Origin of the sequence: Pseudoalteromonas maricaloris (assembly GCF_024746855.1) — a bacterium.
GTDB lineage: Bacteria > Pseudomonadota > Gammaproteobacteria > Enterobacterales > Alteromonadaceae > Pseudoalteromonas > Pseudoalteromonas maricaloris.
Genome location: NZ_CP024625.1, coordinates 1,365,687 through 1,423,357, shown reverse-complemented (window position 1 = coordinate 1,423,357; position 57,671 = coordinate 1,365,687). Strand labels below are relative to the sequence as shown.

At 42.4% G+C, this 57,671-nt stretch carries 53 protein-coding genes and 1 pseudogene (1 of these 54 only partly in view); 5 read left to right on the top strand and 49 right to left on the bottom strand.

The window, feature by feature from the left end; genetic code table 11:
* The 24 genes and pseudogenes from CTT31_RS06050 to CTT31_RS05935 all read right to left on the bottom strand — a co-directional run.
* A protein-coding gene (locus CTT31_RS06050; RefSeq protein WP_260492179.1) for a chemotaxis protein CheA crosses the window boundary here: on the bottom strand, nt 1–327 show its 5' portion. It extends 1,905 nt beyond the left edge of the window; 327 of the gene's 2,232 nt are visible here — the first part of the coding sequence; the start codon lies at nt 325–327; the stop codon falls past the left edge of the window.
* A gap of 13 nt (nt 328–340) precedes the next feature.
* A complete protein-coding gene (locus tag CTT31_RS06045) occupies nt 341–1,117 on the bottom strand; it encodes a protein phosphatase CheZ (RefSeq protein WP_039492497.1) in 777 nt (258 codons plus the stop codon).
* Nucleotides 1,118–1,136: 19 nt separating this feature from the next.
* Nucleotides 1,137–1,520, bottom strand: coding sequence for a chemotaxis response regulator CheY (gene cheY, locus CTT31_RS06040; protein ID WP_010369104.1), 384 nt, complete (start codon nt 1,518–1,520; stop codon nt 1,137–1,139).
* Nucleotides 1,521–1,562: 42 nt separating this feature from the next.
* Nucleotides 1,563–2,297 (bottom strand): RNA polymerase sigma factor FliA, encoded by a 735-nt coding sequence (locus CTT31_RS06035; RefSeq protein WP_010369105.1) that lies wholly within the window; start codon nt 2,295–2,297, stop codon nt 1,563–1,565.
* Nucleotides 2,298–2,299: 2 nt separating this feature from the next.
* Entirely contained in the window at nt 2,300–3,160 is an 861-nt protein-coding gene (locus tag CTT31_RS06030; protein WP_010369106.1) for a MinD/ParA family protein, read from the bottom strand.
* Nucleotides 3,153–4,628 carry a flagellar biosynthesis protein FlhF gene (flhF, locus tag CTT31_RS06025; RefSeq protein WP_260492178.1) on the bottom strand — a complete coding sequence of 492 codons (1,476 nt, stop codon included), beginning with the start codon at nt 4,626–4,628 and terminating at the stop codon, nt 3,153–3,155. The genes CTT31_RS06030 and flhF overlap by 8 nt, the downstream gene beginning before the upstream one ends.
* A 19-nt stretch (nt 4,629–4,647) precedes the next feature.
* A complete protein-coding gene (gene flhA, locus CTT31_RS06020) occupies nt 4,648–6,750 on the bottom strand; it encodes a flagellar biosynthesis protein FlhA (RefSeq protein WP_039492505.1) in 2,103 nt (700 codons plus the stop codon).
* Between the two features lie 83 nt (nt 6,751–6,833).
* The gene (gene flhB, locus CTT31_RS06015) at nt 6,834–7,964 is read right to left on the bottom strand and encodes a flagellar biosynthesis protein FlhB (protein WP_211859550.1); all 1,131 of its coding nucleotides are present in this window, start codon (nt 7,962–7,964) and stop codon (nt 6,834–6,836) included.
* 9 nt (nt 7,965–7,973) lie between these two features.
* Nucleotides 7,974–8,752, bottom strand: a pseudogene (gene fliR / locus CTT31_RS06010) (flagellar biosynthetic protein FliR).
* 2 nt (nt 8,753–8,754) lie between these two features.
* On the bottom strand, nt 8,755–9,024 hold the full coding sequence (gene fliQ, locus CTT31_RS06005; RefSeq protein ID WP_039492511.1) for a flagellar biosynthesis protein FliQ: 270 nt from the start codon (nt 9,022–9,024) through the stop codon (nt 8,755–8,757).
* A 1-nt stretch (nt 9,025) separates the two neighbouring features.
* The gene (gene fliP / locus CTT31_RS06000) at nt 9,026–9,763 is read right to left on the bottom strand and encodes a flagellar type III secretion system pore protein FliP (RefSeq protein WP_010369122.1); all 738 of its coding nucleotides are present in this window, start codon (nt 9,761–9,763) and stop codon (nt 9,026–9,028) included.
* Nucleotides 9,756–10,214 carry a flagellar biosynthetic protein FliO gene (fliO, locus tag CTT31_RS05995; RefSeq protein ID WP_069018762.1) on the bottom strand — a complete coding sequence of 153 codons (459 nt, stop codon included), beginning with the start codon at nt 10,212–10,214 and terminating at the stop codon, nt 9,756–9,758. The genes fliP and fliO overlap by 8 nt, the downstream gene beginning before the upstream one ends.
* Nucleotides 10,214–10,612 (bottom strand): flagellar motor switch protein FliN, encoded by a 399-nt coding sequence (gene fliN / locus CTT31_RS05990; protein ID WP_069018761.1) that lies wholly within the window; start codon nt 10,610–10,612, stop codon nt 10,214–10,216. Before fliN ends, fliO begins: the two co-directional genes overlap by 1 nt.
* A gap of 72 nt (nt 10,613–10,684) precedes the next feature.
* Entirely contained in the window at nt 10,685–11,779 is a 1,095-nt protein-coding gene (fliM, locus tag CTT31_RS05985; protein ID WP_010369125.1) for a flagellar motor switch protein FliM, read from the bottom strand.
* A gap of 10 nt (nt 11,780–11,789) precedes the next feature.
* Nucleotides 11,790–12,314 carry a flagellar basal body-associated protein FliL gene (gene fliL / locus CTT31_RS05980; protein WP_039492515.1) on the bottom strand — a complete coding sequence of 175 codons (525 nt, stop codon included), beginning with the start codon at nt 12,312–12,314 and terminating at the stop codon, nt 11,790–11,792.
* Nucleotides 12,315–12,357: 43 nt separating this feature from the next.
* Nucleotides 12,358–14,445 (bottom strand): flagellar hook-length control protein FliK, encoded by a 2,088-nt coding sequence (locus CTT31_RS05975; RefSeq protein ID WP_039492517.1) that lies wholly within the window; start codon nt 14,443–14,445, stop codon nt 12,358–12,360.
* 142 nt (nt 14,446–14,587) lie between these two features.
* Nucleotides 14,588–15,034 carry a flagellar export protein FliJ gene (gene fliJ, locus CTT31_RS05970; RefSeq protein WP_039492519.1) on the bottom strand — a complete coding sequence of 149 codons (447 nt, stop codon included), beginning with the start codon at nt 15,032–15,034 and terminating at the stop codon, nt 14,588–14,590.
* Nucleotides 15,034–16,365, bottom strand: coding sequence for a flagellar protein export ATPase FliI (gene fliI / locus CTT31_RS05965; RefSeq protein ID WP_017218040.1), 1,332 nt, complete (start codon nt 16,363–16,365; stop codon nt 15,034–15,036). The genes fliJ and fliI overlap by 1 nt, the downstream gene beginning before the upstream one ends.
* Nucleotides 16,366–16,437: 72 nt before the next feature.
* The gene (gene fliH, locus CTT31_RS05960; protein ID WP_039492521.1) at nt 16,438–17,253 is read right to left on the bottom strand and encodes a flagellar assembly protein FliH; all 816 of its coding nucleotides are present in this window, start codon (nt 17,251–17,253) and stop codon (nt 16,438–16,440) included.
* Between the two features lie 3 nt (nt 17,254–17,256).
* Entirely contained in the window at nt 17,257–18,297 is a 1,041-nt protein-coding gene (gene fliG, locus CTT31_RS05955) for a flagellar motor switch protein FliG (protein WP_010369151.1), read from the bottom strand.
* Complete coding sequence (gene fliF / locus CTT31_RS05950; RefSeq protein ID WP_130126591.1) at nt 18,290–20,008, bottom strand: flagellar basal-body MS-ring/collar protein FliF; 1,719 nt, start codon at nt 20,006–20,008, stop codon at nt 18,290–18,292. Before fliF ends, fliG begins: the two co-directional genes overlap by 8 nt.
* 20 nt (nt 20,009–20,028) lie before the next feature.
* Entirely contained in the window at nt 20,029–20,361 is a 333-nt protein-coding gene (gene fliE, locus CTT31_RS05945; protein WP_010369155.1) for a flagellar hook-basal body complex protein FliE, read from the bottom strand.
* 258 nt (nt 20,362–20,619) lie between these two features.
* On the bottom strand, nt 20,620–21,999 hold the full coding sequence (locus tag CTT31_RS05940) for a sigma-54-dependent transcriptional regulator (RefSeq protein WP_260492177.1): 1,380 nt from the start codon (nt 21,997–21,999) through the stop codon (nt 20,620–20,622).
* Nucleotides 21,996–23,096 carry a sensor histidine kinase gene (locus CTT31_RS05935; protein WP_095728221.1) on the bottom strand — a complete coding sequence of 367 codons (1,101 nt, stop codon included), beginning with the start codon at nt 23,094–23,096 and terminating at the stop codon, nt 21,996–21,998. Before CTT31_RS05935 ends, CTT31_RS05940 begins: the two co-directional genes overlap by 4 nt.
* Nucleotides 23,097–23,332: 236 nt before the next feature.
* On the opposite strand from CTT31_RS05935, the gene CTT31_RS05930 reads away from it, so the two are divergent.
* Nucleotides 23,333–23,932 (top strand): DNA-3-methyladenine glycosylase I, encoded by a 600-nt coding sequence (locus CTT31_RS05930; protein ID WP_211859546.1) that lies wholly within the window; start codon nt 23,333–23,335, stop codon nt 23,930–23,932.
* Between the two features lie 268 nt (nt 23,933–24,200).
* On the opposite strand, the gene CTT31_RS05925 is transcribed toward CTT31_RS05930, so the two are convergent.
* Complete coding sequence (locus CTT31_RS05925) at nt 24,201–25,640, bottom strand: sigma-54 dependent transcriptional regulator (protein WP_039492533.1); 1,440 nt, start codon at nt 25,638–25,640, stop codon at nt 24,201–24,203.
* Between the two features lie 147 nt (nt 25,641–25,787).
* A complete protein-coding gene (locus CTT31_RS05920; protein WP_039492535.1) occupies nt 25,788–26,573 on the bottom strand; it encodes a flagellin N-terminal helical domain-containing protein in 786 nt (261 codons plus the stop codon).
* A gap of 223 nt (nt 26,574–26,796) precedes the next feature.
* Between CTT31_RS05920 and pseB the strand changes: the two genes are divergently transcribed.
* From pseB to CTT31_RS05900, 4 genes are read left to right on the top strand one after another with little or no spacing between them, the layout of a single operon-like run.
* A complete protein-coding gene (gene pseB, locus CTT31_RS05915) occupies nt 26,797–27,798 on the top strand; it encodes a UDP-N-acetylglucosamine 4,6-dehydratase (inverting) (RefSeq protein ID WP_039492537.1) in 1,002 nt (333 codons plus the stop codon).
* The gene (pseC, locus tag CTT31_RS05910; protein ID WP_193521537.1) at nt 27,795–28,937 is read left to right on the top strand and encodes a UDP-4-amino-4,6-dideoxy-N-acetyl-beta-L-altrosamine transaminase; all 1,143 of its coding nucleotides are present in this window, start codon (nt 27,795–27,797) and stop codon (nt 28,935–28,937) included. Before pseB ends, pseC begins: the two co-directional genes overlap by 4 nt.
* On the top strand, nt 28,934–29,815 hold the full coding sequence (locus CTT31_RS05905) for an aldo/keto reductase (RefSeq protein ID WP_211859544.1): 882 nt from the start codon (nt 28,934–28,936) through the stop codon (nt 29,813–29,815). Before pseC ends, CTT31_RS05905 begins: the two co-directional genes overlap by 4 nt.
* Nucleotides 29,816–29,830: 15 nt before the next feature.
* A complete protein-coding gene (locus CTT31_RS05900) occupies nt 29,831–30,979 on the top strand; it encodes a Gfo/Idh/MocA family protein (RefSeq protein ID WP_223193695.1) in 1,149 nt (382 codons plus the stop codon).
* Between the two features lie 309 nt (nt 30,980–31,288).
* Here the strand turns inward: CTT31_RS05900 and CTT31_RS05895 are convergent, their stop codons facing one another.
* From CTT31_RS05895 to CTT31_RS05785, 23 genes are all read right to left on the bottom strand, one after another.
* Entirely contained in the window at nt 31,289–33,613 is a 2,325-nt protein-coding gene (locus CTT31_RS05895; protein WP_045989530.1) for a glycosyltransferase, read from the bottom strand.
* A gap of 32 nt (nt 33,614–33,645) precedes the next feature.
* Complete coding sequence (locus tag CTT31_RS05890) at nt 33,646–35,157, bottom strand: class I adenylate-forming enzyme family protein (protein ID WP_211859542.1); 1,512 nt, start codon at nt 35,155–35,157, stop codon at nt 33,646–33,648.
* Nucleotides 35,150–36,721 (bottom strand): UDP-2,4-diacetamido-2,4,6-trideoxy-beta-L-altropyranose hydrolase, encoded by a 1,572-nt coding sequence (gene pseG / locus CTT31_RS05885; RefSeq protein ID WP_260492176.1) that lies wholly within the window; start codon nt 36,719–36,721, stop codon nt 35,150–35,152. Before pseG ends, CTT31_RS05890 begins: the two co-directional genes overlap by 8 nt.
* Entirely contained in the window at nt 36,721–36,966 is a 246-nt protein-coding gene (locus CTT31_RS05880; RefSeq protein ID WP_211859540.1) for a phosphopantetheine-binding protein, read from the bottom strand. Before CTT31_RS05880 ends, pseG begins: the two co-directional genes overlap by 1 nt.
* On the bottom strand, nt 36,966–38,006 hold the full coding sequence (gene pseI / locus CTT31_RS05875; RefSeq protein ID WP_211859539.1) for a pseudaminic acid synthase: 1,041 nt from the start codon (nt 38,004–38,006) through the stop codon (nt 36,966–36,968). Before pseI ends, CTT31_RS05880 begins: the two co-directional genes overlap by 1 nt.
* A gap of 2 nt (nt 38,007–38,008) precedes the next feature.
* The gene (locus tag CTT31_RS05870) at nt 38,009–38,773 is read right to left on the bottom strand and encodes a cytidylyltransferase domain-containing protein (protein WP_260492175.1); all 765 of its coding nucleotides are present in this window, start codon (nt 38,771–38,773) and stop codon (nt 38,009–38,011) included.
* 48 nt (nt 38,774–38,821) lie between these two features.
* Nucleotides 38,822–39,325: a GNAT family N-acetyltransferase gene (locus tag CTT31_RS05865; RefSeq protein ID WP_211859538.1), complete on the bottom strand. Its 504-nt coding sequence runs from the start codon at nt 39,323–39,325 to the stop codon at nt 38,822–38,824.
* A 52-nt stretch (nt 39,326–39,377) separates the two neighbouring features.
* Complete coding sequence (locus CTT31_RS05860) at nt 39,378–40,685, bottom strand: aminotransferase class III-fold pyridoxal phosphate-dependent enzyme (RefSeq protein WP_211859537.1); 1,308 nt, start codon at nt 40,683–40,685, stop codon at nt 39,378–39,380.
* Between the two features lie 347 nt (nt 40,686–41,032).
* Nucleotides 41,033–43,111, bottom strand: coding sequence for a motility associated factor glycosyltransferase family protein (locus CTT31_RS05855; protein ID WP_045989525.1), 2,079 nt, complete (start codon nt 43,109–43,111; stop codon nt 41,033–41,035).
* Nucleotides 43,112–43,115: 4 nt separating this feature from the next.
* Nucleotides 43,116–43,412, bottom strand: coding sequence for a hypothetical protein (locus CTT31_RS05850; RefSeq protein WP_130126599.1), 297 nt, complete (start codon nt 43,410–43,412; stop codon nt 43,116–43,118).
* A complete protein-coding gene (gene fliS / locus CTT31_RS05845; RefSeq protein ID WP_039492563.1) occupies nt 43,405–43,833 on the bottom strand; it encodes a flagellar export chaperone FliS in 429 nt (142 codons plus the stop codon). The genes CTT31_RS05850 and fliS overlap by 8 nt, the downstream gene beginning before the upstream one ends.
* A 15-nt stretch (nt 43,834–43,848) precedes the next feature.
* Nucleotides 43,849–45,273: a flagellar filament capping protein FliD gene (fliD, locus tag CTT31_RS05840; RefSeq protein WP_211859536.1), complete on the bottom strand. Its 1,425-nt coding sequence runs from the start codon at nt 45,271–45,273 to the stop codon at nt 43,849–43,851.
* Between the two features lie 20 nt (nt 45,274–45,293).
* Nucleotides 45,294–45,701: a flagellar protein FlaG gene (locus CTT31_RS05835; protein WP_211859535.1), complete on the bottom strand. Its 408-nt coding sequence runs from the start codon at nt 45,699–45,701 to the stop codon at nt 45,294–45,296.
* Nucleotides 45,702–45,779: 78 nt separating this feature from the next.
* Nucleotides 45,780–46,751 carry a flagellin N-terminal helical domain-containing protein gene (locus CTT31_RS05830; protein WP_039492670.1) on the bottom strand — a complete coding sequence of 324 codons (972 nt, stop codon included), beginning with the start codon at nt 46,749–46,751 and terminating at the stop codon, nt 45,780–45,782.
* Nucleotides 46,752–46,905: 154 nt separating this feature from the next.
* The gene (locus tag CTT31_RS05825) at nt 46,906–47,880 is read right to left on the bottom strand and encodes a flagellin N-terminal helical domain-containing protein (protein WP_039492569.1); all 975 of its coding nucleotides are present in this window, start codon (nt 47,878–47,880) and stop codon (nt 46,906–46,908) included.
* A gap of 688 nt (nt 47,881–48,568) precedes the next feature.
* On the bottom strand, nt 48,569–49,540 hold the full coding sequence (locus CTT31_RS05820) for a flagellin N-terminal helical domain-containing protein (protein WP_039492570.1): 972 nt from the start codon (nt 49,538–49,540) through the stop codon (nt 48,569–48,571).
* 316 nt (nt 49,541–49,856) lie between these two features.
* Nucleotides 49,857–51,092: a flagellar hook-associated protein FlgL gene (gene flgL / locus CTT31_RS05815; protein WP_211859534.1), complete on the bottom strand. Its 1,236-nt coding sequence runs from the start codon at nt 51,090–51,092 to the stop codon at nt 49,857–49,859.
* A 2-nt stretch (nt 51,093–51,094) separates the two neighbouring features.
* Complete coding sequence (flgK, locus tag CTT31_RS05810; RefSeq protein WP_099030237.1) at nt 51,095–53,107, bottom strand: flagellar hook-associated protein FlgK; 2,013 nt, start codon at nt 53,105–53,107, stop codon at nt 51,095–51,097.
* 1 nt (nt 53,108) lies between these two features.
* Nucleotides 53,109–54,083 carry a flagellar assembly peptidoglycan hydrolase FlgJ gene (gene flgJ / locus CTT31_RS05805; RefSeq protein WP_211859533.1) on the bottom strand — a complete coding sequence of 325 codons (975 nt, stop codon included), beginning with the start codon at nt 54,081–54,083 and terminating at the stop codon, nt 53,109–53,111.
* Nucleotides 54,084–54,191: 108 nt separating this feature from the next.
* Nucleotides 54,192–55,292 (bottom strand): flagellar basal body P-ring protein FlgI, encoded by a 1,101-nt coding sequence (locus tag CTT31_RS05800; RefSeq protein ID WP_010606307.1) that lies wholly within the window; start codon nt 55,290–55,292, stop codon nt 54,192–54,194.
* Between the two features lie 19 nt (nt 55,293–55,311).
* A complete protein-coding gene (gene flgH, locus CTT31_RS05795; RefSeq protein WP_010606306.1) occupies nt 55,312–55,995 on the bottom strand; it encodes a flagellar basal body L-ring protein FlgH in 684 nt (227 codons plus the stop codon).
* Nucleotides 55,996–56,011: 16 nt separating this feature from the next.
* Nucleotides 56,012–56,800, bottom strand: a complete 789-nt coding sequence (flgG, locus tag CTT31_RS05790; protein WP_039492578.1) for a flagellar basal-body rod protein FlgG — start codon at nt 56,798–56,800, stop codon at nt 56,012–56,014.
* 16 nt (nt 56,801–56,816) lie between these two features.
* Nucleotides 56,817–57,581, bottom strand: a complete 765-nt coding sequence (locus CTT31_RS05785) for a flagellar basal body rod protein FlgF (RefSeq protein ID WP_010369280.1) — start codon at nt 57,579–57,581, stop codon at nt 56,817–56,819.
* Between the last annotated feature and the right edge of the window lie 90 nt (nt 57,582–57,671).

Genomic DNA, 57,671 nt, shown 5'->3' with positions numbered 1-57,671 from the left:
ACGGTTTTGAATACAAGCGAACATTTCGTTGATCGTATCCAAAGATTGCAAAATAACATCCATCAGTTCGGAAGTTACTTTTCGTTGCCCTTGTCGTAGTACATCAAACACGTTCTCCGCACCGTGACAGGCATCGACCAGTTCGGTCATACCTAGGAAGCCAGCCCCACCTTTTACGGTATGGAAGCCACGGAAAATCGCATTGAGAAGTTCTTTATCTTCAGGATTATTTTCTAGTTCAACAAGCTGTTCAGATAACAGTTCTAATATTTCGCCTGCTTCAACAAGAAAGTCCTGCAAGATATCTTCATCGACTTCAAAGCTCATACACACTCTCCAACTAGAAGCCTAAACTAGATAGCAAGTCATCGACTTCGTCTTGACCAGAAACCACGTCATCTCGCGATTCAGCGTCAATAATTGGACCTTCAGGTCCAGACAATTCATCACTGATAGTCTCGGTTGTTTTTATTTCGTTTTCATTCGCTTTCACAGCAGTTGAAGGTGCTTCATCTGAAGTACCAAAAACAGTCAAGAGGTGAATGAGACTATCTTCTACTTCTCTCACAAGCTCAATGACGCGCCGAATAACCTGCCCAGTCAAATCCTGATAGTCCTGAGCCATCAGCACATTAGTCATTAAACCTTGTAATTCGTCTGTACGTGTCTTTGAAGTCTGCATAAAGCTGTCGAGATCATGACACAGAGATTTAAACTCACCGAGTTGAATGTCTCTGCTCATCAATCGATCCCAAGTGGGCTTTATTTGCGCTAACTCATCCGCTAGGTTCTGCGCAAGAGGTAAGCTTTCTTCGACCGCGTCCATCGTTTTGTTCGCAGCGCTCTCTGTCATTTCCATAACATAATTAAGACGCTGCTTGGCGTCAGGAATAGCCTCTGTCGTGAGATCTGCGAGGCGAGTATCCAGCTCAAAGTTCTTCAAGGACTCGTGTAATTGGCGAGTCAGCTTTCCGACTTCTGCAAATAACTCCGATTGCTCTTTGTTAGCAGCTTCTAAAATCAGCTGGTCAGCTTTTTCTTGTTCACCTTGTTCTAGAAGCTCAACAAGTTGCTTAGCTTGTTCAAGTGTAATTTGAGGCGCAGCATTTACAGACATAGGCCATATCCCCTTGCTGTTAGCCTAGTCGCTCAAATACTTTTTCAAGCTTAGTTTTGAGCGTACCTGCAGTAAACGGTTTAACAATATATCCGTTCACCCCAGCTTGCGCTGCTGCAACAATTTGTTCTTTTTTCGCTTCTGCGGTAACCATCAACACTGGAATGTGCTTAAGCTTTTCATCTGCGCGTATTGCACGAAGCAAATCAATACCTTGCATGCCCGGCATATTCCAATCAGTTACTACAAAGTCAAACTCCTGATTTTGTAGCATCGGAAGTGCTGTACTACCATCATCAGCTTCTTGAACATTGGTAAAGCCTAAATCTCTTAATAGGTTTTTGATTATTCTTCTCATAGTAGAGAAATCATCAACCACGAGAATCTTCATGTTCTTATCCAAAACTTCCTCCAGTGAGGTTCGAACCCAACTATTTTATGTACTCTAATTTATCCAGTCATTGATTTTAGCTTTAAGCTTTATCATTGCCTGACCGTGAATTTGGCTTACTCGAGATTCACTGACATCAAGGATGGCACCAATCTCTTTTAAATTCATTTCGTCGTTATAGTAAAGTGATAAAACCAGAGCATCCCTTTCGGGTAACGCTTTGATAGCATTTACTAAAGACTCGTTAAAACGTTCATTTTTAACGTTATTAAACGGTTTGTCTAGCGCAAAATCGCTGTTTGCTGGGGTTATCACGTCTTCATCAACCCCAAGATCCTCAATACCGATGACTTTACTTGCATTTACATCATGTAAAATATGATGGTACTCATCTAGAGATATATCAAGTTTTTCAGCGATTTCAGTGTCTTTTGGTTCTCGACCAAGGAGAGATTCTAACTCGGAGATAGCTTCTGCAACCATTCTGCTATTTTTGTGAACAGAACGAGGCGCCCAATCACCACGACGGATTTCATCCAGCATTGCGCCTCGAATACGGATCCCGGCAAAGGTCTCGAAACTAGCGCCTTTAGTTGCATCGAAATTTTTAGATGCTTCAATCAATCCAATCATACCTGACTGGATCAGATCGTCGAGTTGCACACTTGCCGGAAGTCGAGCAATCAGGTGGCACGCCACTTTTTTGACAAGTGGAGCATGCCGTTCAACCACCTTATGAATGTGGTCTGAAGTTTGATATCCCGCAGCTCTATTGACCGGAGAAGCCATAATCACCCGTTTACAAGTTGTTCAATGAAAAATTCTAGATGACCGGAAGGTTGATGCGGAATTGGCCATTTAACTGCCTTAGCAGCAAGTCCCTTAATCGCAATCGCCGCAGGGGAACTCGGAAATAAATCCACGATAGCTCTTTGTCTGCGAGAAGATTTACGCATGTTTTCGTCAAACGGTACGGTGGCCACTAATTCCAGTGCTACATCAAGAAAACGGTCTGTAACTTTTGAAAGTTTAGCAAATAATTCTTGCCCTTCACGCATACTGCGGACCATGTTGGCAACAATTTTAAAACGATAGACACCATGCTCTCTGCTCAAAACTTTGATCAACGCGTAAGCATCTGTAATGGAAGTCGGTTCATCACACACCACAACCATCACATCTTGTGCAGCTCGAGAGAAGCTCAGAACCATATCTGAGATACCGGCTGCGGTATCAACAATTAAGACATCAAATTGCGTGTTAAGCTCGCTAAATGCACGAATAAGTCCTGCATGCTCTGCGGGAGTCAGCTCTACCATACTTTGAGAGCCTGAGGTCGCCGGTACAATTTTAATTCCAGCGGGACCTTCTACGAGAATCTCATCTAGTTCACATTCACCCGACAACACGTGCGACAGATTTTTTTCTACCCTTAGACCTAACATCACATCACAGTTTGCCAAGCCCAAGTCCGCATCTAAAACGAGAACTCGCTGTCCTTGTTGGCCCATAGCGATGGCAGTATTGAGCGAGACGTTGGTTTTACCCACCCCACCTTTTCCACCGGTCACGGCTATTACTTTTACACCCTGGTTGCTATTTTGACTCATTCTACGCAGGCCACTTGCTTGATCTAAAACTGTGTTAATCATACATTCCTACTGACTCTGACGCTACAGGTACACGTCGAGAGTGCTGTGCTTTTATTCTTTTTAAATACAATTGCTCAGCCTTTTTTACTAGCTTTTGAGCATTTGCTACGCGAATGTCTTCTGGCACTCGCTGACCGTTGGTAAGATACCCTATTGGCAAACGATTTTGAATCGCTATGCTAATTATCTCACCTAAACTTAGACTTTCATCAAGTTTTGTGAAAATACAGCCACTTAAATTTACTTTTTTGAAGTGTCTTACTGTTTCTTGTAACACATTCATTTGTGCTGTCGCACTTAATACTAAATAGCTGCGAATATCTACTCTCGCGCTACGCATAAGTGTATTTAACTGTTCAGTTAAGCGCAAATCTCTTTGACTCATTCCCGCCGTATCTATTAATACTAGACGCTTATTGCGTAAATGATAAAGCACTTCTGCAAGTTCATTTGCATCTTTAACTTGCTTAACCGGACAACCAATGATTCTACCATAGGTAGCTAACTGCTCGTAAGCGCCAATTCTGTAGGTATCAGTCGTTATTAACGCCACTTTATCTGCACCGTATTTTTGTGCACCTAATGCCGCTAATTTTGCAACCGTTGTGGTTTTACCAACACCAGTTGGACCCACCATCGCAAATACGCCACCTTGACGAAGAATATCATTGTTAGTGGTGTGCATTTGGTTGATCACCATGTTTAACAATGCATTCCAGGCTTCTTTACGAGAAACATCATCAGGGATAAAGCATGCCATTTGCTCAGCAACGTCTTTGTCTATGCCCATTCCTTCCAGACGATCTACAAGACACGCACGGGTTGGATCGCGACGAGCCATTTCTTGTTTCATTAGACCAGATACTTGATGTTCAAGTAATTGACGAATAGCGTTCATTTCTTCGCGCATTGCACTCATTTCGTCAGGCTTGGCATTTAACTCAGGTAAATCATCACCAAAACCGTTGTCTAATTCATCCGACTCGCCCCACTGCTGTGGCTGCTCAAATGCATCATCATCAAAGTCAAAAGATTGGCGACGAGCTTGCTGTGGCTTCGCTTGGTGCGTCGGCGCAGCAGTTTGTGTTTTACGTTGGCTGCTTAACATTTGCTCTGTATCTATCCCCGACTGGGAGAACATAGAAGCAAGTTCTGGTGAGCGAGGGCGCGGCGCTTGACGCTCAAGCAATGCTTCTAAGCTATCAGCAACTTGCGCTTGCTTTGCTGGCTGTACTTGGCGAGGCTCAGGACGGACAAAGCGAGTCTGTGCTTCTCTTGGGGCTGCTGCATGGGTCGCTGGTGCTTGCTTAGCAGGTGCAGCAGTACGGTCATTATCAATTGCTGCGACGATTTCAACACCATCCGCTAACTTTTTGTTAGACATAATGACAGCATCAGCACCAAGCTCTTCTTTTACTTCATTTAAAGCCGTACGCATATCTTTTGCGAAGAAACGTTTAATTTTCATGTTACAGCCCCTTTATCCTCTATTGTCCAACCGAGCTCACTATCTTAATTTGTCTTTCTTCCGGCACTTCTTGATATGACATCACTCTAAGACCTGGAATTGTATGTTTAACAAATCGAGATAGCACACTTCTTAACATACCTGAGGTTAATAAGATGGACGGTTCCCCTAGCATTTCTTGGTTGTGATGTGCTTCTCTTAATGATTCTTGAAGCCTCTCAGCCAAGCCAGGTTCAATACCTGCCCCCTCATCACCTGCGTTCTGAAGTGACTGATGCAACATCTGTTCCAACTCAGGCGCCAATGTTATGACAGGAATTTCTTCTTCGCTTCCAACGGCATCTTGAACAATCAATCTGCGTAATGAAATTCTTACCGCAGCCGTTAATACATCAGGGTCTTGGCTACGTGGTCCGTACTCAACTAAGGTTTGTACAATCGAGCGCATATCTCGAATTGCAACGCCCTCATTAAGCAGATTTTGTAGCACTTTTACCACGGTAGTGAGCGGTAAAATATCAGGTACTAAGCCTTCTACTAATCTAGGGTGACTTTTCGCAAGCATATCTAATAGATTTTGTACCTCTTCATGACCAAGTAATAGTGACGCATTATTCGTTAATAATTGACTAATATGTGTTGCCACCACAGTTGCAGCATCTACTACTGTATAGCCAAGCGAATGCGCCTCATCTTTTTGGTCTGGCTTAATCCATACTGCATCTAGGCCAAATGCAGGATCTTTAGTCTCTATACCTTTAATCGGCCCAAATACCTGCCCAGGATTAATTGCAAGTTCGTCGCCATGCTTCAACTCACCGGTTCCAGAGCCAACTCCCATTAAAGTAATATTGTATGCATTTGGATCTAATTCTAGGTTATCGCGAATATGTACCGGCGGTACTAAAAAGCCCAGTTCCTGAGATAGCTTTTTACGCACCCCTTTAATACGACTGAGAAGCTCCCCGCCTTGGGCTTGGTCAACTAGAGGAATTAGGCGATAACCTACCTCTAAACCAATCACATCAACAGGTTGTACATCATCCCAACCAAGCTCTTTTTGATCTTGTTGATGGCCACCTTTGGCTGCAGGTCCTTTGGCAGCTTGTTCCGCCTTTTCGATCTCCGCCTTTTTCTTTTGCTGACTTGTGTAATAGGCTATATAGCCAAGTAATACGCCTAACCCTAGGAAGGCAACATGTGGCATGCCAGGAACGAGTCCCATGGTGATCAAAATACCCGAAGCAATAGCTAGTGATTTTTCATTACCCAGTTGGTTTTTAAACTGATCGCCCATGTTGTGCGATTCATTTTGACGCGTTACGACAATTGCAGTGCCAATTGAGAGTAAAAGAGAAGGAATTTGCGCGACCAGACCGTCACCGATTGTCAGCATGGTATATACTTCCATCGCGTGACCAAAGCTTAAATCATGCTGGATCATCCCAACGAAAAGGCCACCTATTATATTAATGGCAAGGATCACGATACCTGCAATAGCATCACCTTTAACGAATTTGCTTGCACCGTCCATTGAACCGTAAAAGTCAGCTTCTCGAGTCACTTCTTCACGACGAGCCCGGGCGTCATCTGCAGAGATAAAACCGGCATTTAAGTCTGCATCAATGGCCATTTGCTTACCCGGCATAGCATCAAGGGTGAAACGCGCAGACACCTCAGAAATACGGCCTGCACCTTTGGTAATTACGACAAAGTTAATAATAATAAGGATAAGGAATACAACTAAACCGACGGCGTAGTTGCCACCAATAACAACACTACCAAAGGCTTCGATCACCTTACCTGCCGCATCACCACCATTATGACCTTCAAGTAATACGACGCGAGTACTAGCTACGTTTAGTGCCAATCGCATGATAGTCGCGATCAGTAGTACCGCAGGAAACATACCAAATTCAAGTGGCTTCAAGGTATAAACAGTCACCAATAGCACCACAAGTGCCAATGCAATGTTGAAGGAAAATAGAATATCAAGCAAAAAAGGAGGTAGCGGCAGAATAACCATGCCAAGTGCTGCAAGCACCAACAATGGAGTACCCACACCTTTAGCATATTCTTTTTTATCTCGATTGAGTTGTTGTAAAACTGCTTTAAATTCCATAACTTAACACAAGCAAAAAATTGACACATAGCAACAAATGCAATATGCGTTCCAATTAATAGCTTATTTTTATGAGAGCAATTTTAATGCCTCAAATCGTCTGGGATTGGTAAATCTCGAGTAAGTGCAACGGGTCTTTTCCCTTTGCCCTTTTGAAAACGATTTAGCTGAAATACATAAGCAAGTACCTGTGCAACCGCGGTAAACAATTGTTCAGGGATTTGATCACCGACTTCGGTGGTGTGATAAAGTGAACGAGTCAATACGGGTGACTCCACAATCGGCACTTCATTTCCTTTGGCTATTTTTCTAATTTGCATCGCAAGTTCATCAACCCCTTTTGCAATAACAATAGGCGCTCCCGCTCGTTCAGTGTCGTATTTAAGCGCAACCGAATAGTGAGTAGGGTTGGTCACAACAACATCTGCATCTGGTACATCCTGCATCATACGTCGTTGCGACATTTCTCTTTGTGTTCGACGGATCCGCGCTTTTATCTGAGGGTCACCTTCTGAGTTTTTGTATTCATCCTTGACTTCTTGCAGCGTCATTTTTAGCTGCTTATGGTGATTATAACTTTGATAAGGGGCATCAATCGCTGAAATAATGATCATAGTGCAACTAAGTGCTAAGAACATCCACGCAATGATTTCTAACGCATGCTCTATACTCGATGGGATTTGCTCAATACTCAAATGTAATATTTCGTTAAAATACATATTGATAAGCAAGATTGCAAAGCCTGCTACTAATACAAACTTAAGAACGGACTTCAATAACTCTATGGCCGCTTGCGGGCCTAACATTCGCTTCAATCCCTTCATTGGAGACATTTTGCTTGCTTTTGGAGCGGCTGCCTGCCAAGAAAAGTTAAAGCCCCCGAGTAACGTATTCCCCACTATTCCTGCAATTGCGATGATAAAAACAAACATGGCCATTGGAAATAGCAGTTCAGCAGCAATATCTCCCCACACAGCAAACATTTTGGTTGTATCGTAGGTTTCATTGCGATTGAGCGACAACATTCGCCCCATAACATTGTAGAGCGCCTTCCCAATTCCAGGCCCATACAAAAGTAGAGCTATTGCAGAAAACAATAACACAAACGTCGTGCCGAGTTCTTTTGAACGGGCTATTTGGCCCTTCTTCCTAGCATCGTCTATTTTCTTGGAGGTGGGTTCTTCGGTGCGTTCTTGACCGGAATCTTCTGCCATTTCAGACTCCTATACCGTGCAACCAATTAGATCGCACATCAGCTCTGTCATTTTGAGCCATTGAAATTCAAATTGTGCTAAAAAATTACCCAATGTCGCCCAAATAATGGTAAGCCCTGCAACTAAGGTAAAAGCAAACCCCACAGAGAAAATGTTCATTTGAGGCGCGGCTCGAGTCATAATCCCAAATGAGATATTGATAATCAACATTGCAGTTAACGGAGCTAATGCAAGTGCAAGAGCCGTAGAGAACATCCATCCCCCCAATTAACTATTCGCCAAAAATTGTCTACCGCCCACCAGTTCCCTGCAATGGGAAAGCTTTCAAAACTATACACTACCATTTGGATCATCATCAGATGGCCGTTATAAACAAAAAACAGTAATGTCGCTAATATTAAATAGAACTGACCGACAGCAGGTACACTCAACCCATTGGCCGGATCTACTACAGATGCGAAACCAAGACCGGTTTGCATAGCAAGGATTTGACCCGCAATGATAAAAGTATTCAGAAGTAGCAATGAACCAAACCCAATAGCTACCCCAGTGACCATTTCTTGAATAACAACTAAAATCATCGAAACGGAGAACAAATCAGTAAATTCTGATTTGGGCAAAACGGGGACCACGGCAAAAGTAACGACCACGGCGAGTGCAAACTTAATTCGGGCAGGTACACTCTGTGCCCCAAGCCCCGCCATTACCATCATCATTGAGCTTATCCGCACCAGTGGAAGTAAAAAATCACTTAGCCACTGCATGATTACCGCAAAGGTGAACTCCATGATTAGCCTGCAATTTCAGGGATGCGCATCACCAAAGAGGTAAAATAGTCCATTAGTTCTTGAGTGAGCCAATGGCCGCCAATGATCAGCGCAAGGATAGTAATAATGAGACGAGGTAAAAAGCTTAATGTTTGTTCATTAATCGATGTTGCTGCTTGAAACACAGCAACAACTAAACCAACTAGAAGCCCAGGTACTACAATCGCCGCCACCAGCTTGATGACTAAAAACAATGCATCACTTAAGATATCAACAAAGACTTCTGGTTCCACATTACACCCCCAATCCGAAGCTTCTGGCCAGTGTACCCATGACCAAACTCCAACCATCGACGAGCACAAAAAGCATAATCTTAAACGGCAAGGAAACTATCATTGGAGATAACATCATCATACCCATGGCCATCAAGACACTGGCTACGACTAAGTCGACTATCAAAAATGGAATAAAGAACATAAAGCCGATAATAAAAGCCGTTTGCAGCTCGGATGTAACGAAAGCCGGAATAATAACGATAAACGGCGTGTCTTCAGGGCTATCAAGCTTGTCATAACCCGCTATCTTGGCAAAGGTTTCAAGGTCTTTAATTCGAGTTTGTGACAGCATAAAGGCTTTCATCGGTTCTTTAGCACGTTCAAGTGCTTGGATTGACGTGATTTCTTCTTTTATATACGGCTGCACAGCCTCATCATTTATCTGCGAAAATATGGGTGCCATTATAAATAACGTCAAAAACAACGATAAACCGAGTAAAATTTGATTCGATGGCGACTGCTGCAGACCAATCGCTTGTCTCAAAATCGCAAGCACAACAATTATTCGAGTAAACGAAGTCATCATGATAACAGCTGCTGGAATAAAACTCAGCGCTGTCATAATGGCAAGTACTTGAAGTGTCACTGAGTACTCTTGAGAGCCATCAGGGTTTGTTGTAACGTTTATTGCTTCTATCCCTTCCGCAGAAGCTACCCCAGAAAACAGTAATAAACAGAGTATCAGCAATCTAATCATGACTTTTCTTATTATGGTTATTGGCTACTTGCCCTTTGCCCGCTAAAAACTTTTGTAACTCATTTGCAAATGGCGTTCGGCTAACATCATCTAACGGTGTTTCCAACTGGTATAAGTAGTTGATATTATTTGGTGTTACTCCAAGCAAGTGCTGCTTTTCATCCAATTCGATAACCAGCAAACGTTCTTTCGTACCGAGCGATATACTGCGGATCACCTTAAAGTCTTTCTGGTTTACAATATTGGGATTTAAACGTTTTAAAACGAACGCTAAGCCTAAAATAAGTAAGATCACCAACATCAGAGACAATCCCATGGAAAGTAGCTCTGAGCTTAACCCCGCGGTACCTGCCCCTACAGAAGATTTAGGTACTGTCTCTGAGGTTGTTGCAGTGACAGCCCGTGTATAAAAAGCGATGCCAAACACTGCTAAAGACCAACCCCAGCGCATTAACGTAGCTTTTTAATACGCTCAACCTGACTAATGACGTCCGTTAAGCGAATACCAAACTTGTCGTTTACTACAACCACTTCACCGTGCGCTATCAATGTGCCATTAACAAGCACATCTAACGGTTCACCGGCCACGCGATCAAGCTCAACAACAGAACCCTGATTTAGCTGGAGTAAATTACGAATATTAATTTTAGAACGGCCAACTTCCATAGAAATGGTGACTGGAATGTCTAAAATGGTATCGAGTTTACGTTTTTCATCTGACGATAATGCAGGCGCTGAATCTTTGAGTTCATCTAACTCTGCAACTTCTGGCTCACTGCCACTTTCGGCACCTTCGGCTTCAGCGAGTGCTGCTGCCCATTCGTCCATAGTATCTTGATCATCGCTCATTGGATTACTACCTGATTAAGTTAATTTGTTGTCCATAATTAGTCTCACGATTTTGCGTATACAAGTCCGCGACTACCAATCTAAATCTACACCTTCGGAAAGATGTAGATCTTCTTCTAATTCTGCCAGTTCAGCATCAGAATCGAGCTTTTTACCACCTTTGGTAAATACATGAAGCTCAGACTTAACTGATTCTGGACGTTTAATTTTTTCACTGATCTGCAACGCGACATTGTCACGAGAACGGCCCATTTTTGCTCTAAACGTTGGCAATTCCTCAATAAAAACCGTTACATGTTCTGGCATTTCCACAGGAATAACATCACCAGCTTGAAGCTTCATTATTTGCTCAAGCGATAAGTCAACTTCCAGTAGCTGGGAAGAAATCTCAACTTCTACATCCATAATCTCATCACGAAGCGCCTTACTCCAACGCAGATCGGTATCTTCAGTATCTGATTGAACACCAGCATCGAGTAACTCTCGAATAGGTTCCAACATAGAGTAAGGCAGTGAAATATGGAAATCGCCCCCTCCACCGTCTAACTCGATGTGAAAAGAGCTAATCACCACCACTTCTGTCGGTGACACAATATTAGCCATCGCAGGGTTCACTTCTGAGTCGAGGTATTCAAACGACACATCCATCACCGGCGCCCAGGCTTCTTTGTAATCTTCAAAGATGATCTTAAGGAGCATTTGCACGATACGACGTTCTGTTGGTGTAAACTCACGCCCCTCTATCTTGGCATGATAACGACCATCCCCACCAAAAAAGTTGTCTACAAGAATAAAGACCAGACGCGCTTCCATGGTTATCAGGCCAGTACCTTTTAGCGGTCTAAAGCGCACCATATTCAAGCTGGTAGGAACGAATAGAGTATGGATATATTCGCCAAATTTCAGCATTTGTACGCCATTGATAGACACCTCAGCGGTGCGGCGCATCATGTTAAAAAGGCTTATCCGCATATGGCGGGCAAATCGTTCATTAACGATTTCAAGCGTCGGCATTCGCCCACGCACAATCCTATCTTGAGACGAAAAGTCATACTGTAAGGCACCTGCACCTTCGCCGTCACCACCGTCGCCGATTTCGTCTTCTTCGACTTCATCTACACCATGGAGTAGCGCATCAATTTCGTCTTGGGATAATAAATCGCTCACAAATACTACCTTATTGCATTACAAAGCCAGTAAACAACACACGTTCGATTACTTTGCTACCTTCAACCCCTTCCATCGCAGCTTGGACTTTATCTAGCGCCGTTAAGCGCAAAGTTTCTTTACCTGCACTCGTGCTTAGCTCATCAGCCGTAGTCGTTGAAAACACGCTCAGTAAAGTACCTTCAATCAAGGGAATATGCTTCTTTGCTACTTCTTCATTAACATCACCGCGAACCAACAGCTGAACTTTAATTTGCACGATTCTATCGCGACTGGCACCTGGCACATTAAAAACAAAAGGGCGAGGCATAGCAACGTACAGTGCGCTCCCCATTTGCGCAGCGCTACCTTGCTCCGCTTTAACTTCGCTTGCTGTCGTCTCTTCTGCTAAGGATTCTTCTGGTGCGTCTGAGCCTGAAAATAAGAAAAACCCTGCGACACCGCCGAGTACCAATACCGCCGCGGCAATAATGATAATCAGCTTTTTCTTAGAACCACCCGTTTCTTCTATTTCTAAGTCGGTTTCTTCAGCCATAGCAAGCCCTTATGATCTTTATTAATTACAATAATAGCAGGTGTTAGGCATAGTAATCTATTGCAGAATCAGTATTTCTCTTTTGCGGCGATTGTGAATTATCAGAACCCCCCGATTCATCACCTAAAGTTTGCTGTCCACTCGTATTGCCACCAGCAGTTTGCGACTCTGATTCAGTATTTCCACCTTGCTGATGTGATATTTGGCTGTCACCCAGTTCAATACCCTGCTCAGCTAACATTTCTCTTAGTCTTGGAAGTGATTGCTCTAACAACTCTTTAGCTTGCTGATTTTGCACCACAATATTCACTTGAGCCTGCTCTGCATCGCTTTTTATCCGAATTTGCATCGCCCCTAGCTCTGGCGGGTCTAAGCGAATTTCAGCTTCTTTATTGTTAAGATTAAGCATCAGCCCTACCCGTTGATGAAGCTCTTTAGCGGCATCTTGACGCGCTATGTTAATCGCCTGTTGAAGATTAGCATCTGTTGCTTGTTTTGTCTGTGTTGTACTTTGGTTTGTTGGCTGAGACTGTTGAATTTGCTGAACTTCTTTCAATGTTTGGTTTAGTGAGCTTGTGTCTTGCGATGCACTTACAGGGCTTGCTTCAGGCTTGGCTGGAGTTGGTATCGCTGTTGCGGTATTGGCCGATTGACGCTCATTTTTGACAGCCTCTTTCGCGATGCTTGCTTCCGCTTGCATCAGCTTACTATTTTCTTTATCAACTACCTTTTCACTTATTTGTTTTTCTAAGTTCTGTTTTTCTGAACTCTGCTTCTCTGCAGCCAACTTTTCATCGCTAGTCAATTTATTTACAGCTATATTTTTTTCAGCACGTTCACCCTCTTTAACTACTACAGCCTGCTGCTCACTATTGTTAGACTTTTCTTGCGTGCTATTTACATTAAAAGACGCTTGAGTAGTGTTTTTAACATCTGTAGCAGCTTCTTGCGGCGTGTTTGTTGAAGTTTGTGTTACGACAGAGGATGGCACAAATGCTTTAAACGGCTGTACATTTGCGATATCAACACCTTTACCAATTAACTGAGCTACGGCTTTTTGTACAGCCGGTGACGCATCGTAAATATCCAGCTTACCAGCCATCACGGCTTTTAATTCTTGTTGTTGCTGTGCGGTCAACTTTTCTACCATGGTTTGCACATCTGTAGTGCTTTTTGTACTTACTGAGTTTTTGTCTTTCGCAGTTTGTGTACTAGCCTCAGAGACGATTTGCTTTGTCTCTAATTGCTTAGCTTCAGATGAGGAAACCGATTGAGCAAGCTCTGATTTCTTAGCGCCTAAGAGTTCTTTCAGTTGCGCGGTTTCAGACTCATCTTCAACTTGAGTCCCAACTGACTTATCAGCACCTAGATCCCGCTTTTCTACGCTTGTATTGGTAACCAAGGCTTGAGTGCCAGTATCCTTTTGCAACTTAGGCTGTAATATTTGCTCTTCAGTCTCTGCGCTGTCGTTTCTTAGCGAAGGTTTAGCAACCTCACCGTCTGCGTCTTGACTATCCAAAGAAACGGTTGGTTGTAGCAAAGTATTTGTTTTAGTGCCGGCGTTTTCAGTTTGGCCTTTCCCCCCTCGAATGAGTGGACTGGCTTCGTCTTGTAGCGGCTCCTGAGATGGCGCACTATCGCTAGCTACAACCTCTTCATCAGTCAAAGAAGCATTGCCCAATGCTTCTTTGACTGATTGCGCAATTGCTGTTGGGGATTGGCTCAATGAAGTGCTCTGCTGTTTTGCAGCGTTGATCTGAGCATACAAGTCATTATCTGGGAGATCAGGAAGCGGTTTGTCCACAACTACCTGACCTTTGTCAGTGTAGCTAACAGTAGAAGTTGGTACTTCCCCTTGCTGCTTAGAAGAAGAGGCTTGTGCTTTACTATCTGCCTGCGGAGCATCATCTGATGCGACTTCGCTATCTATTGGCGCATCCAGATCTAAGGTTACAGGATCTGCAGATTCTTTTACCTGTTTACTTGCACTCTCTTGTTCCGCTAGCTCAGCCATTAAAGCACTAAACCCAGAGCCGCCCTCAGAACCCTCAGCATCCATATCTTGGGATTTTTCTTTAATATCAACCTCGTTACTGCCTCGTTGCAGCATGGATGCAAGCATTAGATTCATCTTAAAGCTACCTCATAAAGTGGCAATGTCCTGCCGTTGTAATACACCGTTAAAAACCAACACTATGAATATTAGTGACTTTTACGAGTGAACTACCTAAATAATAAAACGCTAATTATTACGAAGCATATTTCGAGCCAACTTACCAAGCACGCTCTCTTCGTACAAACTGATTCGTTGCAAACTCATCAAGCATCTTTTGCTCTGCTTTGGCAAGACGAGTTTGCTTCGCGAGGGCTTGCTTCTCGATAAGCTTTTCAATTGCCTTCGTTTTAGCCTGTTGCGCTAGCCATAGCTTGCGACGTTGTTCAACCACCTGCTTCGCGGTGTTGACCGTTTTTGCTTGCTGATCAATTGCCTGCTCAATCTTATTAATAAAGTTATGATATTGAATGAATCCGCCACTAGACAGACCAACTTGTGCTTTACTATGAAGCTGCATGCTGTATTCCAGACGAAAATCGTTTAGTCCCGATAACCGTTGTTGGTTTGTTGCTAAGTGCTGCTGGGCTTGAACAAAGTTCGCTCGAAGGCTATCTTCTTTGTCTTTTTCTAGCTTAAGCAATAAAGTCAGTTTGTTATTTGCCATTATGCTTGTCCTAGTAGCTTAGCGAGGCCTTGTAAACACTCGTCATAATTGATCACGTCTTTCATGCCTTGCTGAAGGAAGTTATTCACCGCAGGCATCATATTTATCGCCTGATCTAACATCTGATCACTGCCACGTTGATAAGCACCTAAGGTGATCATGTCTTTATTTTGCTGGTACATTGAATAGACTTGTTTGAGCACTCTGGCTTGCTGCATATGTGCCTCTGATACCACTTGAGGCATGACTCGACTAATGGACTTTTCAATATCTATCGCTGGATAATGACCACTATCGGCAAGCTCTCGTGATAACACAATATGACCATCCAAAATAGCTCGAGCAGCATCGGCAATGGGGTCTTGCATATCATCACCTTCACTCAATACCGTAAAGAATGCGGTAATTGAGCCTTGTCCTTCACCACCATTACCTGCGCGCTCAACCAATGCTGGGAGCTTTGCAAACACGGAAGGCGGATATCCTTTTGTGGCTGGCGGCTCACCAACCGCAAGCGCTATCTCACGCTGTGCCATGGCATAACGCGTCACCGAATCCAGTAATAACAGTACGTTTAATCCTTGATCGCGGAAATACTCCGCAATAGTCACTGCACTCTCACAGCCTTTTAAGCGCATCAGCGGTGAGGCATCGGCGGGAGCGGCAACCACTACGGAGCGGCGTCTACCCTCGACGCCCAAAATCTCATCAATAAATTCTTTTACCTCACGACCACGTTCACCGACCAAGCCAACGACGATAACATCCGCCTCACTGCCTCGTGTCATCATGCCAAGCAGTACCGATTTACCCACACCACTCCCTGCAAATAGACCCATACGTTGGCCTTGACCCACTGTCACGATCGAATTTATCGCGCGTACACCTACATCCATTGGTGAGTCGATTGGACGCCTTGCTAGTGGGTTAATGGGCGCTGCGGCAAATTTCAGATGTTTCTCAGCGTCAATGGCACCAAGGCCATCTAGTGGCCTACCAAGTCCGTCAACCACGCGGCCAAGTAGACCCATTCCGACAGGTAATCCAGCATCCTTAACTTTTGGGATCACTCGCGCTCCAGGAAGGACGCCTGTAATATGATCGTTTGGCATAAGGTAAAGCGTTTCTTGATTGAAACCGATGACTTCTGCATCAATAAAACCGCCCAGTGTCTCGATTTTACATTGGCTGCCGACGGGAGCACTTAGCCCCCTAGCTTCAAGGGTGAGGCCAACCACACGGGTGAGGCTGCCTGCAACCGCAACCCCATATGGTTTAATAAATTTCTGATACTTACTGATGCGCTCGCTCATAGCAGCAGATGTCGACATGTTCGCAATTACCTTAGGAAGGCATCGTTATCCTGATTTGATTGCTTCGCTTATCTAGATAACAGTGCAGTATTATTGGTTTATACCGCTATCTTGCAAAAATGATTCCAACACTTCGCTAATACGGTTCTTAAGCGTCATATCAATGGATGACTGTGGCGTTTTCACCTCGCAGCCACCTCTGTCCAACGTCGGCTCTGGAAGTAACTGCCAATGCTGTGATTGTATATGTTCTTCGCCGTACATGGCTTGCACTAAGGCCAAATCTTCTGGATGCAGATGGATGCGTACTGTTTGATCTTTGACAGGCAACGCGTCCATTGCTTTTTTCAACGCGTTTAAAATGAGGTCAGGCGTGGTCTTAAGCTCTTTAAAAATAACCTGCTCCGCCAATAAATTGACAAGTACAACCAGCTGCTTTTCACACTCATCATCAACCTTTTTCAGTGGCGTTTGCATGCCATCTAGTATAGTGGATAGCGCCTTCATCCTCTCTTCAATAAGCGGTTGTGCTTCCTCAAGTCCCTTTTCTTTACCTATTTCTACGCCTTCTTTATAACCGGCTTCTTTACCTTCAGAAACCCCTTTGTCAAAGCCTTCAATATAGCCCTGCTCATGGCCTTGCTTTATTCCTTCGTCGTAGGCGTCCTGGCGGATCTGCTCTAACTCTTCAATGGTCAAAGTAGGAAATTCAGGCTCTTGTGGCTCAGGTTCGGGGTGCGCCTGCTTTTTCGTATACAACTCTTCAAGCGGTGTACCGAATGCGGTCGAACGACCGCGGAATTTTTCGGGCTTATCCGTAACATCTGGAATAGGCCAGTTTTCTAATAACTCATCCAGCGCTTCGGTGCTGACTGGGCGGCCTTTATACAACTTTTTATCGACCATGGTTTATAGGAACTCCTCACCACCACCGCCACCAAGCATAATTTCGCCTGAGTCAGCCAAACGTCTAGCCGTTGCCAAAATTTCTTTTTGTGCAGCTTCCACTTCACTGATCCGCACTGGAGGCATAGCCTCAAGGTCATCTTGCATCATCTCAGCAGCACGCTTAGACATATTCTTCATAATCTTTTCTTTTAAAGATTCGTCCGCGCCTTTAATTGCTTTCATCAGTACGTCTTGCTGTACTTCACGCAGAATAGCCTGGATACCTCTGTCTTCTACATCCATCAAGTTTTCAAACACAAACATGAGGTCTTGAATTTGTTGCGACATTTCTTCGTCATGTTCTCGGATTGAATCCATCAACTGACCTTCAATATTAGTATCCAAGTAGTTCATGATATCTGCGGCGGCTTTTAAGCCACCCATTTTCGCTGCTTGTGCACCAGCTTGACCAGCGAACTGCTTCTCCATGATCTCGTTGAGTTCTTGTAGTGCCGCAGGTTGTACTTCTTCTAAGTTTGCAATACGCATAGTTAAATCTAAGCGTACTTTCTCAGGAAACTGAGACAAGATTTCGGCGGATTGCTCAGGCTCGAGATAAGACAATACAATCGTTTGGATCTGCGGGTGTTCGTTGCGGATAATATTGGCAACTTGCTTCGAGTCCATCCACTTCAACGAATCCAACCCTTTTGCACCGGAGCCCATAACGATTTGGTCAATAAGACTTGCCGCTTTGTCTTCACCAAGTGCTGCGGTTAGCGCCTTCTTAATGAAATCTTCCGATTGGAAACCAATTGTACTAAAACTTTGAATTTGTTCGATAAACAAATTGTGCACAGCTGCTATTTTAGCCTGAGATAGGTCATCCATGGAGGCCATTGCCATACCGACCTTTTGCACTTGTTTTGGCTCTAAGTGTTTCAAAATCTGAGCCGCATCTTCTTCAGTCAAACTAAGCAGTAAGATGGCAGCCTTGTCGACGCCATCTAGCTTGTCAACGTCAAAGGCTGCGGGCAATTGTTTTTGTTCTTGATCAGTCATCTTCTGTCAACCACGCTTTCACAACTTGTGATGAGAGTTCTGGTTCGTTAGCAACTAAGGCACGTACTGCTTTGAGTAGGTCTTCGTCGCCATGTAAGTCTGGCAATTGTAATCTACCGTCAGAAGAGAAGCCAACCGCAGACTCATCGAATTCGTTATTTAGCATATCGAGTGTACTGTCACCTAAATCAACACCACTGGTCAACGCATCTTCATCAAAATCTTCAAGCGTATCATCTGGGTAAATTAGACGCTTAAGCATAGGTCTTACTACCGCTAAGATTAGCACAATGATCACTAAGGTACCTGCTGCAAGACGAATTGTCTTTTGAAACCAATCTTGCTCCCAAAGTGGTATCTCCTGCATTTCAGTGAGATCTTCACGTACGAATGGCACAGTAACTACCTCTAACGCATCACCTCGCTGCATATCAAAGCCCACACCACCTTGTAGCAAACGACGGATGTTATTTAACTCTTCTTGCGTACGCGGCGCCATTGCCATGTTACCTTCAGCATCAGGTTTTGCGAGGTAGTCAACGGCCACACTCACACTGATCCGGCGAATAACCCCTGTTTGCTGACGTTTATGGCTAATAGTGGTATCTAACTCATAGTTACGGGTTGCTTCTTTTTGATTACTGCTTGGTGTTGCACTTTGACCATTGCCGCCTTGACCCGCAATCTCTGGGATATTTGAGTTTATGGGAGGTTGATTAGTCAGCGCCCCCGGAATACCTACAGCTAAACCACCAATATTATTTTCTTCATACGTCGTTTCGCTACGAACCGCTGGTAGATCAGGGTTATAACGTTTTTGCGTTTCTTCAACTGCGCTGAAGTCCATCGTTAAGTCAACCTGCGCGGTAAAGTTACCAAGACCTACAGTTGGGATCAGGATGCTATCAATTTTTTCTAGATATTCTTGTTCACGCTTACGTTCGATTTCATACTCTTTTCTCGAGCGTGCAGCCAAAGAGTCTTGAGAACCAGAGTTGAGTAAGCGGCCGTTTTGATCGGTGACGGTCACGCGTGAAGGCTCTAAACCTTGTACCGCTGATGCCACGATGTCTACGATTGAATCAACTTCTTCGCCGCCAAGCGTTTTGCCACGTTTAAGGGTAATAACTACGGTTGCTGAGGGCTTTTTCTCGCGACGTGCAAAGACGTTTTCTTTTGGTATTGCAAGCAACACTTTTGCACGATTTACGTCTTGTAACTCTTCAATTGTTCTCGCAAGTTGTTGCTCACGGCTATGCTTTAAACGCTCTCTTTCAAGACGTTGGCTAACACCAAAACCCATATCTTGCATCAGAATATCAGTGCCAGAACTCGGAGATTGGGTAAAACCGTCACGCGCCATGCGTAGTTTTATGTCTTGATAGTCCGACTCAGCAACTAAAATGGTATTACCATCTAATTGGTATTCAATTTTCTGTTGGTCTAAAAAGTCTAACGTTTCGACGAGTTCTTCTGTTGGGTATTTACCAAGTGGGCGCATATCTGGTTGGCGCGCCCAAATGATAATAAAGATTGCGATTGCTAAACAAATAGCAAGGGCAATAACCAGAGTAACCTGGCGCAACATATCAACACCGCTTAGCGCACTGAAGTAGCCTGATTTTTGCTCTTGTTGCTCATCCGATCCGCTGTCATTATTCAGCGCGGCATCGGAAAGCGTAAGATCTGTTGATTGATTAGTAGCCACGATTACTCTCCACAGTCACTCAATTAAACTGGCATGCTCATGATTTCTTTATAGGCCTCAACAAGTTTATTACGAACTTGCACTGTTGCCTCAAAAGCGACCGACGATTTTTGTTTCGCTATCATGGCTTCTGCAAGAGAAACGCTTCTGTCACCCATTTCAACAGCGGTGACTTTTTGTTTCGCTTCTTGTTGTAAGCCATGAACCGTATTAAGTGCGTCTGAGAGTAAATCGCCAAACTGAGCCGATGAAGATGCCGCCGTCTTAACCGGCTGCACTGATGGCTGTGTGTTTCTCGTCGCTTCTGCAGCCATTGCCTGCATTTCTTGAAATAGCGCTGATGATTGTACTTTCATGATGCTTTACTCAAAATAACTCTTAGTTACCTGTAATAAAGCAGAAAACGTGCCAACTTAAAATCTTTTGTTTTCAACACCTTATGGAATTTTAATCATGTCGAAAAATTGGCAGTACATAGAAGTGAAAACTAGGCGCCTAAGATCTGCAGATCTTTATAGGCACCTGATTAAATTTGAATTAACAGATAAAGCTTAGCCTGAGGTTTGGATAAGCAACGAACTAACTCATTGTTTTTTAAGCTCAGCTAACTTAGGTTAAGCGGGTAGCGCAATCCCTAAATCTCGCATTTTTGCCAGCTTGTAGCGAAGTGTGCGAGGACTCATACCTAATACCTCCGCCACCTCTTTGCGTTTACCGTTAAACTTTGCCAGCGTATCTAAAATAATTTGGTGTTCTTTATCCTGTAGCTCATCTTTATAGCTAATGATTTCATCCTCACCTTGTGAGCGCTCCATTAAAGCTGATGCTTCATGATTTACAAGTGGAGCAGATTCAATCAAAGCCATCGGTGAGAAATTTTCGATAAAAATATCATCTTCTTGAATTTCATTACCTTGGAACAAAATCAGGGCACGTTGAATTACGTTATCTAGCTCTCTTACATTTCCAGGCCAAGTGTGCGAACTGAGCTTGCGCTTTGCACCGCTGCTTAATATAGGTGTTGGCTTGCCTGCTTTTTGCGTATGTCTTACCAACAAATGCTCGGCTAACACCGCGATATCACCTGCTCTGTCCTTCAGTGGCAACCACTCTAGCGGGAAAACATTGAGGCGATAATATAAATCTTCTCTAAATACCCCATCCTCCACCGCTTCTTTTAAATCGCGGTTACTGGTTGCCAACACTCTGACGTCCAGTGAAATGGTTTTTCTACTGCCTAAACGCTCTACTTCCCGCTCTTGTAACACGCGAAGTAATTTTGCTTGTAATCCCAAATCCATCTCTGTGATCTCATCAAGCAAAATCGTTCCCTTTTGTGCTTGCTCAAATTTTCCAGGACACGCTTGAATGGCACCTGTAAACGCCCCCTTTTCGTAACCAAATAGAGTCGCTTCGAGCATATTTTCTGGGATTGCAGCGCAGTTAATTGCGATAAAAGGCTCGTCTGCTCTGTCGGATTTATCGTGAATATAGCGAGCCAACACTTCTTTACCCGAACCGCTTGGTCCAAGTACCATCACGCTGGCATCCGACTTAGCTACTTTTGCAGCCAGTTCAAGTAGTTTAATACTCTTGGGATCGGCAACAATGGGGCCATCTGTCTCTTTTTCCTTCTCAGGTAGATAACGTCCAACCATATTAAGCAATACTTCAGGCGCAAATGGCTTAGCCATATAGTCGATGGCACCCAATCTCATCGCCTCAACCGCATCATCAATGGTCGCGTATGCTGTCATCATCAATACCGGTAATTCGGGATAGTTGAGTTTAATGGTCTTTAACAAGTCAAGCCCACTCATGGCACCCATTTGCACATCACTCACCACCAAAGAAAAGGTTTCCTGCTTTAGCAATAAAACGGCTTGTTCCGCACAACTTGCTTCTACGCACTCGATATTTGAAAGCTGCAATGTATCGATAAGTGCTTCTCTTAAACCAGCATCATCTTCAACAACTAAAACTCTGTTACTCATAGTTCCTCCGCCTCAATTAGTGGTAGTACCAAGCTAAAACGTGCGCCCTTACCTTCAACATTGTCTGCCTGCGCAAACCCTTTGTGCGCGTTAGCGACCGAATTAACCACCGCAAGTCCTAGCCCAGTCCCCTGCGACTTAGTTGTAAAAAATGGTTCAAACAACTTGTCTACTAAGGTTTCATCAATACCAGGACCATTATCAACAACTGAGATACGTACATACTCGCCACACGGCTCGCGCTCTGCATTAAGTTCAATGTGTGCCGCACTGCCAATTATTTGAATACTGTTGTGGATCAGGTTTTGGATCGCACTTGCAAGCGCAGTACGATTACCTAATATTTCGATATCTGGCTCGGGTAAAAATGCTTCCAATTTTGCTTGGTTAAGCTCAACCATAGCGTCAGCACCCGCTTTGACTTCACTTAATAATTGTTGCATTGACACTCGCTCAACCACTTGTTGTTCACCGCTTTTAGCAAACAACAGCATGTCATTAACTTGGCTTTCTAAGTCTTTTAACCGAGACATCAACTTATCGTGAAACTTTTCTCGAGAAGCCGAAGGAAGATTAGCTGCACCTAGGTTTGCACCATATAACATCGCAGCCGATAACGGCGTACGCACTTGATGCGCCAATGAAGCAACCATTTTTCCTAACGCACTTAACCTTTGCATATGCGCAACACGGCTTTGAAGCCGGCGCGTCTCGGTGAGATCTGTCATCAAAATGAGTTGCCCAGGTTCTGGTGTTAGCGCGGTAATATCTAACTTAATTCTTCTGCCATCTTTAAGAGAGACTTCATGACCATCGTCCTGCTGTGGTCGAAATGAACGCTGAATAACGCTAAACCACTTTTCACCTTCGAGTGGTTCACCCAACATATCCATCGCAATTTGATTCGCCTTGGCAATCATACCTTGACCATCAAGTACCACGACACCCGCAGGCATAGTATCAACAAGATGGCTTAACCAACTCGCCTGCTGCCTAAGGTCGCTTAGCTCACCGACGTAGGCTTCTTGCAGCAAACAGGGGTTGTAGCGATTCGTCGTTGGTACAAATTGTGGATTAATAACATGTGCTAATGCCATTTTTCCGCTCTCTTAAAAATAAACTCAATGGATAAAAGCAAAAAACGATCCAACTTTATATTTCATTTAAAACATAGAGTTATATAACACTTAACAATATCAATTTATTGACACTGTTTTTATATACAGCGTTATGCTAGAGTTTTTGAAAGCCAAATGTGATGCCGCAATGAGTAGTTAGCGTAGTAAATCATTTAGCTTATTCATATTCACAATTAGATAGAAGAGAGCCAACAATGACAATACGATGCGGCTGGGTGGACGAGAGCAAACCCGATTATGTTGAATACCATGATAAGGAATGGGGAAGACCTGTACTGGATGACCAGAGCTTGTTTGAGTTTATCACATTGGAATCTGCACAAGCTGGCTTAAGCTGGTATACCATTTTGAAAAAACGTGAAGGCTATAGAAAAGCATTCCACGATTTTGATGTACACAAAGTGAGCCTGATGACAGAGCAAGATATCGAGCGGCTATTAGCATGTGACGGAATTATCAGAAACCGCGCAAAAATCGCAGCAACGATAAACAACGCTAAGCGATTTATTGAAATTCAGCAAGAGTTTGGCAGCTTTGCAAAATACCAGTGGCAATTTGTTAATTACAAGCCTGTTATCAACCCCATGCGTGACAAACACGATGCCGTTGCCACCAGTGAAATCAGCGACAAATTTGCCAAGGACTTAAAAAAACGTGGATTTAAGTTTTTAGGTTCAACCACAGTGTATGCACATATGCAAGCTTGCGGCATGGTTAACGACCATGCCGATAACTGCTTTTGCAAACAAACCATTATTGCCAGTTATCAAGACTTGGATTTTACTCAACTTTAAACAATAAAGTACAAGGCCGCGTATTAAGTGGCCTTGCTGAGTTGATTAGGTAACCTGAACTTGGAATAACAACTTGTTCTCTAGCAGCTGTTATCCCTTACTACTGCGTTAAATTTGCTTGCAATAGGCCAGCTATTGACGCACAAATTTGCCTTGTATTAAGAAATAACTTCTGGCTAGAGTGATACTTCGCTTTTGAATTTAGTGATTTTAGTGGATTAACTTACTTCTTATCCCGAGTTCAGGTTAGGTAGTAATTGATGAACTATCAATCACGATTGAGATTATACTTTTTCATCTTCTCAACTAATGTTGTTCGGCGAACGCCCAAGATTTCAGCTGCGCGAGCAACCACATAGTCGTAGCGCTCTAAAGCTTGAGTGATCAAATCAATTTCAAGCTCTGCTAAATATTCTTTTAACTCTATCCCCTCGTCCGGCAGTAAGCCAACATTCGATGCTTGCGGCGCAAAATCTTCCGCGACCATGTCCTCTTCGTCGTCACTAAAGCCATCGCTAAATAGCTCATTGAAGGCATCTTTTTCTAGTAGTTCTTCTGGATATTCAGGCTCAAATGCTTCGACTTCTATATAGCGGTATTTTTGTGGTAAATCCGTCACATCGACAACCTTGTCTGGGAACATAATCACCATTCGTTCCACAAGGTTTGCAAGCTCTCGAATATTCCCAGGCCAAGCGTGCGACTTTAAGCTGTCTACGGCTCTATCCGTAAACTTAACCGAATTGCCCGTTTGTTCATTTACTCTACGTGTTAGTTCTTTTAGCAGTAGCGCAATATCTTCCGCACGCTCGTTTAGAGAGGGGTTTTCAATAGGGAATACATTGAGTCTATAAAATAAGTCTTCGCGAAACTTGCCATCTTCAATCATGGTTTCAAGATTACGGTGCGTCGCGGCAATCACACGAACATCCGCCTGAATCGGCTTTGTGCCCCCGACTCGTTCATAGGTACGTTCTTGCAAAACTCGTAACAATTTCACCTGCATTTGCAGTGGCATATCACCGATTTCATCGAGAAAAAGCGTACCGCCTTGCGCCAGTTCAAAGCGCCCTTTTCTGGCTGAAATCGCGCCAGTAAACGCGCCTTTTTCATGACCAAAAAGCTCGCTTTCTAACAGCTCACCAGGGATAGCACCACAGTTAACTGGCACAAATGGTCCCTGCGCACGTTTAGACAATAAGTGTACGTTACGAGCAACCACTTCCTTACCGGTTCCTGATTCCCCCAAAATAAGGACATTGGCGTCGGTTTTGGCCACTTGAGAAATCAAGAAACGAACGTTTTTAACCGCTTCGGTTTCCCCAACTAAACCATCAAAGCTCTTATTTAGTAGCTTGTTCTCTTTATTTGGAAGCATACGTAAATATTGCTGACAGTCATGTAGCAATTGCATCGTGACTTCTTGCCCAAAGGGTTCGGTGATAAGCCCTATTACATTCGGTAATGCAAGTAGCGGCCTGAGCGTTTCACCTATTAATAAAAACGGGACGGCGGGATGAGATTTTATCAACGCTTCGTGTGTTAAGCTTTGCAAAGCGCCTAGCACAAAAATTGGTTCTTGGTTGTTATCAAGGATCTTGGGCTCATAACGCTCTTCGGCCAGCACTTCATTTGCTTGACCGACAAAACTAAGTGCCGCACCTAATCCGATCGCTCTTTTGTTGTTGTTATCTAAGATCAAGACCATTGCTTGAGAACCAATCTACTTAAAATTCTTTAATAGTTAGATTGTAAGAGAGATTAAGGGGGATGCAATACCTAAGTGGCAACTTTTTGACATTAACGCCAAAAAATCGCCACTAGAGCTGTTCTATATCAATACTTTGGTATTAATTTATAATAAACCTAGTACCGATGATGCAGACTGATTAGCTTGACCACGCAAAGCAATAGAAGCTTGCGATAAAATATCGTTGGCAACTTGATCGCTCACCGCTTGCGCGTAATCGGTGTCTTGAATTCGACTTTGGCTCGCCGCAATGTTCTCACGTTGGTTACTTGCAGAGCGAATTGTACTAGATACCGCATTTTCAAATGCGCCAAGCTCCGCGCGTTGGCTGTTTAAATCCTCAGAGACTGTATCTGCCGCATCAATGGCAGCTTGTGCGCCCGCCTGCGTCGAAATGTCCACACTCAATATTGCACTGGCAAAACCGCCATCAGTCTGCTGTAGCGACTGAGTGGTATTAGCGTCGGGACCTACCTGAAAACTACGAGACTCACCGTCAAAAATTTGTGCGCCACCAAATGTAGTGTTTTCAAACGTTTCGCTGATTTGCGTTTGCAACTGCGATACTTCCTCTTGCAATGCTTGACGGTCACTATCTGTCAGCGCCCCATTACCGGCTTGAATCGATAATTCTCTAATTCGGGAAACCGCATCATTCACACCAGATAATGCCGAGTCAGCAGTTTGCGAATACGAGATACCATCATATGCGTTACGAATAGATTGACTGTAGCCGTCCTGTTGAGACGTCAAACGATTAATGATCTGCAAAGCCGCAGCGTCGTCTGCAGCAGAATTAACCTTCTTACCAGAAGCCAGCTGTTGATTGAGTTTATTAGCAGTCTGCTCCGTACGATTAAAAAAAGCAGTACTTTGTGATTGGATTTTCATATATACCCCCATTCACTATCATTAGGTTAAATCTACGCTATTGTGAGCAAAAAGTCACCATAGCCGTTAAATTTCCTGCAATGACTGGCATAAATACTGCAAAACACATAGAAGTGATATAAAGTATTGAGTAGTAGCTAATTTATTGTATCGGTGAGATATCTAGAGCAGTTTCGATACTCGATACTGTAAAGTTTTGATTGCACCTGTAGGTGGACACCCTATGTTTGATAATAAAACCATTTTAATAACCGGCGGCACAGGCTCTTTTGGCAAAAAATATGTAAAAACTTTGCTCGAGAGATACAAGCCTAAAAAAATCATTATCTTTTCTCGAGATGAGTTAAAACAGTTTGAGATGCAACAAGAGTTTAATCAACGCTGCATGCGATACTTTATCGGAGATGTACGAGATAAAGATAGGTTACGAAGAGCAATGCAAGGCGTCAACTACGTCATTCATGCCGCTGCATTGAAACAAGTTCCTGCTGCTGAATATAATCCTATGGAGTGTATTAAAACCAATATTAATGGGGCTGAAAATGTGATTGAAGCCGCTTTAGATAATGATGTAGAAAAAGTTATCGCACTTTCTACAGATAAAGCAGCAAATCCAATTAATTTATACGGTGCTACGAAGCTCGCATCAGATAAACTTTTCGTCGCTGCGAACAATATTGCAGGTGGACATAAAACTCTTTTTTCCGTTGTCCGTTATGGCAATGTTGTCTGCTCCAGAGGCTCTGTAGTTCCTGTCTTTCAAAAGTTCATTGATGAAGGTAAAGATCACATTCCTATCACACACCCTGAAATGACCCGTTTTTGGATAAGCCTGCAGCAAGGGGTTGACTTTGTACTAAAGAATTTTGAGCGGATGCTAGGTGGTGAAATCTTCGTTCCAAAGATACCTTCCATAAAGATTACGGATTTGGCGACCGCGATGGCCCCCAACTTACCGCAGAAAATTATTGGTATACGTCCAGGCGAAAAACTTCACGAAGTAATGTGTCCTGCAGACTTATGCTTTGATACTTTTGAATATGACGATCATTTCGTTATCGCTCCAGGTATAAAGTTCAGTAGTCGAAGTAACGACTTTACGATCAACGCAATTGGCGAAAAAGGCCACCCTGTTAGTACTAACTTCGAATTTAACTCTCTCGATAACCCTGATTATATGTCTGTTGAAGAAATATTGGCATTTAACATTGAGGCAATTAAATGATCCCATATGGCAGACAAGATATTAATCAAGATGATATAGATGCTGTCATTGAAGTTCTAAAGTCAGACTGGCTAACCCAAGGTCCTAAAGTTCAAGATTTTGAGTTAAAAGTTGCGCAACACTGCAATGTTGAACATGCTATCGCATGTAATAGTGCTACTTCAGCTTTGCACATAGCGTGCTTAGCATTAGAAATCGGTCCAGATGATATCGTTTGGACATCACCAGTCTCATTCGTAGCAAGTAGTAACTGTGCCCTATATTGCGGTGCAAGCATCGACTTTGTTGATATAGACACCCAAACGGGTAATATGTCGATTCAAGCTTTGACAAAAAAACTTGAGCAATCAAAATCTGAAAATAAATTACCCAAAGCTATCATTCCAGTGCACCTTGCAGGTCAGCCTTGCGATATGTATGAAATTGCTGAACTGTCGAAAAAATATGGATTTAAAGTAATAGAGGATGCCTCCCACGCTATCGGTGCGAATTACAAAGGGGAACCTGTAGGAAACTGTAAATACAGTGATATCTGCGTATTTAGCTTTCATCCAGTAAAGATTGTCACAAGTGCTGAAGGAGGCATGCTTACAACTAAGCATGGACAATTAGCACACAGAGCCAAGTCATTTAGAAGCCACGGTATTACCTCTGATCCAAAAGAATTACTCCAGCAAAGTCACGGTCCTTGGTATTATGAACAGCAATCTTTAGGCTTTAATTATCGACTGACAGATATACAAGCAGCTCTCGGTCTAAGTCAAATGTCGCGCCTAGAAGATTTTGTTACTCGGCGAAACCAGTTGGCTGAGATTTACAGTGATAATTTGCCTAAGCAGTTTTGCCATTTAACTCGGCTATCTAATCGTCGCTCCTCCTATCACCTTTATATCGTGCTGCTACCTGAAGGCTTGGACCAAAAATACGTGGTCACACATTTACGCGATAAGGGAGTGTTTGCACACGTCCATTATATCCCGATTCATTTACAGCCGTTTTACCAATCTCTCGGATTTAAAAAAGGTGATTTTCCCAATGCGGAAGCGTACTATAAACGTGCCATTACTTTGCCTCTACACCCTAATTTGACAACACAAGATATTGCTTACATCTCGTCCATATTGTCGGAGCTATTATGAAGTTAGCACTAGGTACCGTTCAATTTGGTTTAGATTATGGAGTGAGTAATTTTGATGGCAGACCGGGCACAGCAGAAGTGGCTCAAATTCTAGAGATTGCTGAAAAAAATAATATCAACTTGATTGATACTGCTATCGGTTACGGCAATAGTCATAACGTCCTAAACGATCATCATGTAGCCAAACGTGATTTCAATCTGATCACGAAACTTCCTCCGCTCAACAAAGCTTACTTCGAAAAGTCGGATGTAGACCATTACCTGCAATATATTGAAAGTGCTTTTGAGGAACTCGGCGCCGACTCTTTATACGGCGTGTTATTTCACCAAAGTGCAGATCTCCTAAAGCCCGGAGTAGAAGCAATCTGGCAAAGACTAACAGCCCTCCAAAGTGAAAAAAAAATTTCAAAGCTAGGTGTATCGATGTATGCCAATGCTGACTGTAAACAGCTCTTATCACTTTATCAGCTTGATCTAGTTCAACTACCATACAATATATTGGACAGATACTTTGAACAGACAGGATGGTTAGCTCAATTCCGACAACGAGGAATTGAAGTTCATGCTCGAAGTATATTTCTACAGGGGTTGCTTTTGATGGAATCTGACAAAGTACCGCCTTACTTCAAGCCTTGGATAAGCAACCTTGAACAGATTTCAAAACTCGCAGAGACCTTCAATACCTCCAAGTTAGTTATTAGCCTCGCTTATGTATTACAGCAAAAAGCGATAGATCACTGTGTTGTTGGAGTAAATAAGGCTCGAGAGCTTACTGACATACTATCAGCTTTTGAGAATGCGATTCACATAGCTTCAAGTGACTTGCCAGATTTGAGTGTGGATGATTTAGCGTTAACCAACCCCGCACTGTGGCCATAACGAATAGGAATTAAAATGCAAATGAAGACAAACCAGTCCCCACTAAAGCTTGCGTTCATTGGTGGTGGCAATAATTCAGCTGTCGGTTATGTACACTTTGCAGCCACTCAACTCGACAACAAATTCACCGTTGTTGCTGGTGCTTTTTCACGAGATACGGAACAAAACATTGCAACCTCAAATCGCTGGGGTATATCAGAGCAACGCACTTATCGTTGCTGGAAAGAGCTTATAAAAAAAGAGAAAAGTAACGTAGATGCCTTTGTTGTACTGACACCTACACCCCACCATATCGAAGTTCTCACAACTTTGTTGGAGCAAGATATACCCGTAATTTGCGAAAAATCATTAGTTTGCGGCCCACTTGAAATAGCAACTCTCGAGAAGACTTATAACGCCAGTAAGCACTTCTTAGCAGTTACCTATAACTATTCAGGTTATGCCATGATCAGAGAGCTAAAGCATCTGATTAAGCACGATAAGCTGGGAACCATACAGAAAGTTCATTTAGAGATGCCTCAAGAGGGTTTTCGTAGACCTCCAGATATTGCGGGGAAAGCTTCTAGCCCTCAGGCTTGGCGCTTACACGACAGCGAAGTTCCAACAATTTGTTTGGATTTAGGCGTTCATTTACATCACTTGTCCACTTACTTGCTCGACATTGAACCGAACGAAACCATAGCAGAATTTGCGAATCACTCGCAGTACCCAAATTTAGTAGATGATGTACATATGCTATTAAAATATCCATGTAATATTAAAGGTAGTATGTGGATGTCTAAGACAGCAATAGGACATAGGAATGGCTTAAAAGTGCGCATTTATGGTGAAAAAGGGAGTGCGTTTTGGTATCAACTCAACCCAGATGAACTTGAACTCAACTATAATGATGGCCGCAGAGAAATTTTGGACCGCGCTGGGCAATGTGAGTACGCAGGTCAATTTCGGTATAACCGTATGAAGCCAGGCCACCCTACCGGGTTTGTCGAAGCATTCGCTAACCTATACGCAGATATACACCACGAGCTATGCTTATATCTGGAAGGTGAAAAGAAAAGCAATGACTACGTATTTGGCCTAGAGCAAGCTAAAGCAGGTCTGTGCCTATTTAAAGCCGCCAAAGAATCTGTACACTCTGGTACTTGGGAAAAAATAGCGAATTAACATCGTTTCAATAGACCTTATTTATTCCCTAATCAATTTTAGGGAATAAATTTTCAGCCAATTGCATCAAACACTTCGCTCTTGAGTTCTGAATGAGCCATGCTTTGCTAACGACTTTTACCTTCGGTTTAGCTCTTCATACCACTAAAATAAAAATCACTTTCGGGATATCTCCCCCTTGCATAAGGTGTTGTTCAACCTATCTTTTGTAGCTCACCTTGTGCTGAACATAATAGTGCTTTTACATCGTGTAGCCTCAAAGCCAGCCGTAAACGTGCAATCGGCCTTCCAGTTTGTCCACTGTTCTGATTAGATAATAAGCTTGTTAATCAAACGGCTGTCAGGCAAGCCTAGTTGCTTAAATTCTCTATATATCGGAGCATAGTACTGAACCGCTGCGATAAACACCGGTGTCTGGGTTTTTGTCAGCACATCTGGTGCATAAACCGGTTTACCCATAAACGTGGTTCCAATTTTATTGGGGTCTGGATCAACAAAGTAAGCTAACTCGACTCTTTTGAAGTAGTTGCTATGCTCCAATAACAGGCGTGCTGTTTCTCCTGCCCCCCAAAGAGCAACAGGCACTTTGGAGTCCGCTAACGCGACGATATCATTCAGCCCAGCCAGCTCCAATTTATCCGCTAACAACGCCTCTTCATCAGCGCTTAACTCTCCGATACGCATGAGTATCAAGTCGTCTAAATAAACTACGTGTGCGCCAAGCTGCTTTAATGATTTATATAAACGCACAATAAGCACCAAATCATCACTGCTAATACGCTCTTCTTTAAAATCAAAACTTATCTGAAAATTACAAGCTTTCAGCTGATATCGATCAATTAGCTCGGCAAACGCACGAATTTCCGCTTGAAACTTATTTCCATCCGTGAATATGTATTTAACCGTAACGGCTTCGGCATTAGCACTGGAGTACTTTACAAGGTTTTCCATCACCTTATGTAAGCTGTTTTTACCCCGGATCTTGACAAACGTTTCTTCAGTCCCCGCATCTATACTCGTAAATATGCTAACTTTCTTAGCGAGCAGTAGCTCATAGATCGCTTTATTAAACACTACCGCATTAGTTATAACCCGGTTGCTTGATAGCGGTAATCGCTCCGTTGTCTGCAAAAGTAATTTAGAAAAATGCTTATCAGAGGTAGGCTCTCCCCCGCCCCAAATGCAAAGCGCTTTTTCACTCAGTCGTTGCTCATCTAATAATGCTTTTTGCAAAGCCAGTACGTCGTAAGCTGGCTTTTCTCCACCGTAGTAAGTATCGCTACAGTAGCTACATTTCAAGTTACATACTGAGTGATGCTCATACGATACCTTTGTAATTTTGCTAGATTCAATCGCCCCCCACTGTTTAAACTCTAGGTAAGGGCAACCATCGCAACCTGTCGGCTCACCCATATTGATATCTGCAAATAGCTTTTTCTTTGCATCCATTATCGTTTTTACTAGATTTTCGGATTGCTCTAGCTGCTCACTATTAACAATAGTTACGTCGCCACGCATTTCGTTGTCAACAAAGAAACGCTTACAGCAAGTACGAATTTCTTTTGGTGCAAGAAACGCGGAGTGATGTAAGTCTATACAGCTCCACTTTTTCCCTTCGTTTTCTTCTAGGAATTCATCTATTACTTCACTTCGGCGCTGCGCTGCGGTTTCATGCGTCATCATGGTATTAAGAAAGTGTTTTACTAACAAACTGTAATAGGTTTTGTCCAATGGTAGGCTATCAATAGGCACAGAAAAATCGTTAAGTTGTTTAAACGTATATTCATAGAGAGGCTCTCGAAGCTCCTTACTTGGCGCTTTTAAGAATATTTTCCGGATGCAAGTAGCAACCAACCCAATTACACCGGTTAAGAAAGCAGTATGCAGGCTTTGGTTCTTTGAAACTGATTTGAGGAGTGTGTGGATCACTGCATAAGAACGATAAAACCCTTTGATGTGAGACGTGCTAACCGAATTCACTATTGAACCAGGTCGTGGGGTTTTTAAATAGATAACTTCATCCAGTAATTTTACTTCCCTTGCATGCCAGTACACTAAAAAGGTAAAGTCAATATCTTCATGGAATCCACCAGCAAAGGACACCTGATGCTCTATCAATAATTGACGCTTGATCATCAAGTAAATTGCCGAATGATCCATTCTAAATTTTACGTATTTTTCTAACAACAAAGCTTTTTCATTTGTAAATTCAGGTTTATCAAACCGACCTTCAAAATGAAATGTCTCATTGTTAACGTTATCTTTTTTATATCGCCAGTCAAAAGCCACCACATCACAATTAACGGTTTCGGGATCAACAAATTGTATCAACTGCTTTAACGCTAGATCAGTCAATGCGTCATCACTGTCAACAAATAAAATCCACTCCCCTTTAGCATGCTCTATACCCAAATTACGCGCAACTCCCGGACCACTATTAGTCTCAGTCTGGAGCACATGCACAGCTTGATTGCGCTCTGCAAAAGCTGATAACAACGCAAAAGTACCATCCGTTGAGCAATCATCAATTACGATGATCTCAGCGAAATCTTCTAATTGAGTCACCAAACTTGCAAGACAAGCTTGAATATACTCAGCGCTGTTGTAAGTTGGTACTATTAGTGAAATCTTCATGCTATTACTCTCTAAAGTGCTTATCTACCTGACTAGCTGTATGTCTCTTTGACTTGCTGCCGGAGTACTTTTCCCATCGCATTTCGGGCTAAATTGTCACACTTTTCAATAATCCGAGGCTGTTGATAATCGGTCAATTCAGCGAAGCATAATTTACGTAACGCTTGCTCAAGGCTTTCTTCTTGTTGTGCTTTCGCCTGCTCGTAGACTACTTTAATGACTTCTCCTAAAGTAGGATCGGCAACGCCAAAAGCAACGCAATCAGTAACTAAGGGGTGACGTTTTATTACCTCTTCAATATCTTGTGGGTAAATATTGATGCCACCACTTGATATTACCTCTTTTTTGCGACCCACATAAAATAGAAAACCTTCCTTATTCAGGTAGCCCAAATCGCCTGTGTAAAAATAACCTGTATCATCATATGCAGCTTTTGTTGCCTCTAACTGTTTCAAATAACCTGAAAATTGAGTTGTAGTTTTACAGGCAATTTCTCCGACAACTCCGATTTCAACAGGCTTTCTGTGGCCGTCACAGATCTTTACATCAACAAATGGGAGAGGTTTACCTACACTGCCCTGATTTCCACCTTCATCATCGATACAAAAGTCCGTTACTACCCCCACTTCAGATGCACCATAGCATTCATGAAACTCGCAGCTAAGTAACTTTAATAACTTCCCTTTCGTCACTGTATTTAAAACAGCTGATGAAGACACAAGTATTCGGACGGAGGAAATGTCTTTGTTTTCGACACCTTGGGCAACTAACCCCTCTAGCTGTGAAGACACCGCAAACAGGAAACTGACTTGATACTGTTCGATAGCACCTAGCCAGCTTTGTAACTGAAACTTAGGTAAAATCACAGTTGTAGCGCCGAGCATTAACGGCATTAATACCCCCCGTTGGGCAAGGGAATGATAAAGCGGTGTTGCGACCAAAATGACATCATCTGACGTTAATTGATAGTAATTTATCGTTGCTGAAAACGCGCGTTCAATCTTACACTTTTGACTTAACACGATTGGTTTTGGTGAACCTGTTGAGCCTGACGTCATAGTCAAAATAAAGTCCAACTCAGGCGCTGCATCCGAGTATTCTTCGTCATGTTCTACATCGGTGAAAATATCTTCCCAACAACGTTCACCGAGAACGCTTTCACCTATAGTTATTACCTCATCTTCTCTCACAACCGCACTTTCCAGTAAAGTACGACTAACAGTGGGCCAACAAATGGCCATACTTACAGGAGTCTTCTTCAGCGCTATTTCTAACGCAGCTCCCTTTAGGGTTATTGGCAACGGTACCACAGCTAAACCCAATTTCGCAGCAGCTAGCAATACAACAGGGTATTCAATGCCATTGGGTGCAAACAATGCAATTCGCTGCCCCGGTGTTAGACCCTGCTCCTTAAAAAAACGACTTAAAATTAGGACGTAATTAAATAACGAGCGGTAGGTAACTTCCGTTCCGGAAAATACTACTGCTACCTTATCTGGCGACTTTTCCACATTTCGATGAAAAAGGTGGTATATATTAACCATGCTCGTTCTCTCTCGTTAACATTACATAATTAAACTTTTTAGGATCAGCTGATGGGAAAATTGATTGTGTAACCTGAAAATGAGGACTATCGACCTCAATAGCTTTGAAACCATTATGCTGATTCAGCAAATTAACAAATTTATTGTCTTTATGGATTACTGCAAGCCAAATACCATCAGGATATTCTTCCTCACAGAGTTTTAGCTGCCAGTTTAATGCCAACTGGACATACGCAAAATTAACCTGCTCAAGGGCTGAAAACCAGCCGCCATATAAGTATGTTTGCCCGTTTTGCTCTAGTGATTGGTGCCAAATATAGATGAGAGGATTACCATCTAACTCAACGACAAAGTTTTCACGTTGATTTTGATGCCACCACTTGTAGTGACCAAGTGTCGGGATAGCTTCCGTGATAGTCATTCTGACGTTATTATGTTGACTATTGCGGGCGTGTAAATAGCGATTAATATCAAAAAAGTCTACCATCCTAACGGTTAAATCTGCTGCTATAGGTAGATATTCACGTTTACAAAGTGGCTGTATTTCCGCTTCAGACTGTGTCTGTTGTGATAATAAATGACTTGAAACTCTAGCAGCTCCCCTGCCATCGACGCAAACTTTACTGTGGTTTCTGTACTCAGCTAGCTTGTCTGAATTATCAAGTAATATATTAATCAATTCAACGACTTCCAACGGATCACTAGATAAAAACTCAGGCAGATGTAAACAGTGCCCTAAATCATCCAACCAGCTCTGATTATGCTCTTGATTTTTAGCCATACTAAATGTTAGTGCAGGTGTTTTTGTTGCAGCAAGTTCATACAACGAAGTACCCAACGCACCAACAAATAACTGTGCTCTAATAAAGCTTGGGTACAAACTCTCTGGACTTCTGTTTATCTCAACTTGTGGATAAATATGCTGCAATGATATTATCGAGTCATAATTTGTTGCAGATGGTCCTAGGACAATTTCTATCGGCTGACATGGCCTAAGCTGACACACTAATTCAATTATAGGAGTCAATAACTCCCAATCCCCGCCACCACCGAGAGAAAATAGCAGATGAGAACGTTCTATATCTGCGCGCGAACTGTCGTGATATACACTTTCAAGTAAAGCATATTTAGGTCCCAAAAGCGTTTCACAGTCATGAGATACCAAATGATGATAATAAGCTTCGGTTTGATCTCCTCGCCATCTAATATCTATTAATGTATTGGCTAAATGTTCACGACCCAAATCATCTATTACAACAAGTTTAAATTGATCTTGAATTTGGCTTTCCCACTCTCTACCTAATAGATAAGAGTCAACAACGATAGCTTCAGCACCTACTTGGTAAGCGATAGATAAAGTTTGTTGGGCATCATCATATTCACTCGTCCCATGAGTAATTAGGGTGACGCTGTAGTTAATACCACTGATATAGTCACTCAGACAGTCATTTTCATCTAAAATGAAATGACTACCACAACCCCGAACACTAAGCTCCTTAGCCAAATTCAAACATCGTTTTAAGTGGCCAATTCCTTGAGTGCTGTTAACACGAAAAACAAACATCAAGACCTCAAGATTACATCAATGAGGCCACCCACTGTCGCTGAGTCTGGTCTCAACATTTGCTCAGGTGTTAGGCGAACCCCAAAATCGGTTTCGATCTGCATTACCATTGATAACATTTCAAATGAGTCTAATAACCCGGACTCCATAAAATTAAAACCTTGTAGCTGTTCACTCTTAACGGCTACACCACGAGCTAATAGAAAGGTCTGAAAAAATTCAAGTAGCTGAGTTTCGCTAGGCATTAACAAAAATCCTCCCATTTAAGCTGAGTACCTGCAGGTAAAGACTTATTTACTCGTCGCCCGATAAGCGATGGCAAGTGCTTTGGTTGAATTTCGCCTCCACCTGGGCGCATTTGTCGCAAATGCATATCAGACAGCGTTTCACCCGATTTAACGTCCTTAATAAGGTAAACACAACGGCGCTTTTGACAAGGAGTATCTGGGTAATGTACTTGCCCCATTGCTTTCTCGATCTGTCTTACTCCATGTACAAGGTTTTGTAATTCTTCTGGTGTCATTGAGAAAAAGCTATCTGCAGTTTGATCATTTTTATCCATTACAAAGTGCTTTTCGATAACACATCCACCCACAGCAACCGACGCTAAAGGCACATCGTTCCCTAGTGTATGATCTGACAAACCAACAGGAACCGAAAAAGCTTCTCGCATATGCGGTATTGTTCTTAGATTAATACTATCAGCAGGTGCCGGATAAGTACTGGTACACTTTAACAGGCATAATTCAGTGACACCGGCATCTTTTGCTACTTTTACTGCGTCTGCAATTTCAGGCAGCGTCGCACCGCCAGTAGACATAATCACAGGCTTGCCGGTTGCGGCAACATCACGAATAAGTTGATGATCAATCAGCTCTGGAGACGCAATTTTATATGCCGGCGCATCAAGTTGTTCTAATAAATCAACAGCTGATTTATCGAATGGTGAAGAAAAGCAAGTAATCCCTATTTTTTTAGCTAATTCAAAAAGTTCAGCATGAAACTCCCAAGGCATGTACGCATGTTGATAAAGATCGTATAAATACTGCCCCTTCCACGGCCCATCTTTAATAAAAAAATGTGGTAAGTCACACTTCATTGTAAGCGTGTCGGCACTATATGTTTGTAATTTAATTGCATCGGCACCCGCTTCCTTTGCCGCATAAACCAACTCTTTGGCTCGACTTAAGCTTTGTCCATGGTTTGCTGACATCTCAGCAATAATATAATTTGGGTGTTGATGTCCGACTAGACGCCCATCTATTTTAAGCTCTTGTTTAAACATATTTATCCAACTTTTACTTGCTCAACATGTTTATTTATGTCGAGTACTTCTGGGTGTGCTTTTAATTTTCTCTTCAGTTCAGGAAAACTAAATTCAGTCTTATTATCGAAGAGCTGAAAAACTTTCTGTATTGCTAGATAGTCATCTGGTTCGTCTAAAGTCAAACGCCAACCAGATAAATCCTCATGATAACTATAATCAGCGACCTTCAAGTTTTTCACTATATACTGTGTCAGGTGCTCTCTCTCAAAATCTTGGCTAGCACTGGCATGTGCTTGTGCTAGCGCTGCGAATGTAAATACCTCGGTGTCAAGGCCATTTGGAAATCCACAATGAGGACCCGCGCATACATAATCAAAATTGTTGCGGATATTAAAGAAATGAGAAACGACCTTAGCGGTTTCATAGGCATCAATCAAAGGGCAATCACTAGTACAGCGAACAAGTACTGTATCTGGTTTCGCGTTTACTAACTCTGCTGCTAAGTAATACCTGCTGAGCACATCGTGAGTATCCCCCTCAACAAACCTTACCCCCAAAGACTTACACAGTTCGGTAATTGGGGTTTGGGAGCCATCATTGGTTGTTGCTACAATAATTTTGTCTTTGAAAGGGGATAAGCGCTCAATCATAACCTGAAGCACTGGATGTCCACACAAAGGCAACATCACTTTTTTCGGCAAGCGAGTTGATGTCATCCGCGCCTGAATAATTATATGAAAGTCCTTATTTTTTAAGCTTTCATAAATAGAGTCACTTTGATTCATACTAATAACTAAAATACTTCAATGCTTTGTTATCGGCCAAACCAATAACTAATTTAATAACAATTCCATTTTAACCCCAGAGAGACTTTCATCATCGAGCTGATCAGGTTCCAAAGTCTTGAAACCCATTTTAATGTACGCTTTCACAGCTGGGATATTAGACTTATCAACGCCCAAAAACACTCTCTTAAGGTTGTATTTGTCTTTTGCTATTGTGATAAAAGCAAAAATTGCCTCTTTCGCAACTCCCTTGCCATGCCAATTTTTATCGCCAATCAAGATCCCCATTTCAGCCGAGGTCCCACCAGAATATTCTGAAAGAATAAACTTCACGTTGCCAATATGCTGCTCAGCTTCCTTTGTAAAAATTCCATACAAATAAGTATCTGGCGTATTATTTTGTGTATTGATATATGTCACTAAATCGTCGGTCGTTTGTTGTCGGTTTAAAATAAACTGACTGACGTCACTATTTAACCATGAAAGATAATCAGCGGTTGCGTCGGACGGAGTTAACCCTCTCATTTTGAAACGCTCGGAAACAATCATCATTTTGTGCTTTCCCGTCTAATATCAAATATCAGTCTTCAAAAAGTTGTTAATATTAATTTAACCTTTTAAAACCAGCAGTTGTCGGAGTAACCTCCTTCAGCACTTCAGGATCATGCAGAGCGACTTTTACTGCTTTAAATGCATTGTCTACTGCAGATAGATATTCATCTACGTGTTCTTCTTTATGTGCATACATTGCATAGAACATATTTGTGGCTAACACTCCTTGGTTTATCATCTGCTCTATAAAATACGCCTTCAACTGCAGTGGGTTATCATGCTCGAAAGAAAAATGACACAGGGCATCAATACCAGAAATATGAATGCTCAAACCATGTTTTTCAGCAAGAGACTGCCAACCGGCTTTAACCAGTGCACCAATTTTTTGAAGATGATCATGCACGTTATTTGCTTCATAATAACGTATAGTTGCTAGTGCTGCGGTCGGACCCACTCGCTCCGTCCACATCGTACTGGAAATGAAACTTGATTGTGCAGCATCCATCCACTTCTCTTTTCCGATTATTGCGGCCATCGCATAACCATTCGCTAATGCTTTAGAAAACACGGCAATATCAGGTTCTATACCAAGCAGTAAATGCGATCCTCCACAATTAATTCTGAAACCCATCGATATTTCATCAATTATTAATGGGATACCCAGTGTTTTGGCTATTTTTCCAACGAAACTCCAATACTCTGAATTAGGTGCAATATTACGCATTGGCTCCATAACAATAGCGCCCAGCTCAGGGCCATGTTGCTCAACAACCTCTTTTAGAGAGTCAATGTCATTATATGAAAATGGTATTGCAGTGCCAGCCAACGCTTTTGGAACCCCCGCTGGAGATAAACCCGCAATTAAATGCTCATCTAGGTTTTCTTTCGAGGACACATTTGCCGCCAAGTACCAGTCATGCCAGCCATGGTAACCACAAAATGCAATTTTATCTTTTCCCGTCGCGGCGCGAGCAATTCTTACTGCAATTGTCATTGCCTCTCCACCGCACCTTGCGAATCGGACTTGATCTGACCATGGATGCAGCTCTACTAATTTCTCTGCCAACATGACTTCTTCCGGACAGTTTAAACTAGAACTAACCCCATTATTGATTGTTTCAATTACAGCCTGATCGACGGCAGGCTCAGCATACCCTAGAATGTTTGCCCCTATGCCTGATATCGACATATCAAGATATCGTTGCTCATTGAGGTCCCAAACATAACAACCTTTCGCTTTGCTGAAGTAACTTGGCCACACACTTTGATTAAACATGTCGGGTCGCTTTGACAATAATTGTGAAAGACCAGGGATCAGTTGCTTCGCTTTTGCTTGCATTTCAGTATTTTTATTCGTCATGATTTCTCAACTAACATTTTCAACTTCACTGATGAAGCAAAGTTAGTACCAATTAGATGGTAACTAACCTTTAAATTTGGCTTGAGTCACTTTTAATCTTCAGTAAACAACTCCTTCAGGGAAATCAAGGGTAGTTTTACTGACATTTTTCACTCAAGAATCAGATTTCAGTAAAGTGTAAGGGAATTTTAAATAAACAGCTAATTTTAAAAGAAAATGGGGGGAAACGTAGAGAGTAACAAGCCATGCAAAACGTTTATTATTTCTGGTTTAAGCTGGCTCCGAAGTGTCTACTCATTAACTTCGGAGCCGCGACAAAATCTTGTCACCCTTTTACATATCGACTTTTACTGACAAAGTCTATTTCTTTGGCGGTAGTATTCAGGACATTGCTTAAGAAAATCAACCCAAGCCTTTAACGCTTTTCTAAAATACGGAACCACTTCGTAATCATCACCAAAGTTATGAAGAATTGAAATTAATATTGATGACGTATAAAGAGCTTCACCTTCTAGTAACTGATACAAGCCTAAATGATCTGCAGAATTTCTAAATGAGTACAAATACCTGAGACTTTTCAGTAAAACTTCTTGCGCAGATTCCCGACAATCAAACTCTTCTTCCAAAAGCTCCACCATTGTGCCGCACAGCTGCTCAAACTCTTCTTCGCAAAGTAGCTTTTCCATAGATGCAATGTCAGCTTTAGCTGCAAAAAGGTTAGTTTTGATATGCTCCACAACTTGGTGTTTATCAACTCCCCTTTCAGGCAACAAAATGTCTTTACTCTCCAGTGGTATAGAGTGCTTAATCTTTGCACCATTACTACAGTTGTAACAGTTTACATTTTCTTTAAGAAATGATTCTAGAATCCTTTCCATTTGACAGTTGCCAACATACATAAACTCATCAGAAAGTACCGTTTCACAAAAGTTTCCAGGGATCCTGACTTGCCCCCCTATTTTGGTTGGTTCAATGACAGTCTCACCTTCTTCACTGTAATAAAAGCTTGCCTTACTATGATGATGTTCAGGGTCTATGTAGCCATTATCCACACCAAACAGATAGATGTCTTTAAATCCAAGATGACATGCATAACTCAGCGCAGTATTGCCCACTAGAGGATTTGAAAATGAAAGGCTTCGAAGCACTTTATTTTCATTCCTGTAGTGAGATAGTTGCAACATTTGTGTACCTGACTCACCAGGTTTAAGCGCCATTCCCGCCCATCCAAATAGACCAGCCACATCAGGATGCATCACATTAGTAACAAGCAAATTTAAGTCTTTGCGCATCGATTCCGGTATATGCTGCTTGAGGAAATAATAAGTTGATTTAGTTCGTTCCAGTGCAACGTGAAAATCGGGAATAATCCCATGCTTTATTAATGCTGTAGTCGCTGAGTTACACGCGAATATAATGACTTTATCTTGGATCCGTTTTAGCGGTTCAATATTGGCGTCTAATGAAGGACCGTTTGCAACCACTACGGCTGGTATATCATGCAATAGCGCTTTATCTTGCTGTTCATTGGCAGAAAACATGAAGTTGCAGTTGTTTTTAACATTCCCCAATGAGTTAGCTATCCCGATCATTGCATCATCGAAGAAGCCAAATCCCGCGAAAAACTGGTGGTAATTCTTTTTAAATTCCGCGATCCATTTATTTACTTCAACTGATGGGTAATGCTGATAAAACCAAGAGTGGCAGACACTGGCTACACTTATTTCTCTTGAGCGTGAATAAACCTTTTCGTAAATTTCATGTTCTGTGACCCCTACACCTAGATAAAGGTAAGCACCTTGAGCCTCAATTTTTTCAAGTATAGAAACCCAATCGGAAACAAACAAACTAGCAAAAAAGTAGTCTTCATTCGGTTCAAAAATATTTACGTAACCAGCTTTACAAGCATCGATAACGTCTTCAAGGTGATAGCCAAGCCCAATACCGAAAATCATCTTGTTTGGAACTGCACTACCTAACTTCTTAAATGGCGCTAAGTTCGATTTCGTCTCAACAAAGATTTCCCCTAAGTTTCGCATCAATTCAACATGAAGAAACTCGATGTCACCATTTTCAACAAATGCAACACCGGAGTGGTCTAAACGTCCAAGAATTGGATTTTCGATATTTTTCTGTGTCTGCTTTTGTATTTGTGAAACTGGGTCTTCGCTATACATCGGTACACCAGTTTTATAATCAATAATATTGGCGCTGCCGTTAGGGTTAACAAATAAATTAAACAGCGAGTTTGGCTCGTAGGTTAAGTATTTTTCGTAAATTTCTGGAAAGTGTGATTTGAAGGCTTTGAGGTTTCTTTCAAATTTTAAATTGGCAGCTTCTATAAACAACTCTTCTCTCAGCGCCTGTTCTTCCACGGCCTTTAATTTTACTTCAAGAGTTTCTAACTGGGACTTAATTGGATCCATGATATTATTTGAACTCGTTATATTTCTTGATTGAGGATTGTTTTCGCTGAATCTTCAGCAACTGCTCTCGGGTACTTCTTTTTTCTTGATTCATACGTTCAATCACTTCATTCAACATTGCGATTGACTCTTCTAAGTAGACCCTTTTTTCTTCAACATCTTCTATCAAGTCTGAACGCTTTTGAATATATAAACAAAATTTCTTTGTTTCTGTTTCAGCGAGTTCCATCTCACCTCTTTGAAGGTGTTCGAAAATCAAACACAACAATTCCCCGAGTTCGTCTCTATGCTGGCTATCCATGACTAGCGTCTTGAGAAGCATTATTCAGTGTTTTAATGCGGACATCTACAGGGATCGCATCCCAAGCTGATTTAATTTCTTTCAACAGGTTAGACACTTCATCTACGATGGCTGAATCATTTTGTACTGATGCATCCAGTAGCCTATCCATCATATAACTATACAGGGCATATAAGTTTTCTGTTACTTCACCACCAACATCAAAGTCCAAGCATTCACGTAACGCTTCAATAATTGCTGATGCTCTTGAAATATGTTCGGATTTGGCTTCAAGGTTTCTTTTATCAATAGCTACCTTTGCCAGTACCATTTTTTCAATAGCGCCTGCCATCAACATCTGGATAATTTCATAACGATCCGCACCTGCCACTCGAGTTTTAAGCGCTTCTCTCTGGTAATTCTTAACTTTTGCATTATACATGTTCAATCCTCTCTATTACTTGGATTTGGTAAAGCCTGGAAGATTAGAAAGTTGAGCCCCCAAATAAGATTGAGTTTGCTGCATTTGCGCGATAAGTACATCAAGCCCTGCATATTTTTGACGTAAGCTAGCTTCAAACGACTTTATACGCTCCTGGTGATTTATGACATCGTCCTCTAAATCGTCAAGTTGAGCATTCAAACTAGTCTCACGTTGTTTCATAAGTCCATCTGAATCGACGTAGTTTCCGAGCAATTCTTCTAATTTTTTGGCTACACCATTTTCCCCTGCAAATGCTGTACCAATATCATCGTAATTATCATCCATTGCTTCGTTTAAGCTGCGAACTAGTGATGACTTTTCTAAATAACCTTCTTTATTAACACCAAGGCCCATGTCAAACACTGACTCAAATGGTCCAGCATCAGTCAACGTAGAACCCAGAGTAGAAACCAACTGATCACTCAATGCTCTCATCGAAGCATCACCATTTAGAGGCTTTCCGACTCGTGTTTGCAGGCCAATCATTCCTACGAGATTATTGTAATTTGTAATCAACTCATCGACGAGCTTAGTGACAGACTCTCTGTCATAATCTACGTCCAATTTAGCTGTTAATTTTGTACCAGATGTGTCCTCAGGGCTAACTTCGAGTGCTCTTATCGTCATATCTTGAACAGCATCTTTAAATGTGTTTGTATCGCTGTTAACTGTAAGGCCATCTACCGTTATAATTGCATCTTGAGCTTTATCCGCATCCGCAATTACCATGCCACCGGACGGGTTTGTTGTCGCGTCATATGTCTCAATAGCATCAAGCTCAGCAGTATCACTTGTAATCACCAGGTCGTTTCCATCGCCACTGACATTTGACGTAAAAACAAGTTTGGAGCCTACATCGGGATCACCTGTGTTAATAATATTGGCAGTGATACCGAAGTTGGTATCTGATGCATTAATAGCATCTCTTAACTCAGCCAGAGTCATTCCAGCAGTTACTTCTAAATCAAATGATTTATCTGCACCTGCTGAAAAAGACAAAGTACCACCGCTTGCACTTACAACTGCGTCGGCTGAAGCAAAAGCACCGTCCGCAGAAACGGCTCGGCTTCCTTGCGCCAATTGTTCTACAGCAATCTTGAAATTACCCGTAGAAATATCTGACGTTGGTGTTACGCTGATGATTTCAGCACCATCTGGTTGACGAATATTCGCGATTCGCTTGCCAAAGTTATCGATGTCCGCTAGTTTTTCAATTGTGTCTTTAAGTTTTGAAATGGCAGATTTAACCTCACCGACAGAAGACAACTCAACTTTCAGTGATTCTTGCTTTGCAGCAAACCTTTGCATCTTGGGTACGTTTTCCGCATCCACAGAAGCTTTTATAATTGACTCTAAATCAAGCCCTGAGCCAACACCCGCAGATGTAATAAGTGGCATAATCTACCTCCAAATCTATATCAGGCGGTTCTATCAAATAACACGCCACGCTTTGTAAGTTTATCGGCAAACTCTTCCAAAGCCTTAGCTACTTCCCTAAACTCTTTTGAAGGAATTTCCCTAATTACTTCATTGCTAGACTTATCTAAAACAAGAACAACTGGAGGATCACCCTCTTCATCAAGTTGAAACTGTAAGTTCGTAGCCGTAACGGGGATAACATCGTTTAGTCTTGCTAAATTGTCTTTAACTTCTGATATTAACTGTTCATTACTGCTAGCACCTTCGCCATTATGCTCAGGTGAATCTTCAGGTTTTACTCCATCTGGAGTATTACCGCGTTCATTGTTTAATTCTTGTCTTGGTTGCTTAATCAGTTGGCTATCAACCGAATAGTTTAGCCCTTGAGAAATTTGAACATCACTCATCTAGACCTCCTGTAAAGCCTATAAAGAGTATACGCCAAGTTCGCGAACATTCCCAAACTTGACGCTTTTCTCAGAATATTACCCAAGTAACGATAGTGCTACCTGTGGACGCTGATTAGCTTGGCTCAAAATAGAGCTACTTGCTTGTTGTAAAATCTGCATCTTAGTCAGGTTGGCTGTTTCTTGAGCAAAATCGGTATCTCTAACTCGAGATTGAGCTGCTGATAAGTTTTCTTGGATATTTGACTGGTTACGAATAGTTGACTGGAATCGGTTTTGTACCGCACCAAGCTCAGCACGTTTCTTATCAACTACCGCAATCATGGTATCCATTGCAGCCAGTACTTGCTGTGCATTTTCTTGCGAAGATACACTAATTACGGTGGCAGCCATGTTGGTGAAACCAGCGGTAGCCTCTGTAACTCCAGTACCAACATTACTGATACCAGCAGCTAATGTTGACATTGTTTTTCCTGATACTGCTGACGCAATGCCGGCGATACCAGACATTGTGAAGCCACCATTTGCTGTCAAAGAGTTAGAGCCGTTTGAAGACGAACCAACGTCTTTCATACTAAAGCTTATAGTCTGAACGGCATCAGAGCCAACTTGGAAATTTGAATCATAGGTGCCATCTAGTAGATTTTGACCACCAAAAGTTGTGTCTTTAGCAACACGGTTAACTTCCGACGCCAATGAGCGAATTTCTTCTTGCAGTGCTAATCGGTCTTCGTCTGTATTCGAACCATTTGATGCTTGTTGCGCTAGCGTACGAATACGCTGAAACATTTGTGTCGTCTCATCCAAAGCACCCTCTGCGGTTTGCGCAAGAGAAATACCATCATTCGCATTTCGAATACCTTGGTTTAATCCATTAATTTGTCCTGTTAGACGGTTCGAGATCTGCATACCTGCAGCATCATCTTTTGCACTGTTTATTCTAAAGCCTGATGACAATCTTTTAAAAGAAGTATCAAGCGCACTACCTGAGTTCATCAATTGTCTTTGTGCATTCAATGAACTGACATTGGTATTAACGTAAATAGCCATAATAGCCTCCGCTTTATAATACATATTTCAATGCTGCGGGATACCCCTACCCTGCAGTATTGAAGAGGTTAGAGTACTAGATTGATAGTTCTCTAACTCTTCTATCGACTATAAAAGAGGAAGCTTTAGCTTTTTTTTAAAAAAATTTAACTCATTAGCCTTGTAGTAGACTTAAAGCTGCTTGAGGTCGTTGATTTGCTTGACCTAATATAGTTTGGCTAGCTTGTTGTAAAATCTGATTCTTCGTTAACTTTGCAGTTTCTAAAGCAAAGTCTGCGTCTTTTACTCGCGATTTCGCTGAGTTTAGATTTTCAGATACGTTCGACTGATTTCGAATGGTCGACTGAAAGCGGTTTTGAACAGCACCCAGCTCTGCACGTTTTTTATCCACCACTGCTATCATTGCATCCATCGCTGCGAGAACTTGTTGAGCATTTTCTTGCGAAGAAACACTTATCAAAGTTGCAGCCATGTTCGTAAAACCGGCAGTCGTTTCTGTTACTCCGGTGCCAATATTACTAATACCAGCAGCCAACACTGACATCCCTTTACCTGAAACCGCAGACGCAATCCCCGCTATTCCAGACATAGTGAAACCACCATTGGTGGTCATTGAGTTGCTACCGTTTGCAGAAGAGCCAACTTCCTTCATGCTAAAACCAATTGTTTGAACGGCATCTGCACCTACTTGAAAGTTTGCAGAGTAGGTTCCATCAAGTAGATTTTGACCACCAAATGTTGTATCACTTGCGACTCGATTTACTTCAGCTGATAGCTGACGAATCTCTTCTTGGATCGCTAAACGGTCTTCATCGGTATTAGAGCCGTTTGCAGCCTGTTGTGCAAGCGTCCTAATTCGCTGGAACATAGAGGTGATTTCGTCCATTGCACCTTCAGCTGTTTGAGCAAGAGAAATACCGTCATTCGCATTACGGTTGCCTTGTTCAAGTCCCATGATCTGTGAATTTAATCGGTCGGAGATCTGTAAACCTGCAGCATCATCAGCAGCACTATTTATCCGCAAACCAGATGATAGACGCTTGAAAGAAGTATCTAGTTCATTACCTGAATTAGTCAATTGTCTTTGTGCATTAATTGCACTGACATTGGTATTTACATATAAAGCCATAACTCACTCTCTTTTTGCCAAATCAATATCTAATTGATAGATAGTTAAATGACAAAGCGGCATGCATGTTTCAGGTTTTCTTTTTACTAAGGCAACCAATTGCCACTTTGACGCCAAAATTAACTCTACTGGGTTTAAAGCAAGTTACAGGCCAAAAAGACACAAGGTTATAGACATAGCTAAAAATTTAATTTAAAACCATGATAAATATGAAATTTATAGATTTCTATTTTGAAATTTGGATATAGAGATTATCTTAGCGTCAATTTACTGTGCTTATTTGAGCGGTACTCATATACCGTGTGAGCGATGCTCACCAATAAATCTTAGACAAAATAGCCTAGGCATTGAAGTCGCTGGTTAAATAATCTGTGCATCGAACATCTAATGCCTTATCCAAACCTCATACATTGATTTAGCGGCAAACAAACAGATTTTACGCTCTATATATAGTTGGTATAAAGGAAGTTATATGAAGTAAAAGAGGGGCTGGCTAGCCCCTCTTTAGTAAGTTTGAGAGTGAGTGTCATTTTTTTAACACAAACTTGGCATGGTATGTGCTTTAATTAACGTGTTCATTGTTTTAATGAACGCTATTGGATTTTTTAGCTCCTCCGCTTTATCATCCAATTCGGTGCCTAAGCAAATACCCCATCTGGCTTAGGCACCTTTTACCATCCTAGTTAAATTATCCTAGTAGACTTAGTGCAGCTTGAGGACGTTGGTTAGCCTGGCTTAGAATTGTTTGGCTTGCCTGCTGTAGAATCTGCATTTTAGTCAAGCTAGCTGTTTCTTGAGCAAAGTCAGTATCTTTCACTCGAGATTTTGCAGCTGATAAGTTTTCCTGAATATTCGATTGGTTACGAATAGTTGATTGGAATCGGTTTTGTACCGCACCAAGCTCAGCTCGTTTCTTATCAACTACTGCAATCATTGAATCCATCGCAGCTAACACTTGTTGTGCATTTTCCTGTGACGATACACTAATGATTGTAGCTGCCATGTTGGTGAAACCAGCTGTCGCTTCTGTAACACCTGTACCAACATTACTGATACCAGCAGCAAGGGTCGACATTGTTTTGCCAGTTACCGCGGAAGCGATCCCCGCGATACCAGACATTGTGAAGCCGCCATTTGCTGTCAAAGAGTTGGAACCATTCGCAGACGAACCAACGTTTTTCATGCTGAAGCCAATTGTCTGTACTGCATCAGCACCGACTTGGAAGTTAGCCTCGTATGAGCCATCTAGTAAATTTTGTCCACCAAAAGTTGTATCTTTTGCTACACGGTTAACTTCTGATGCTAAAGAACGGATTTCTTCTTGAATCGCCAATCTGTCTTCATCAGTATTCGAACCGTTTGAAGCTTGTTGAGCTAGGGTACGCATACGTTGGAACATTGAAGTTACTTCGTCCATTGCCCCTTCTGCAGTTTGAGCAAGAGAGATACCGTCGTTCGCGTTACGGTTACCTTGATTAAGACCATTGATTTGTGAAGTCAAACGGTCAGAAATTTGTAGGCCTGCAGCATCATCAGCAGCGCTGTTGATACGAAAGCCTGAAGATAGACGCTTAAATGATGTATCTAGTGCGTTACCAGATTGCATTAATTGTCTTTGTGCGTTCAATGAACTTACGTTAGTATTTACATAAAGTGCCATGATGGTTCTCCCACTTTAAATCGAGTCTTTCACTCTCAAACTTAGAAACTTTCCAACCTTTGAATGTTTTTCACTCTCCGGCTTGGTTATTTAAGTTATCGGTCGGCAAAAATTTTCCTTTAGTGTTTTTTTTAAAAAAAACATAAACAACTGATTGAACGAGACTTTTTGTTTTATATGGAACAAAGGACAGGAAGTTATGGCTATGAGCTTATACTGAAGAAATGTATTGAAAGTACTATTACTTTCAATACATTAAATTAGATAGTAGTGTTTTAGGCTGTTTTGAAGAAGGTAACCTTTAAAGGCTACCTTTTTAACGAATGTAGTCTAATAAAGAAAGGTTAGTTAGGCGGCCAAATGTTGCCTGAGAGGCCTGTAATGCAGTTTCATGCTTGGTGAGCTCTGAAATCGCTGAATAAAAATCGACTTCAATTAAAGCCGCTTTATTTGCTTTATTATCAACGTCCAAGTCTGAATTTGCATCAGATACAAGCTTTGCAGCATTTAACCTGCCACCAAGCCCCGCTTGTCCTTGCGATATTTTAATCTTGGCATTATCTAGGCCAGTAATGCCATCAGCCAGTACCTGTTTGTAATCATCACCCGTAATGCTGGTGTCTCTCAATGACGTAATCATAGATTCTAATGTATTTAGAATGTTTTCCTTCTGAGGCTTTTCCAAATCAAAGCTTATTTGGCCTGGCGCAGCACCAGCGAAGTCAAACTCCATGCCAGCGACTTTAATAGTTCCGCCTTCTGCAGTACCGGTTGAAATAACCGTTCCCCCCTGCTCAAGCTGGTAAGTATTTGGCGTACCCGCTGTCACCACTAAGTCAAAGGTGTTTGCACCTGCAGGCGCACTTGGATCCGCGTTGTAATTCGCTTTATGAAACTTATCAAACACAGCTTGCTCATCTACATAAACCGATGCAGAGGTGATACCACCAGAAACCACACCTGTATTTGAAGTAATATTCAGTCGCTTCTCTGCACTTTCAAATACATCAAAACCGTTATCACTGGAACGTATCTCGACCCCTTCAGAGACTTTTATTTTATGCTGTCCTTGGTCACCGTTATATACGTACTTTCCAGTGGCAGAATCAAAGCTGTAGGTTTGCGTATTATCTTGGTAGCCGGAAAATATAAACTTACCATCCTCACTTTTTGAGTTCATCAAATCCAAAATAGTATCTTGGATTGACTCTAACTCATCAGCAATCGCTTCACGGTCAACGTCAGATAACCCACCGTTACCTGCCTGTATCGACTTCGCGTAAGCGCTATCAATGGCCGTTTTAATATTTTCTAGTACTGACTCTTGAGTATCTAATCTCGAAGACAACATTGTCAGGTTCTTAGTAAACTGATCGTTTGCTTGGATCCTGTCATCAAAAAGCATGGCTCTTGCAGTCGCTGAAGCATCATCAGAAGCACTCAATACCCGCTTTTGCGTGTTCAGCTGCTGTGTTGCTTTATTCACGTCTTGCTGATTACGCAAAATAGAATTGAGATTAGAATTAAAAATTTGATTTTGAGATAAACGCATAATTACCTCGCTGCACTTAATAAGGTATCGAACACAGTTCTTGCTGCTGAAATGACTTGCGCTGAAGCCGAGTAAGACTGTTGAAAACGTAACAAGTTGGCCGCCTCTTCATCTAGGTTTACGCCCGATAGAGATTCAAACCATGCGCTTGACTGATTGGCTAACGCTTCAAATGCCGCGCCATTGGTTTTTGCTTGATTGGTGATAACCCCTACACCAGTGACAATATCGGCATATGCTTCATTAAAGGTTTTATGGCTTTCTGTACTACCTGTAGACTCTACATTTTGTCTAACTAAATCCGATGATTTCAGACCATCGAGCGCTGCACCATTACGGTTGTCATCAAAGCCACCAGTGTTAAAACTAATCTCAAAACTATCACCGGTATTCGGCGTACCCTCAATATCGAAAGTGAAGCCAAGATTATCAAAAGGTGCAGGCGCAGCTCCCACTCCAGAAAGAATATCTTTGCCATCCGCAGGAGCCGTAAAGGTATGCGTTGTACCTGAATTACTGGTTAACGTATATTCGTTAGCGTTGGCTGTTTTTGTCAAAGTATAAGGACCATCATTCAACGTTGGCGGCGTTCCCGCAGTAAACGCACTGGTCGCAGGATCGGTATCAGTGACGACTCCAGCTGAAATGGTCGCCGTACCATTATTGTCTGCTGATTTTTCAGTACGAATTGGCGACGCTAATGCGAGTGCTTCTGGTCTTTGAGTTGCAAGCTCCAATCCAGTTGCAGCCTGTTGATTTAATTTCACAAGAAATCTATCTCCTGTTGCACCACTGCCTGTTACGTTCATTTGTAAGCCAAAATAATCGCCCGTTCCCGTGATGACTCCACCTGCAATATTACCAGTCGTCGGAGTTCCGATAGGATTGCCTTTGGCATCTACAGCTGTTATTTCAACGGTTGTTGCGCTGGTATAAGTAACTTGGAAATCGGTAGCTGGCAACTCATTGCCGCGCCCTGGCTCAAGGGTTGCCGTAAGCGCTGCGGTGCCTGTATTCTCGCTGTAAGCAAAGCCACCCACGGTAGGTATTTTAAATATATCTCCACCTATGTTGCCATCTAAGTCCATTCCCAATCTATTTTGCTGATTAAAAGCATCGGCTAATGCGAGGCCAATTTGACCTAGTTGGTTTTGTGCCGGGATCAACACTTCATCTCTAAATGCCAGTAACCCGCCGATTTTGCCTTTCAAGCTGCCACTATCTAACTCGAGCTGCACAACATTTTTATCTTTAATGTCTAGGATTAGTTCTTTATGGTTAGGATCTGGGTTGCCTTTCATCGCGAATAAATTGAAGGCTCCACCTTGCATCACAAGTGCATCCCCAGTGCCTAAAAATACGAGCTTCTCGCCATTTTCACCATCGAGTGTTTCTATATCTACAAGTTCAGCGAGCTCCTTGATAGCTTGATCTCGCTCGTTAAGTACACTGTGATCGACATTGTTCAGATTGAGTGCTGATTTACTCGCTACTTGTTTATTTAATTCGCTGATTTTTTGCACAAGATTGTTGGCTTCTTCTGAGAAAATATCCAATTGCTCGTTCACAATACTGTTTTGATCAACAACAATACCTGACAGTCTATCCATTTGATCAACAAGGCCTTGAGCGCCCGTCATAAATAAAGAGCGGTTAGTTGTCGATGAAGGTAAGTTAATCGCGCTTTGTAAATTGTTAAACATCGAGTTGATACTCTTGCTCAGACTGTTTGAGTCTTGTGCAAACAACGTATCAACGCGGCTTGCCTCAGTGACAAACTGCTCATAGTAAGACTGATTAGAAATATCACGATTTAATTGCTGCTGCGCAAATTGGTTGAGCAAACGCACGGTTTCACCGCGGCCAACCATGCCACCTATCATTGTTCCGTGTTCAGTCCGTTCACGGATATACCCTTTGGTATTTAGGTTAGCGATGTTTTTACTGGTGGTTTGTAGTAACTCAGAGTTAGCCCTAACCCCTGCTGCACCAATATTTAATAGATCAAATGACATCTCATCTGACTCCCTTTGTTAGCGCACCGGATAAGAAATCGGATACATCAATACGCTTTAAAACTGACTTAATTTTGTTGGCATAATTCGGATCGGTCGCGTAGCCTGCATTTTGAAGCTCACTTAAATAAGCATGACTATCACCAGCCTTGTTTAAGGCTTGCTCGTATCTCGGATTACCTTTTAGGAAACTGACATAATCATCAAAGCTTTGTTCTAGCGACTTATAAGCACGGAAATCGGCTTGCTTTTGCACAGGTAACCCTTGCTCAAATTCAAGTGTCGATTTTCTGGCACTTTCACCACTCCAGCGGCTATCCGCTTTGATATTGAATAGATTAAAACTGCTACTACCATCTTTTTTGCTGATGATGTGCTTACCCCAACCGGTTTCCAGTGCAGCTTGTGCAACCATTACCGCAGGGTTCAAGCCTAGCTTTTTCGCAGCTGTTTGAGCGTATTCCCAAATTTTGTCGACGAATTCCTCAGGAGAACCAAAGCCTGTTTGTTCACCGCTTGAGGTATCTGCCTTAACATTGACAGCCTGCGGTTCAGGTTTACGTACACTCTCACTCGCTGTCGCCTGTCTTTTAAAGGAAATATCGCCGTCAGATCTCATTACTGAGGCAGGCTTATACTTTTCAGAATTAGGAGACAACTGCTGCACAATCAGATCTGCAAGTCCTAAGCTGCCCTGCTCAGATAAATGCATCGAAAGTTGCTGATCATGCATTTCTTCAAAAAATTTGACACCACTAGAGTTAAATGGACTGTCTTTATCCTCTAGCGCCTCATTCGCTTTACGCATGCTTTGTAACAACATTTGCGTAAAGATAGACTCAAACTGTTGTGCCGCCTTTTTCAATGCCTGATCTGAGGCACCTTGATCGCCAGCACCTTTCAGCGCCTCTTTACGGATCGAATCAAGGTTTCCTAGGTCAAAAAAGCTTTGATTTTTCAATTGGTCGGTGTTCATACACTCAGCACTGTTTGACGTTAATAACTATACAAATAGAAATGCAAAATCCGAGCCAAAAAAAAGCCTCACAATTGTGAGGCTAACTAGTTGATTAATAATAGAACATCAAATGACGACTAATTGACCATTTATTGCGCCCGCTTCTTTTAGCGCTTCAAGGATCGCCATTAAATCACCAGGCGCTGCGCCAACTTGGTTAATTGCCCTAACCAAATCATCAAGGCTCACGCCTGGGTCAAACACAAACGCTCGAGAGTCGTCCTGATTTACGTCGATAATACTTTGCTGCGTCACTGTTGTTTCGCCATTCGCCAGCGCATTAGGTTGAGACACATTTTGTTGCTCAGCAATCGTTACGGTAAGGCCGCCATGAGTAATTGCCGCAGGCTGCAACTTGACATTTTTGCCGATAACGATAGTACCTGTGCGCGAGTTAACGATGATCTTCGCAGCGGTATCCGCTGGTTTGAATTCAAGATTCTCTAGCGTAGATAAATACGCAACGCGCTGAGACGGATCTCTTGGTGCAATCACTCGAACTGAAGCTGCATCCATAGGTTTAGCACTGTTTGGTCCAACAAGACCATTGATAGTGTCGGCCAAGCGCTTTGCGGTAGTAAAATCTGGTCTATTCAAGTTAAAGGTAATGTAATCCCCCTGAGTAAACGGACTTGGTACTGCTCGCTCCACTGTCGCGCCATTTGCCACACGCCCTACTGTCGGGGTGTTGATCACAACTCGACTCCCGTCGGCACCATCAGCGCCTAAACCACCGACAATCAAGCTACCTTGCGCAATTGCATATACGTTACCATCAACCCCTTTAAGAAAGGTCTGAAGCAACGTGCCGCCTCTCAAACTACCTGCACTACCAATAGATGACACAGTAACGTCAATGGTTTGACCGGGTTTAACAAAAGGTGGTAAGTCAGCATGAACCGCAACAGCCGCAACATTTTTAATTTTTGGCTTTAAGCTTGCGGGCATCGTTATGCCAAAGCTGTTCAACATCGCTTTAAAGCTTTGCTCGGTAAATCTGGTTTGCTCACCAGTACCAGGCAAGCCAACAACTAGGCCGTAGCCAACCAGTTGGTTTGAACGAACACCTTCAACCATACTGACATCTTTAACTCGCTCAGCAGATGCCAAAGAAGAAAAACCAACCAACGTAATGGCCGCACCGATAAGCAAAATATTCTTAAGCATATTGTTCATTTTCAGCACCTTAAAACGGCATCAGCGCGCTCATAAAGAAACTCGTTAACCAACCTGCGCTTTGCACTTCTTGTTGGTCGCCTTTACCTGAATATTGAATTCTGGCATTTGCCACTCGATTGGACTCAACGGTGTTATCTGCGGTCACATCCTGAGGTCTTACCAATCCTTCTAAGCGAATAAATTCCTCGCCAGTATTGAGCGTTAACCACTTTTCGCCGCGGATCACTAAATTACCGTTAGGCAATACTCGGGTGACATTGACCGATATATTCCCGAATAAGCTATTTGACTGATTAGATTTCGAATCACCAGAAAAAGAAGAGCTGGATTTAGCACCAAACTGTATCGCTTCCTTCCCAATATTGATGGCATTGCCGCCAAGACCAATCACAGGGTCTAAGCTTGAATCACTGGATTTATCCAGCTCAGAATTCGCAGCTTTGGTCGCCTGAGTCGTTTCTCTGAGTACGATGGTAATAATATCACCGACTCTTAACGCTTTTTTGTCAGCATAAAGATCATTGGAAAACTGCGTATTAAACAATGACCCTGTTGCTACCATTTGGGCTTGATTATCCTCGGGGTAGATAGGTGCATAATACGGATCGTCACGCACCACATTTTTATTTTGTGTTGTACTACATCCAGATAATGCAGCGACCGTTACGATGGCTAAATATAATGCACGCATAATACCCCCTACCCAATTACAACTGTTGATTAATGTAGCTCAGCATCTGATCTACCGTTGAAATCACTTTTGAATTCATCTCGTACACGCGTTGTGTCTCGATTAGATTTACAAGCTCTTCGGTAACATTAACGTTTGACGTCTCAAGTGCGCCTTGAACTACTTTACCTAACCCCTCAACGCTTGGGTTACCTTGTACAGGTGCACCACTTACCGCAGTTTCTGTGTACAGGTTTTGACCAATTGGCTCAAGACCTGATGGATTAATAAAGTCACTGATCGTCAACTGCCCAATGACAACGTTTTCAGCTTGCCCTGCAACGCGCACTGATACTTCGCCATCTTGAGAAATAGTGATTGACTGTGCATCGTCGGGCACATTCATCTCTGGTAACACAGGAAAACCCGCACCTGAAGTAACTATCCGTCCTTCTTCATCCGTCGTGAACTGACCGTTTCTTGAATACGCAGTTGTGCCATCTGGCATCTGAATCTCAAAAAAGCCCGGCCCTTGGATCATCCAATCCAAAGAGTTTTCGGTACTTAACATATTACCTTGAGAAAAATTCTTTTGGTTAGCAACCACTTTGGCACCTGCACCAAGCATTAAGCCCGATGGTAGTTCTGTATCTTGAGAGCTGCGGCCACCTGGCTGATTGATGTTTTGATACAGTAAGTCTTCGAATATCGCGCGGCTCTTTTTGTAGCCGACGGTACTGGCGTTTGCCAAGTTGTTCGAAATAACTGAAATATCAGTTTGCTGAGCATCTAAGCCTGTTTTACTTATCCACAATGCCGGATTCATAATCTCTACCTCACTCTTAAACTATGCGTAGGAGCGAAGTGTGTCGCTCATCTATTTCTTCAGCTGTTTTCATCAGCTTAATTTGCATTTCAAATTGTCTTTGATGGTTGATCATATCCACCATCTCATGAACGGGATTGACGTTGGACATCTCTAAGAAGCCACTCATTACTTTTGCAGTTGGAGATATTTCACAAAAACCACAGATCCCATCTTCTAACTTATCTTCTTTTGGTCTATAGAGCCCGTCATTACCTTTCTGTAGCTTACTATTATCTGCTTCAATAATTTTCAGCCTATCAACCACCTCAAGAAAGTTAGCGGGGGCACCTTGTGGACGCACTTGAATAGAGCCATCGTCACTAAACACCACTTTATCAACGGGGATAGGTAAGACAATAGGTCCACCTTCGCCAATAAGTTGACGCCCGTGAGCTGTGACTAACGCACCGTCATTACGAATGTTAAGCGTGCCGACTTTGGTGTACGCTTCTTCGCCCGACGCATCAACGACGCTGATCCACGACTTATCATCTACTGCAATATCAAGCTCACGGCCAGTTTCAACGATTGCACCACCGGTCATATTAGTACCTGGACGTTCTTGCATAGCAAAAACCCGAGAGGGTAATCCTTCTCCGAATGCCTGCATTGAACGCGCTTGAGCAAAATCTGCTTTGAAGCCAGTCGTGTTGGCATTAGCAAGGTTATTCGCTTTGAGTGCCACACCGCGTAAGCTCTGCTTAGCGCCTGACATTGCGATATACACCATTTTATCCATGACGATGACCTATAAAATTCAAACTTAATCTAGTTAATGCAAACACAGTGCCAAAGTGATGAGATGTTTTTGACGGGCATAAAAAAGGCT

Bases quoted from the DNA above. Each gene is read 5' to 3' on its own strand.
- fliD (WP_211859536.1), bottom strand. From the start codon at position 45,273: ATGCCACTTATTACATCTGCGGGTGTTGGCTCAGGGCTTGATTTAGAG.
- flgK (WP_099030237.1), bottom strand. From the start codon at position 53,107: ATGTCATTTGATCTATTAAATATTGGTGCAGCAGGGGTTAGGGCTAAC.
- CTT31_RS05880 (WP_211859540.1), bottom strand. From the start codon at position 36,966: ATGCCTAGCGAAACTCAGCTACTTGAATTTTTTCAGACCTTTCTATTA.
- fliI (WP_017218040.1), bottom strand. From the start codon at position 16,365: ATGTCGACATCTGCTGCTATGAGCGAGCGCATCAGTAAGTATCAGAAA.
- CTT31_RS05855 (WP_045989525.1), bottom strand. From the start codon at position 43,111: ATGGATCCAATTAAGTCCCAGTTAGAAACTCTTGAAGTAAAATTAAAG.
- CTT31_RS05935 (WP_095728221.1), bottom strand. From the start codon at position 23,096: ATGGCATTAGCACATGTTATTAATCCACAATTTGTACCAACGACGAAT.
- CTT31_RS05850 (WP_130126599.1), bottom strand. From the start codon at position 43,412: ATGGATAGCCAGCATAGAGACGAACTCGGGGAATTGTTGTGTTTGATT.
- pseC (WP_193521537.1), top strand. From the start codon at position 27,795: ATGATCCCATATGGCAGACAAGATATTAATCAAGATGATATAGATGCT.
- CTT31_RS05860 (WP_211859537.1), bottom strand. From the start codon at position 40,685: ATGACGAATAAAAATACTGAAATGCAAGCAAAAGCGAAGCAACTGATC.
- CTT31_RS05930 (WP_211859546.1), top strand. From the start codon at position 23,333: ATGACAATACGATGCGGCTGGGTGGACGAGAGCAAACCCGATTATGTT.
- pseG (WP_260492176.1), bottom strand. From the start codon at position 36,721: ATGTTTGTTTTTCGTGTTAACAGCACTCAAGGAATTGGCCACTTAAAA.
- pseI (WP_211859539.1), bottom strand. From the start codon at position 38,006: ATGTTTAAACAAGAGCTTAAAATAGATGGGCGTCTAGTCGGACATCAA.
- flhA (WP_039492505.1), bottom strand. From the start codon at position 6,750: ATGGAATTTAAAGCAGTTTTACAACAACTCAATCGAGATAAAAAAGAA.
- fliP (WP_010369122.1), bottom strand. From the start codon at position 9,763: ATGATTAGATTGCTGATACTCTGTTTATTACTGTTTTCTGGGGTAGCT.
- fliG (WP_010369151.1), bottom strand. From the start codon at position 18,297: ATGACTGATCAAGAACAAAAACAATTGCCCGCAGCCTTTGACGTTGAC.
- flgH (WP_010606306.1), bottom strand. From the start codon at position 55,995: ATGCGTGCATTATATTTAGCCATCGTAACGGTCGCTGCATTATCTGGA.
- CTT31_RS05800 (WP_010606307.1), bottom strand. From the start codon at position 55,292: ATGCTTAAGAATATTTTGCTTATCGGTGCGGCCATTACGTTGGTTGGT.
- flgL (WP_211859534.1), bottom strand. From the start codon at position 51,092: ATGCGTTTATCTCAAAATCAAATTTTTAATTCTAATCTCAATTCTATT.
- CTT31_RS05895 (WP_045989530.1), bottom strand. From the start codon at position 33,613: ATGAAGATTTCACTAATAGTACCAACTTACAACAGCGCTGAGTATATT.
- CTT31_RS05830 (WP_039492670.1), bottom strand. From the start codon at position 46,751: ATGGCTATTTACGTTAATACCAATGTCAGTTCATTGAATGCACAAAGA.
- CTT31_RS05925 (WP_039492533.1), bottom strand. From the start codon at position 25,640: ATGGTCTTGATCTTAGATAACAACAACAAAAGAGCGATCGGATTAGGT.
- CTT31_RS05835 (WP_211859535.1), bottom strand. From the start codon at position 45,701: ATGAGTGATGTTCAAATTTCTCAAGGGCTAAACTATTCGGTTGATAGC.
- flgJ (WP_211859533.1), bottom strand. From the start codon at position 54,083: ATGAACACCGACCAATTGAAAAATCAAAGCTTTTTTGACCTAGGAAAC.
- CTT31_RS05900 (WP_223193695.1), top strand. From the start codon at position 29,831: ATGCAAATGAAGACAAACCAGTCCCCACTAAAGCTTGCGTTCATTGGT.
- fliS (WP_039492563.1), bottom strand. From the start codon at position 43,833: ATGTATAATGCAAAAGTTAAGAATTACCAGAGAGAAGCGCTTAAAACT.
- fliH (WP_039492521.1), bottom strand. From the start codon at position 17,253: ATGGTCGATAAAAAGTTGTATAAAGGCCGCCCAGTCAGCACCGAAGCG.
- CTT31_RS06035 (WP_010369105.1), bottom strand. From the start codon at position 2,297: ATGGCTTCTCCGGTCAATAGAGCTGCGGGATATCAAACTTCAGACCAC.
- fliO (WP_069018762.1), bottom strand. From the start codon at position 10,214: ATGCGCTGGGGTTGGTCTTTAGCAGTGTTTGGCATCGCTTTTTATACA.
- flgG (WP_039492578.1), bottom strand. From the start codon at position 56,800: ATGAATCCGGCATTGTGGATAAGTAAAACAGGCTTAGATGCTCAGCAA.
- CTT31_RS05820 (WP_039492570.1), bottom strand. From the start codon at position 49,540: ATGGCACTTTATGTAAATACTAACGTAAGTTCATTGAACGCACAAAGA.
- fliN (WP_069018761.1), bottom strand. From the start codon at position 10,612: ATGAGCGATGATCAAGATACTATGGACGAATGGGCAGCAGCACTCGCT.
- fliL (WP_039492515.1), bottom strand. From the start codon at position 12,314: ATGGCTGAAGAAACCGACTTAGAAATAGAAGAAACGGGTGGTTCTAAG.
- CTT31_RS05975 (WP_039492517.1), bottom strand. From the start codon at position 14,445: ATGAATCTAATGCTTGCATCCATGCTGCAACGAGGCAGTAACGAGGTT.
- CTT31_RS05825 (WP_039492569.1), bottom strand. From the start codon at position 47,880: ATGGCTTTATATGTAAATACCAATGTCAGTGCAATTAATGCACAAAGA.
- CTT31_RS05940 (WP_260492177.1), bottom strand. From the start codon at position 21,999: ATGAGTAACAGAGTTTTAGTTGTTGAAGATGATGCTGGTTTAAGAGAA.
- pseB (WP_039492537.1), top strand. From the start codon at position 26,797: ATGTTTGATAATAAAACCATTTTAATAACCGGCGGCACAGGCTCTTTT.
- CTT31_RS05920 (WP_039492535.1), bottom strand. From the start codon at position 26,573: ATGAAAATCCAATCACAAAGTACTGCTTTTTTTAATCGTACGGAGCAG.
- fliE (WP_010369155.1), bottom strand. From the start codon at position 20,361: ATGAAAGTACAATCATCAGCGCTATTTCAAGAAATGCAGGCAATGGCT.
- flhF (WP_260492178.1), bottom strand. From the start codon at position 4,628: ATGAAAATTAAACGTTTCTTCGCAAAAGATATGCGTACGGCTTTAAAT.
- flhB (WP_211859550.1), bottom strand. From the start codon at position 7,964: ATGGCAGAAGATTCCGGTCAAGAACGCACCGAAGAACCCACCTCCAAG.
- fliJ (WP_039492519.1), bottom strand. From the start codon at position 15,034: ATGGCAAATAACAAACTGACTTTATTGCTTAAGCTAGAAAAAGACAAA.
- CTT31_RS05890 (WP_211859542.1), bottom strand. From the start codon at position 35,157: ATGGTTAATATATACCACCTTTTTCATCGAAATGTGGAAAAGTCGCCA.
- CTT31_RS05785 (WP_010369280.1), bottom strand. From the start codon at position 57,581: ATGGATAAAATGGTGTATATCGCAATGTCAGGCGCTAAGCAGAGCTTA.
- CTT31_RS05905 (WP_211859544.1), top strand. From the start codon at position 28,934: ATGAAGTTAGCACTAGGTACCGTTCAATTTGGTTTAGATTATGGAGTG.
- CTT31_RS06045 (WP_039492497.1), bottom strand. From the start codon at position 1,117: ATGTCTGTAAATGCTGCGCCTCAAATTACACTTGAACAAGCTAAGCAA.
- CTT31_RS06030 (WP_010369106.1), bottom strand. From the start codon at position 3,160: ATGATTAACACAGTTTTAGATCAAGCAAGTGGCCTGCGTAGAATGAGT.
- CTT31_RS05865 (WP_211859538.1), bottom strand. From the start codon at position 39,325: ATGATGATTGTTTCCGAGCGTTTCAAAATGAGAGGGTTAACTCCGTCC.
- CTT31_RS05870 (WP_260492175.1), bottom strand. From the start codon at position 38,773: ATGAATCAAAGTGACTCTATTTATGAAAGCTTAAAAAATAAGGACTTT.